At 60.5% G+C, this 55,135-nt stretch carries 57 protein-coding genes and 6 pseudogenes (2 of these 63 only partly in view); 40 read left to right on the forward strand and 23 right to left on the reverse strand.

Going from position 1 to position 55,135, the window contains the following annotated elements; all coding sequences use genetic code 11:
* On the reverse strand, positions 1-250 hold the 5' end (the start) of the coding sequence (locus NKI79_RS22780) for a DUF924 family protein (protein ID WP_352480167.1). It extends 347 nt beyond the left edge of the window; 250 of the gene's 597 nt are visible here — the first part of the coding sequence; it begins with the start codon at positions 248-250; its stop codon lies off the left edge, out of view.
* Positions 247-1,008, reverse strand: a complete 762-nt coding sequence (locus NKI79_RS22785; RefSeq protein WP_352804665.1) for an SDR family oxidoreductase — start codon at positions 1,006-1,008, stop codon at positions 247-249. The genes NKI79_RS22780 and NKI79_RS22785 overlap by 4 nt, the downstream gene beginning before the upstream one ends.
* Positions 1,009-1,265: 257 nt before the next feature.
* On the opposite strand from NKI79_RS22785, the gene NKI79_RS22790 reads away from it, so the two are divergent.
* On the forward strand, positions 1,266-2,246 hold the full coding sequence (locus NKI79_RS22790) for a LysR family transcriptional regulator (RefSeq protein WP_352804668.1): 981 nt from the start codon (positions 1,266-1,268) through the stop codon (positions 2,244-2,246).
* Between the two features lie 430 nt (positions 2,247-2,676).
* On the opposite strand, the gene NKI79_RS22795 is transcribed toward NKI79_RS22790, so the two are convergent.
* From NKI79_RS22795 to NKI79_RS33310, 3 genes and pseudogenes are all read right to left on the reverse strand, one after another.
* Entirely contained in the window at positions 2,677-2,988 is a 312-nt protein-coding gene (locus tag NKI79_RS22795; protein WP_352480164.1) for a hypothetical protein, read from the reverse strand.
* 19 nt (positions 2,989-3,007) lie between these two features.
* Positions 3,008-3,184 carry a DUF899 family protein gene (locus NKI79_RS33305; protein WP_502909848.1) on the reverse strand — a complete coding sequence of 59 codons (177 nt, stop codon included), beginning with the start codon at positions 3,182-3,184 and terminating at the stop codon, positions 3,008-3,010.
* Positions 3,184-3,285 (reverse strand): annotated as a pseudogene (locus NKI79_RS33310) (DUF899 domain-containing protein); the annotation flags it as partial. The gene NKI79_RS33305 and the pseudogene NKI79_RS33310, both read right to left, overlap by 1 nt.
* Positions 3,286-3,775: 490 nt before the next feature.
* Between NKI79_RS33310 and dctP the strand changes: the two are divergent.
* The 6 genes from dctP (at position 3,776) to NKI79_RS22830 (ending at position 9,459) form a co-directional block, all read left to right on the forward strand.
* Complete coding sequence (gene dctP / locus NKI79_RS22805) at positions 3,776-4,951, forward strand: TRAP transporter substrate-binding protein DctP (RefSeq protein ID WP_352804671.1); 1,176 nt, start codon at positions 3,776-3,778, stop codon at positions 4,949-4,951.
* 70 nt (positions 4,952-5,021) lie between these two features.
* Positions 5,022-6,125: a TRAP transporter small permease subunit gene (locus NKI79_RS22810; protein WP_352480162.1), complete on the forward strand. Its 1,104-nt coding sequence runs from the start codon at positions 5,022-5,024 to the stop codon at positions 6,123-6,125.
* Positions 6,126-6,127: 2 nt separating this feature from the next.
* Positions 6,128-7,498, forward strand: coding sequence for a TRAP transporter large permease (locus NKI79_RS22815; RefSeq protein WP_352480161.1), 1,371 nt, complete (start codon positions 6,128-6,130; stop codon positions 7,496-7,498).
* Positions 7,499-7,700: 202 nt separating this feature from the next.
* Positions 7,701-7,886: a hypothetical protein gene (locus NKI79_RS22820; protein WP_352804674.1), complete on the forward strand. Its 186-nt coding sequence runs from the start codon at positions 7,701-7,703 to the stop codon at positions 7,884-7,886.
* Positions 7,887-8,760: 874 nt separating this feature from the next.
* Entirely contained in the window at positions 8,761-9,138 is a 378-nt protein-coding gene (locus NKI79_RS22825; protein WP_352480159.1) for a TfoX/Sxy family protein, read from the forward strand.
* An 81-nt stretch (positions 9,139-9,219) separates the two neighbouring features.
* Positions 9,220-9,459: a hypothetical protein gene (locus NKI79_RS22830; RefSeq protein WP_352480158.1), complete on the forward strand. Its 240-nt coding sequence runs from the start codon at positions 9,220-9,222 to the stop codon at positions 9,457-9,459.
* A 54-nt stretch (positions 9,460-9,513) separates the two neighbouring features.
* Here the strand turns inward: NKI79_RS22830 and NKI79_RS22835 are convergent, their stop codons facing one another.
* A complete protein-coding gene (locus NKI79_RS22835; RefSeq protein ID WP_352480178.1) occupies positions 9,514-10,044 on the reverse strand; it encodes a Ros/MucR family transcriptional regulator in 531 nt (176 codons plus the stop codon).
* A 501-nt stretch (positions 10,045-10,545) separates the two neighbouring features.
* Here NKI79_RS22835 and NKI79_RS22840 point away from each other — a divergent pair.
* Together NKI79_RS22840 and NKI79_RS22845 are read left to right on the forward strand one after the other, a co-directional pair.
* Entirely contained in the window at positions 10,546-10,746 is a 201-nt protein-coding gene (locus tag NKI79_RS22840; protein WP_352480157.1) for a hypothetical protein, read from the forward strand.
* 491 nt (positions 10,747-11,237) lie between these two features.
* Positions 11,238-11,399, forward strand: a pseudogene (locus NKI79_RS22845) (LysR family transcriptional regulator); the annotation flags it as partial.
* Here the strand turns inward: NKI79_RS22845 and NKI79_RS33315 are convergent.
* Positions 11,362-12,181, reverse strand: a pseudogene (locus NKI79_RS33315) (helix-turn-helix domain-containing protein). The pseudogenes NKI79_RS22845 and NKI79_RS33315 overlap by 38 nt on opposite strands.
* A 104-nt stretch (positions 12,182-12,285) precedes the next feature.
* Between NKI79_RS33315 and NKI79_RS22860 the strand changes: the two are divergent.
* The 4 genes and pseudogenes from NKI79_RS22860 to NKI79_RS22875 all read left to right on the forward strand — a co-directional run bounded on the left by NKI79_RS22860 (position 12,286) and on the right by NKI79_RS22875 (position 14,533).
* Entirely contained in the window at positions 12,286-13,848 is a 1,563-nt protein-coding gene (locus tag NKI79_RS22860; RefSeq protein ID WP_352804679.1) for an ABC transporter substrate-binding protein, read from the forward strand.
* 74 nt (positions 13,849-13,922) lie between these two features.
* Positions 13,923-14,090 (forward strand): annotated as a pseudogene (locus NKI79_RS22865) (CocE/NonD family hydrolase); the annotation flags it as partial.
* Between the two features lie 5 nt (positions 14,091-14,095).
* On the forward strand, positions 14,096-14,401 hold the full coding sequence (locus NKI79_RS22870) for a hypothetical protein (RefSeq protein WP_352804685.1): 306 nt from the start codon (positions 14,096-14,098) through the stop codon (positions 14,399-14,401).
* A gap of 3 nt (positions 14,402-14,404) precedes the next feature.
* Positions 14,405-14,533, forward strand: coding sequence for an AraC family transcriptional regulator (locus NKI79_RS22875; RefSeq protein WP_352480177.1), 129 nt, complete (start codon positions 14,405-14,407; stop codon positions 14,531-14,533).
* 381 nt (positions 14,534-14,914) lie between these two features.
* Here the strand turns inward: NKI79_RS22875 and NKI79_RS22880 are convergent, their stop codons facing one another.
* Positions 14,915-15,418: a PTS sugar transporter subunit IIA gene (locus tag NKI79_RS22880; RefSeq protein WP_352480176.1), complete on the reverse strand. Its 504-nt coding sequence runs from the start codon at positions 15,416-15,418 to the stop codon at positions 14,915-14,917.
* Between the two features lie 414 nt (positions 15,419-15,832).
* On the opposite strand from NKI79_RS22880, the gene NKI79_RS22885 reads away from it, so the two are divergent.
* The 3 genes from NKI79_RS22885 to NKI79_RS22895 all read left to right on the forward strand — a co-directional run bounded on the left by NKI79_RS22885 (position 15,833) and on the right by NKI79_RS22895 (position 17,710).
* Complete coding sequence (locus tag NKI79_RS22885) at positions 15,833-16,246, forward strand: DUF5602 domain-containing protein (protein ID WP_352804687.1); 414 nt, start codon at positions 15,833-15,835, stop codon at positions 16,244-16,246.
* Positions 16,243-16,767, forward strand: coding sequence for a plastocyanin/azurin family copper-binding protein (locus NKI79_RS22890; protein ID WP_352804690.1), 525 nt, complete (start codon positions 16,243-16,245; stop codon positions 16,765-16,767). The genes NKI79_RS22885 and NKI79_RS22890 overlap by 4 nt, the downstream gene beginning before the upstream one ends.
* A 112-nt stretch (positions 16,768-16,879) precedes the next feature.
* Positions 16,880-17,710 carry an ATP-binding protein gene (locus NKI79_RS22895; RefSeq protein ID WP_352804692.1) on the forward strand — a complete coding sequence of 277 codons (831 nt, stop codon included), beginning with the start codon at positions 16,880-16,882 and terminating at the stop codon, positions 17,708-17,710.
* Between the two features lie 8 nt (positions 17,711-17,718).
* On the opposite strand, the gene NKI79_RS22900 is transcribed toward NKI79_RS22895, so the two are convergent.
* Both NKI79_RS22900 and NKI79_RS22905 read right to left on the reverse strand, forming a co-directional pair.
* Entirely contained in the window at positions 17,719-18,372 is a 654-nt protein-coding gene (locus NKI79_RS22900) for a LysR substrate-binding domain-containing protein (protein WP_352804801.1), read from the reverse strand.
* Positions 18,373-18,405: 33 nt separating this feature from the next.
* Positions 18,406-18,591, reverse strand: a pseudogene (locus NKI79_RS22905) (LysR family transcriptional regulator); the annotation flags it as partial.
* 173 nt (positions 18,592-18,764) lie between these two features.
* Here NKI79_RS22905 and NKI79_RS22910 point away from each other — a divergent pair.
* The 9 genes from NKI79_RS22910 to NKI79_RS22950 all read left to right on the forward strand — a co-directional run bounded on the left by NKI79_RS22910 (position 18,765) and on the right by NKI79_RS22950 (position 26,459).
* Positions 18,765-19,526: a gluconate 2-dehydrogenase subunit 3 family protein gene (locus NKI79_RS22910; protein ID WP_352804694.1), complete on the forward strand. Its 762-nt coding sequence runs from the start codon at positions 18,765-18,767 to the stop codon at positions 19,524-19,526.
* Between the two features lie 27 nt (positions 19,527-19,553).
* Positions 19,554-21,323, forward strand: a complete 1,770-nt coding sequence (locus NKI79_RS22915) for a GMC family oxidoreductase (protein ID WP_352804697.1) — start codon at positions 19,554-19,556, stop codon at positions 21,321-21,323.
* 109 nt (positions 21,324-21,432) lie between these two features.
* Entirely contained in the window at positions 21,433-21,840 is a 408-nt protein-coding gene (locus NKI79_RS22920; protein WP_352804699.1) for a c-type cytochrome, read from the forward strand.
* Positions 21,841-21,876: 36 nt separating this feature from the next.
* The gene (locus NKI79_RS22925; RefSeq protein ID WP_352804702.1) at positions 21,877-22,101 is read left to right on the forward strand and encodes a hypothetical protein; all 225 of its coding nucleotides are present in this window, start codon (positions 21,877-21,879) and stop codon (positions 22,099-22,101) included.
* A complete protein-coding gene (locus NKI79_RS22930) occupies positions 22,098-22,469 on the forward strand; it encodes a DUF488 domain-containing protein (protein ID WP_352804704.1) in 372 nt (123 codons plus the stop codon). The genes NKI79_RS22925 and NKI79_RS22930 overlap by 4 nt, the downstream gene beginning before the upstream one ends.
* Positions 22,470-22,605: 136 nt before the next feature.
* A complete protein-coding gene (fsa, locus tag NKI79_RS22935) occupies positions 22,606-23,262 on the forward strand; it encodes a fructose-6-phosphate aldolase (RefSeq protein ID WP_352804706.1) in 657 nt (218 codons plus the stop codon).
* A 259-nt stretch (positions 23,263-23,521) separates the two neighbouring features.
* Positions 23,522-25,057 carry an FAD-dependent oxidoreductase gene (locus NKI79_RS22940; protein ID WP_352804708.1) on the forward strand — a complete coding sequence of 512 codons (1,536 nt, stop codon included), beginning with the start codon at positions 23,522-23,524 and terminating at the stop codon, positions 25,055-25,057.
* An 86-nt stretch (positions 25,058-25,143) separates the two neighbouring features.
* Positions 25,144-25,437: a hypothetical protein gene (locus tag NKI79_RS22945; protein ID WP_352804709.1), complete on the forward strand. Its 294-nt coding sequence runs from the start codon at positions 25,144-25,146 to the stop codon at positions 25,435-25,437.
* A gap of 203 nt (positions 25,438-25,640) precedes the next feature.
* Positions 25,641-26,459 (forward strand): universal stress protein, encoded by an 819-nt coding sequence (locus NKI79_RS22950; protein WP_352804711.1) that lies wholly within the window; start codon positions 25,641-25,643, stop codon positions 26,457-26,459.
* Positions 26,460-26,584: 125 nt separating this feature from the next.
* Here NKI79_RS22950 and NKI79_RS22955 read toward each other — a convergent pair whose 3' ends face one another.
* From NKI79_RS22955 to NKI79_RS22965, 3 genes and pseudogenes are all read right to left on the reverse strand, one after another.
* The gene (locus NKI79_RS22955; RefSeq protein ID WP_352804713.1) at positions 26,585-27,166 is read right to left on the reverse strand and encodes a Tim44/TimA family putative adaptor protein; all 582 of its coding nucleotides are present in this window, start codon (positions 27,164-27,166) and stop codon (positions 26,585-26,587) included.
* Positions 27,167-27,262: 96 nt separating this feature from the next.
* A pseudogene (ctaD, locus tag NKI79_RS22960) lies at positions 27,263-28,825 on the reverse strand (cytochrome c oxidase subunit I); the annotation flags it as partial.
* A gap of 135 nt (positions 28,826-28,960) precedes the next feature.
* A complete protein-coding gene (locus NKI79_RS22965) occupies positions 28,961-29,635 on the reverse strand; it encodes a 5-formyltetrahydrofolate cyclo-ligase (RefSeq protein WP_352804718.1) in 675 nt (224 codons plus the stop codon).
* A 113-nt stretch (positions 29,636-29,748) separates the two neighbouring features.
* On the opposite strand from NKI79_RS22965, the gene NKI79_RS22970 reads away from it, so the two are divergent.
* Positions 29,749-30,594 carry a LysR family transcriptional regulator gene (locus NKI79_RS22970; protein WP_352804720.1) on the forward strand — a complete coding sequence of 282 codons (846 nt, stop codon included), beginning with the start codon at positions 29,749-29,751 and terminating at the stop codon, positions 30,592-30,594.
* An 87-nt stretch (positions 30,595-30,681) separates the two neighbouring features.
* Here the strand turns inward: NKI79_RS22970 and NKI79_RS22975 are convergent, their stop codons facing one another.
* The 4 genes from NKI79_RS22975 to NKI79_RS22990 all read right to left on the reverse strand — a co-directional run bounded on the left by NKI79_RS22975 (position 30,682) and on the right by NKI79_RS22990 (position 33,729).
* Positions 30,682-30,810, reverse strand: coding sequence for a hypothetical protein (locus tag NKI79_RS22975; protein WP_352480139.1), 129 nt, complete (start codon positions 30,808-30,810; stop codon positions 30,682-30,684).
* A gap of 179 nt (positions 30,811-30,989) precedes the next feature.
* Positions 30,990-31,391, reverse strand: coding sequence for a GreA/GreB family elongation factor (locus NKI79_RS22980; RefSeq protein WP_352804722.1), 402 nt, complete (start codon positions 31,389-31,391; stop codon positions 30,990-30,992).
* Between the two features lie 160 nt (positions 31,392-31,551).
* On the reverse strand, positions 31,552-32,016 hold the full coding sequence (rnk, locus tag NKI79_RS22985) for a nucleoside diphosphate kinase regulator (RefSeq protein ID WP_352480137.1): 465 nt from the start codon (positions 32,014-32,016) through the stop codon (positions 31,552-31,554).
* Positions 32,017-33,303: 1,287 nt separating this feature from the next.
* Positions 33,304-33,729 carry a YidB family protein gene (locus tag NKI79_RS22990; protein ID WP_352804725.1) on the reverse strand — a complete coding sequence of 142 codons (426 nt, stop codon included), beginning with the start codon at positions 33,727-33,729 and terminating at the stop codon, positions 33,304-33,306.
* 917 nt (positions 33,730-34,646) lie between these two features.
* On the opposite strand from NKI79_RS22990, the gene NKI79_RS22995 reads away from it, so the two are divergent.
* On the forward strand, positions 34,647-34,946 hold the full coding sequence (locus NKI79_RS22995) for a DUF1236 domain-containing protein (RefSeq protein ID WP_352480134.1): 300 nt from the start codon (positions 34,647-34,649) through the stop codon (positions 34,944-34,946).
* A gap of 180 nt (positions 34,947-35,126) precedes the next feature.
* Here NKI79_RS22995 and NKI79_RS23000 read toward each other — a convergent pair whose 3' ends face one another.
* The gene (locus NKI79_RS23000) at positions 35,127-35,807 is read right to left on the reverse strand and encodes a GntR family transcriptional regulator (protein WP_352804727.1); all 681 of its coding nucleotides are present in this window, start codon (positions 35,805-35,807) and stop codon (positions 35,127-35,129) included.
* A 232-nt stretch (positions 35,808-36,039) separates the two neighbouring features.
* On the opposite strand from NKI79_RS23000, the gene NKI79_RS23005 reads away from it, so the two are divergent.
* The 7 genes from NKI79_RS23005 to NKI79_RS23035 all read left to right on the forward strand — a co-directional run bounded on the left by NKI79_RS23005 (position 36,040) and on the right by NKI79_RS23035 (position 44,493).
* The gene (locus NKI79_RS23005; protein ID WP_352804729.1) at positions 36,040-37,167 is read left to right on the forward strand and encodes a sugar ABC transporter substrate-binding protein; all 1,128 of its coding nucleotides are present in this window, start codon (positions 36,040-36,042) and stop codon (positions 37,165-37,167) included.
* Between the two features lie 72 nt (positions 37,168-37,239).
* The gene (locus NKI79_RS23010; RefSeq protein WP_502909849.1) at positions 37,240-38,778 is read left to right on the forward strand and encodes a sugar ABC transporter ATP-binding protein; all 1,539 of its coding nucleotides are present in this window, start codon (positions 37,240-37,242) and stop codon (positions 38,776-38,778) included.
* Positions 38,775-40,841, forward strand: a complete 2,067-nt coding sequence (locus tag NKI79_RS23015; protein ID WP_502909850.1) for an ABC transporter permease — start codon at positions 38,775-38,777, stop codon at positions 40,839-40,841. Before NKI79_RS23010 ends, NKI79_RS23015 begins: the two co-directional genes overlap by 4 nt.
* Before the next feature lie 13 nt (positions 40,842-40,854).
* A complete protein-coding gene (locus NKI79_RS23020) occupies positions 40,855-41,661 on the forward strand; it encodes an SDR family oxidoreductase (RefSeq protein WP_352804731.1) in 807 nt (268 codons plus the stop codon).
* 10 nt (positions 41,662-41,671) lie between these two features.
* On the forward strand, positions 41,672-42,619 hold the full coding sequence (locus NKI79_RS23025) for a 3-hydroxyacyl-CoA dehydrogenase (protein WP_352804734.1): 948 nt from the start codon (positions 41,672-41,674) through the stop codon (positions 42,617-42,619).
* Positions 42,616-43,578 (forward strand): 3,5-dioxohexanoate:acetyl-CoA acetone transferase, encoded by a 963-nt coding sequence (gene kce / locus NKI79_RS23030; RefSeq protein WP_352804736.1) that lies wholly within the window; start codon positions 42,616-42,618, stop codon positions 43,576-43,578. The genes NKI79_RS23025 and kce overlap by 4 nt, the downstream gene beginning before the upstream one ends.
* A 36-nt stretch (positions 43,579-43,614) precedes the next feature.
* On the forward strand, positions 43,615-44,493 hold the full coding sequence (locus NKI79_RS23035) for an SMP-30/gluconolactonase/LRE family protein (protein ID WP_352804738.1): 879 nt from the start codon (positions 43,615-43,617) through the stop codon (positions 44,491-44,493).
* A gap of 542 nt (positions 44,494-45,035) precedes the next feature.
* Here NKI79_RS23035 and NKI79_RS23040 read toward each other — a convergent pair.
* From NKI79_RS23040 to NKI79_RS23060, 5 genes are all read right to left on the reverse strand, one after another.
* Positions 45,036-45,512, reverse strand: a complete 477-nt coding sequence (locus NKI79_RS23040) for an RES family NAD+ phosphorylase (protein ID WP_352804741.1) — start codon at positions 45,510-45,512, stop codon at positions 45,036-45,038.
* Positions 45,505-46,185 (reverse strand): hypothetical protein, encoded by a 681-nt coding sequence (locus NKI79_RS23045; protein WP_352804743.1) that lies wholly within the window; start codon positions 46,183-46,185, stop codon positions 45,505-45,507. The genes NKI79_RS23040 and NKI79_RS23045 overlap by 8 nt, the downstream gene beginning before the upstream one ends.
* A gap of 230 nt (positions 46,186-46,415) precedes the next feature.
* Entirely contained in the window at positions 46,416-47,288 is an 873-nt protein-coding gene (locus NKI79_RS23050) for a carbohydrate ABC transporter permease (RefSeq protein ID WP_352804745.1), read from the reverse strand.
* The gene (locus tag NKI79_RS23055; RefSeq protein ID WP_352804746.1) at positions 47,285-48,175 is read right to left on the reverse strand and encodes a carbohydrate ABC transporter permease; all 891 of its coding nucleotides are present in this window, start codon (positions 48,173-48,175) and stop codon (positions 47,285-47,287) included. Before NKI79_RS23055 ends, NKI79_RS23050 begins: the two co-directional genes overlap by 4 nt.
* A gap of 43 nt (positions 48,176-48,218) precedes the next feature.
* On the reverse strand, positions 48,219-49,511 hold the full coding sequence (locus NKI79_RS23060) for an ABC transporter substrate-binding protein (RefSeq protein WP_352804749.1): 1,293 nt from the start codon (positions 49,509-49,511) through the stop codon (positions 48,219-48,221).
* A 325-nt stretch (positions 49,512-49,836) separates the two neighbouring features.
* Here NKI79_RS23060 and NKI79_RS23065 point away from each other — a divergent pair, with 325 nt between their 5' ends.
* The 6 genes in view from NKI79_RS23065 to NKI79_RS23090 are tightly spaced (at most 27 nt apart) and all read left to right on the forward strand, a layout consistent with a single transcriptional unit that may run on beyond the window.
* Positions 49,837-51,102: an extracellular solute-binding protein gene (locus NKI79_RS23065; RefSeq protein WP_352480123.1), complete on the forward strand. Its 1,266-nt coding sequence runs from the start codon at positions 49,837-49,839 to the stop codon at positions 51,100-51,102.
* 27 nt (positions 51,103-51,129) lie between these two features.
* Positions 51,130-52,062: a carbohydrate ABC transporter permease gene (locus NKI79_RS23070; protein WP_352804752.1), complete on the forward strand. Its 933-nt coding sequence runs from the start codon at positions 51,130-51,132 to the stop codon at positions 52,060-52,062.
* The gene (locus NKI79_RS23075; protein WP_352804754.1) at positions 52,059-52,892 is read left to right on the forward strand and encodes a carbohydrate ABC transporter permease; all 834 of its coding nucleotides are present in this window, start codon (positions 52,059-52,061) and stop codon (positions 52,890-52,892) included. Before NKI79_RS23070 ends, NKI79_RS23075 begins: the two co-directional genes overlap by 4 nt.
* On the forward strand, positions 52,889-53,629 hold the full coding sequence (locus NKI79_RS23080) for a PIG-L deacetylase family protein (protein WP_352804755.1): 741 nt from the start codon (positions 52,889-52,891) through the stop codon (positions 53,627-53,629). Before NKI79_RS23075 ends, NKI79_RS23080 begins: the two co-directional genes overlap by 4 nt.
* Positions 53,626-54,501, forward strand: a complete 876-nt coding sequence (locus NKI79_RS23085) for an ROK family protein (RefSeq protein WP_352804757.1) — start codon at positions 53,626-53,628, stop codon at positions 54,499-54,501. Before NKI79_RS23080 ends, NKI79_RS23085 begins: the two co-directional genes overlap by 4 nt.
* Positions 54,498-55,135: the 5' portion of a GntR family transcriptional regulator gene (locus tag NKI79_RS23090; RefSeq protein WP_254820103.1), read on the forward strand. 133 nt of this gene lie beyond the right edge of the window; 638 of the gene's 771 nt are visible here — the first part of the coding sequence; it begins with the start codon at positions 54,498-54,500; its stop codon lies beyond the right edge, outside the window. Before NKI79_RS23085 ends, NKI79_RS23090 begins: the two co-directional genes overlap by 4 nt.

Below are 55,135 nucleotides of genomic sequence, written 5' to 3' on the forward strand. Positions count from 1 at the left end.
CCAGCAGCACCAGCAGCGCCAATGCGCCATATGGCGTCGCCGCCCAGTCGTCGCAATCGCCGCACGCCGCAGCCTCGTGCAGCGGCAGGAAGCGCTCGCGAAAGACACGATCGAAAGCCGCGTCCTTGGCGAACCACATTGTGGGGCCCACAAGCCACCAGAAGTCGATGACTTCGGTGGCATCGTGGGGCACATCTTCGAACCCTGACGGATTCTTTCGGTTCTGGATCTTGATCGCCTGCATGATCATGCCGCCTTCACGGTGCTGGCCAGTGCCGGCCAGTCCTGAGCCTTAGCCCAGTCTGCGAACGGAGTCGGCTTGATCGGCAGCACGCTGATCGTCTCACGCATATCGACAGCCAGAAGCGTCGAGCGCTGCCGGTGGATCCAGGCATAGTGGGCGACGACCTGATCGGCCGATTTTTTGCCTAGCATCGCCGTCAGGCGGGTGGCAAAGTCCCCCAGTGGAACCGGATAGTACTCGATTTCGCGGCCGATAATGTCTGAAAGGATATCGGCCATCTGTGGCCCGGTCAGGGCCTCGGGTCCTCCGATGTCGAAGCTCGCGCCCGCGAGCTCTGGCCGCCGCATCGCCTCGACGACATAAGCCGCCATGTCTCCCCAGGAGATCCACGATGTCTGGAAGTCCGCCGGAAGCGGATAGGGGAATACATGGTGGTGCATTATCGCAGGCGCGCCCCAGGGGGTGGCGACATTGCTCATATAGAGCGTCGGCTTGAGGATGATCGATGGCAGGCCGGAAGCCTTGATCATGTCAATCAGTTCCATCTTGGCGTCCATCAGCGCCGTGCCTGAGAGCCGGGAGACATAGCTGCTGGTGTTGAACACCATCAGCTTGACCTCCGTCTCCCGCGCCGCGGTGAGCATGTTGCGGCCGTAGCGCACAATTTCCTCGGGACTGGCATCGAGCGGCAGCGTCAGCGCCACTGCATCGACTCCAAGGCAGGCGAGGCCGAGGCGGCGGGCGTCAGCGAGGTCGCCGCGCACGATGTTGACGCCGTCGCCAAATGGTCGGGCGCGCCTTTGCGTAAAAGGACGCGTACGGTGGCGCCTGCCGCGCGGCAGGCTTGCACGATTGCTGAGCCCTGGGCGCCGCCAGCGCAGGTGACCAGAATTGAACTAGGGAAGTCAGGCATGAGTTTGCTCCTCGGTGATGATGTCTCGCGGCCAGGCAGGACTGCTCCGCTGCGGCCAGCCAATTCGCAGCTTTACTCTGTTGAATCCAGTGATATGATTTCAGGAATATGCTGAACCAAACTGACCTATCTCGCGTCGACCTCAATCTGTTGGTCCTGTTCGAGGTCGTCATAGAGGAGCGTCACGTCGGTCGCTCGGCGGAGCGGCTGAGCCTGTCACCATCGGCTGTCAGCCATGGTCTTGGGCGGCTGCGCTCCTTGCTGCGCGATCCGCTGTTCCTGAAAACACCGCGTGGCGTGGTACCCACCGACCGGGCAACGGAGCTGGCTGCCCCGGTGGCCGAGATTCTGGCGCGGGTACGGTCGGTAATTGCTAGCGCCGAGCCATTCGACTCCTCCCGCTCGACGCGCCGCTTCGTCGTCGGCGCGCCGGACGGGGCCTCGTCCGTGTTCCTGCCGCCGCTGCTCGCCCAAGTGCGCCTGGAAGCGCCTGGCGTCGACATCAGCATCCGGCAATTGCTGCCCAGGCCGGGCGAGCCTTCACCGGCGCTGGCCTGGCGCGATACCATTGCCGAGCTTGAAGCGCGCACGATGGATGTCGCCGTCGTTCCGTTCGACGACTTCCCCGTGCGTTTTGTGGTGGACACGATCTATGAGGAAGATTTCGTCATCGCCTTGCGCGCCGGCCACCCTTTCGCCAGCGACCCAAGTCTCGAAAATTACTGCGCCATGCAGCACCTCGTTGTGTCCAGCGCGGGCGATCCAACGGGTTTTGTCGACAGGGTTCTGGCTGAGAGAGCGCTGTCGCGCCGAGTTGCGCTGACTGTTCCGAACTTCATGTTCGGACTGGCGGTGCTTGCCGAAACGGAGCTGATCTCAGCCTATCCGCGCCGCTTCATCGCCATGCACGCCAGCCGTTTCGGCGTAGTGGGTATTGATGCGCCGATCCTGCTTGGACATTTCAAGATGAACAGCATCGTGCCGAAGGTCGCTATGATGGATGCGGGCCTAGCCTGGCTTGTTGGTCTACTACAACGAACCTGCCAATCTGCCCTGAGTAATGCCGATACCGGTCACCCTTCTTGGTGATGCGGCCAACAGATCCTTGCCGCCACTCGAGTTCGCGATCATGTGAGCCCAAGCCAGGCGGCAAACTCGCGACCCAAGCTGAACTGACCCGGATCGGTGTCGACCATCTGCCTGCAGGAGATCAAGAAGCTGCGTTACCATCGGGCACGTCCGATTCCGCTTCCTTCGCAGCGGTCACAGATCCGACGCCGGAGGCACGTTTGGAAACATGGGAGAGGGTTCCAACGCGAATACTGTCGGAGTGCGTTATCGCTTTTAGCTCACGCCTGAATGCTTCGAGTCGGGGCTGACATTCTGTGAGGGTGCGCTGGTTGCCGGCCGCACGCCACGAGAGCGGCCGAGTAGGCGCGCTGAGTGGCGGTGGTCGCGGAGGCCGGGAGGGCCGCCGCGGCGAGCGCTCCGATGAGAATGCGGTACTTCATGGGGCGACCTAGCCTAAGAACAGATTAGAGCCGCGCAAGTTGCGGATGTCACCGCTTTTGGCACGAACTCGAGAAACGCGCGTAGAGCGGGCCGCCAGCGGCGGGTAGCGGCGTTTGGTGTTGTCGAACGCTCCGTCCTCCATCGCGAAGACACTCCACCCTGCGCTCACCGAGACGGCCGACTGGAGGTTCGGCGCACCGACATGATCGCGGTAGTCCTGCAGCCATTGCGGGCCTCGCGGAGCAGCTGCCCCATGTGGAACTCGTCGCGGCGATTCCGACGTTTCTTCCCGGCGGAACGCGAAGCCGTAGTCGACCAAGAAGTCGTCGCCGTTCCCGTTACGCAGGGCATCGTCGACCCGCGCTGTGCTTTAGTCGCCCCAGCTTGTCCAGCGGCGCCCGCGACATCGCGATGAGCGTCACGTCGCGGTTGTTCACGTGCGTGACCATGCTGCCCAGCCCATCGCCGACCGAGGTGCAGCCCGGGCACGCCACCTTCCAGTCCTCCCCGTACATCAGAGGAGGAGCTGCGAGCGGCCATCGAACACGGACTTGGGCCAGTCGACGGTGGCGAAGGTGTAGTGCTTTTCGACCGGGACCCAGGGCAACTCCCGCCGCTGCTCGGTGACGCCTCATCACTCTCAGGCCGATGACAGCCGGTCGCGAGGTGGTCGTTGCGGCGTTCGCCGTTGTAGCTTTTCAATCTTCGCCAGGGCGTGGCAAAGGCCTTGGTTGATACGTGTTCTCCGCCTTAGGCGGGCGCCTGCGTAAAATCCGTACGATTTTCGGGCAGCATGGCCAGGCATGCTGGGGTCGCATGATTCAAAACGGGGCGTGTGGAGGGGCTAACGGCAAGGATTTTCTCGGAGCTGAACAAGAATTTGAGGGACAACATCTATGCGCATGGTCATTACCTCACCGATCCCAAAGCAGCGCATCCGGAGAAACCAGAGGAGACGGTCGAGCTCCTAATGGCATGCGTTCGACCTGACGCCCGCGAGCCCACGACCCCTCCACTGCGGCGAATCCTTCATTCAGCCCAGGCCAGCTTCGGCTTTGGACCACCGCGCTCATTCGACATTGGCTTGGAAGGCTACATGTGCGTTAATGTCGCACCGACGGACTTTCCGAGGTTCGGAGTCCGCCGAACTACGGGAGGAAAAAATGAAGAAGGACAAGCTGCCCACATCGCGGCGGAGCTTTTTGAAGACCAGTGGTCTCGTTGCCGGGGCGGCAACTGTCACCGTTGCGGCGCCTTGGGTGCGCAAGGCCGAGGCGGCCGAGACGATAACCTGGAAGGTACAGACCTCATGGCCGGCTGGCGTCGGCCTGGAAACCTTTCAGAAGTGGTGTGCATCGATCAAGGAAAAAACGAACGGTCAACTCGAGCTTCAACCTTTCAAGGCCAAGGATATCGTGGGTGATTTTGAGCTTTTCGACGGAGTCAAGAACGGCGTTCTGGAGGCCATGAACTCGTTCTCTCTGTACTGGGCGGGTAAGCTCCCCGCGACCGCTTTCATGAGCTCGTATACGATGGGCCTACGCTATCCGCATGAATGGGACATTTTCTTTTATTCAAAGGGCGGACTGCAGGTCTGTCGTGACATCTACGCCGCGCAGGGCCTCTACTACGTCAACCGCATCCATCATGGAGCCAATATCATCCATTCGAAAACGCCGATCCGCTCCTTTGACGATTTCAAGGATCTGAAGCTGCGCGTCCCGGGAGGTATGATCGCCGAGACCTTTGCCAAGGCAGGCGCCAAGACGACGCTGCTGCCCGGCGGCGAGGTTTTCTCGGCCTTGGAGAAGGGCACTATCGACGCCGCCGACTATACCGGTCCGGCAGTTAATTGGGCGCTCGGCTTCCAGCAGGTGACGAAGTACATTTCCATGGGTCCCCCCGGCCTGATGTCGATGTATCAACCCGTCGACTTGATGGATTTCGCGGTTAACATGAATGTTTGGAACAAACTTCCAGACAATCTCAAGCAGTTCATCGAGGGCGAGGTCCAAGTCTATTCCAACACCCATTTCGGCGCGATCCAGAAAGCCGACATGGACACTTGGCAGAAATTCATCGACGCTGGCACGGAGATTAATCGCCTTAGCGCAGACGACTTGCAAAGATTCCAGGAGGTCGCCGTTCCGATCTGGTTCGAATGGGCCAACAAGGACAAAGATGCCGCCCGCATCTTCAAGCTGCAGCTGGAAGTCATGGAAAACCCAACGGTAGGCTACGTCACGCCCGACATGTATCAAGGCTTGTCGATCAATCTGTAGCCATCGGCGCCCGCCCAGGTAGGGACGGGCGCTTTCTTTCGCTGGGGTTTCAACACCGGCAGTTGCTTCCATGCCATCACTGACCTTCGTCATGCCGCATTGGCTCTACTGGTCGACGCTGGGCGTGTTCCCGCTGGTCGCCGCCTGGCTGGTGACTCGCGAGCAAAAGCGCCGCGACACGGGCCGACCGGGCCTGTTCCTGGCTTACCTTTTCCTGGTCACCGCCGGCTTTCTTGGGATGCACCGTTTCTATCTCAAGAGCGCCTGGGGTCTTGTCTTCATTCCGTTCTTCCTAGCGGTCCTGTGGACTAGCGCGGACATTCGCATTGCCCGTGAAAGCCTGTCTCTCTCCCGCTCCGAGGCCGAGCACGCAGAACGGCTACTTACGCGCGCCCAGTCAGACCTCGCCGCCGGCAAGGCTGGTGCGGCCCAGCGCGTTGCCAAAGCTCAAGCCGATGCCGCGCCGGCCCGTGATCGTTACGCCGCCTCGACCGTTGGTCTCCGTCGCGCGAACGCATATGCACGCATAGCCGGTATCGTGCTTGGGGTCCTTCTCCTCGGCGACGCCTTCCTTCTGCCAGGTCTTGTGAGGCGGCGCCGGCAACGTGAGACCACGCCGACGCCGATATTGGCTCATCCTCTGGAGACAGGCGTGCCCCAAAGTGCGGTAAGGCCGCCATTGCCGTTTTTTCGTCCGGTCGACTGGCTGGTGCGGGTGACGGGCGAACTCGTCGCCTATTGGGCTGTGCTTGCCGTCTTCGCCTACTATTACGAGGTGGTCGCCCGCTACATTTTCAATTCACCGACCAATTGGGTCCACGAGAGCATGTTCCTCATGTTCGGCATGCAATACATGCTTGCCGGCGCCTACGCCTATCGCGACGAGACTCATGTCAGGGTCGACATCATCTACAGCCAGCTTTCGGCGCGCGGTCGCGCGATATGCGACATCATCACTTCCTTCTTCTTTTTTCTCTTTGCCGGTGCGCTGCTTGTTACCGGCTGGCGTTTCGCCAGCGATGCGATAGCCGTTGGCGAGCGGTCCTTCACCGAGTGGGGCATCCAGTACTGGCCGGTAAAACTCACCATGCCGATCGGCGCAGCGCTCCTTATCCTGCAAGGCCTGTCCCGCCTGCTGCGCGATATCGCCACCGCGGCGGGAAGGGGCGAATAGCGATGGGGCTCGAGCTTCCGATCCTGTGGCTGAGCGTCCTTATGTTCGGCGGACTCGGCGTGCTTCTGCTGCTCGGACTGCCAATGGCCTTCTGCACCGGCAGCCTCGCCGTGCTCTTCCTGTTTCTGTTCGGCAATTCGGCCATGCTGAACATGCTGCCCTCGCGAATCTTCCCCTTCATGACGGACTACCAGCTTTCCGCCGTACCGCTGTTCATTTTCATGGCGGCGATCTTGGAAAAGGCCGGCATCATTGAGGAACTGTTCGATGTCGTCTATAAATGGCTCGGTGGGCTGAAAGGCGGCCTCGCCTCAGCCACTGTCATCTCCTGCACCTTGCTTGCCGCCATGGTCGGTGTCGTTGGCGCGACCGAGGTGACGATGGGAATGATTGCGTTGCCGGCGATGCTGAGGCGCAACTACGACGCCAAGCTCGCCTGTGGTTCTCTGCTCGCCGGCGGCACGCTGGGCATCCTCATCCCCCCCTCGGTCATGGCGATCGTTTATGCGGTTGTGGCCCAGCAGTCGCTCGGTGAGTTGCTCGTCGGTTCGGTTCTCCCGGGCCTTCTCCTGTCGGGTATGTATGTCGCCTACGTAACCTTGCGCTGCTATATTAACCCTGCGCTGGGTCCGGCTCTGCCGGTCGACGAGCGGGTGAGCTTCATTGAAAAGCTGAAGCTGTTGCGCGGCACCATCCTGCCTATCCTGCTCATCATCGTCGTTCTCGGTGTCATCTTCCTCGGCATTGCCACACCTGTGGAGGCGGCCGGAATAGGTACCTTCGGAGCCTTCATCGTCTGCGCAGCGCACCGCCAACTCAACTGGGACACCATTCGCGATGCAGGGATCGCCACGTTGAAGGCGACCGCCATGGTGATGTGGATCTTTTTTGGCGCGACGATGTTCGTCGGCTTTTTCATTCTCAAGGGCGGCCAGACCTTCGTCGCTGATTCAATTCTCGGTACCGGACTGGCGGCCTACGGCGTGCTCGCGCTAATGATGGTGATCCTGTTCGTGCTAGGCATGTTCCTCGACTGGGTCGGTATCCTGCTTCTTACCGTGCCGATATTCCTGCCGATTTTGAAGAGCTTGCAGTTCGATGGGTTGTTCGGCCTGCCCGGGGTCGCCCCAGGCGATGTGCCGCTCTGGTACGGCGTCATATTCATGGTAAATATGCAGATGGCATTCCTCAGCCCGCCTTTCGGCTATTCGCTGTTCTACCTGAAGAGCGTCGCCCCACCTCAGATCACCATGGCCACGATCTTCCGGTCCGCCGTTCCGTTCTTGTGCCTGCAAGCGATCGGCGTCGCTTTGTGCATCGTCTTTCCCGCCATCACGCTTTGGTTGCCCAAAATGGTCTATGTGGCCAATTAGACGGAGAGCAACTGGATGCAACCTTCTCCCCTGCCACCCTGCGGTTCGGGTGCGGCCACACGCACACATGCTCGGCGGCAGGGTTGCGAGCCTCGAGGTCCGGTCATGATCACGAACATAGCCCACCATTTGAAGCACCTTTTAACCCGTGCTATACGCGGACTTGGCGGGGTCGAGGCATTCCTGAAGAGCTGTTTTCCAAGTGCTCGACTACCCCGAGCAATCGATGATGATGGGAATCGCCGCGGCGCTGAAGAGTTTCAGGCCTGTCGGCGGTCATAGCGTCTGCCGACTGGCGGTCGCCGGCGCTACTCCGCAGCTACACGGCCATGATCTGCGCGACCTAGGCTGCAAGGCCCGCGATGAGATCCTGTTCGGCATCGTCTAAGTCTCCGCTCATCAGAACTTCGCGTCTGCGAGAGCTGCTGCGAGAATATGCTTGCTTTCAGCGCTTGCGCTGGCACTGTCGCGTGGCGAGGAGATCACGCAAGAAATCATCAAGCTACCGGTGACGTTGGTGCCGCATCAGAGCGCATGGTCATTTCAGGGGATGTTCTCCGCAGACCGCTGTTGAGATTCAAGTGATGCTGGCGCCTCTCTGCGCTTCCCGCGCTCGCGTAGCGCCGCGTGCCGGTGATGGGATGGCGCATCAACGGCTCGCTGTGCCCAGGGCCGTACGAACTCCCCCACGCCGTTCGATCAGCCCTCGAGCTTGCCGTTTCGCCCACGAACCGCTTGGGATTAGAGTTGAGAACCTGGCGCACTTCCGTCAGACAGGCGATGAGATCCTGCTGCACCCCGAAAGCAGTCGCGTCATCCGATGCTGGCCTCCACTCCAGCCACATCTTGAATCACAAGCCGACTGATCCGGATTCCCCTTCGATTCTTTTACCGCGAAGCGGTTTCCTGCGCGAAGGGGCAGGAGCCCGCTCCTGCTCCCGAGCTCGTGCCGAACAGCGGGAGAGAGGGGGCAAGGAGACAAATCGGAGGGGTCACCCGCCCGAGGCGAAGCCGAAGGGACGACGCATGATCCGTTAGCGGATCTGCGGCGATCCTGCACGAAGCGCGGGTCAGGCCGGCGCGAAGGAAGGACGCGGAGACCGATTTTCTCCTTGCAGGGGAGAGGGGATAGCGCCCCCTTTCTCCGTCAGGCAAAACAACAGTCGCCCCGCTGGGAGAAGGGGACGCCGCGCCACTCCACTTGAATCTCCACCCGCTTCCGTGCTTGCCTGTCTCCCGCAAATCGCAGAGCGACGGTGAGCATGGCAAAGTCAGTCACCAGCATCGCACCCGACCCCATGGTCGACCGTCTGCGCGCCGCCCTCGGCCCGCGCCAAGTCACCGAACAAAAGATGTTCGGCGGCACCTGCTTTATGCTCAACGGCAACATGCTGATCGGCACGTCGAAGCGCGGGCTCCTGGTGCGCGTCGGCAAGGAAGGGCACGCGGCGGCTGCCGCCCGCCCGTACGCGCGGCCGATGGAAATGGGCGGACGTTCGATGGAAGGTTATGTCCATGTTGCGCCGGAGGGCACGGCCACCGAGGCGGATCTCCGTGGCTGGCTCGACCTTGCGCTGGCATTCGTCGAAACTTTGCCGCCGAAGATCAAATCCGCCGGGATCGCAACGAAGCGGGCTTAGACTAGGCCGCTGGCCCGCCACCCTTCCGCACGTGACGTGTCAGTGTTGTTGTGCTGGAACGCATGGCCCGGGGAGGGAGCGATGGCACTCAATGGACATTGCATGTGCGGCGCGGTGACGTGGGTCTACTCCGGCGAGACCACCCGCAGTTCCGCAGCTATCTTGCCCGCAAGCGGCGCAGAGCTGGCCGTCGTCTACTACTCCGGCCATGGTGTCCAGATCGACCGCGAAAACTTCCTGATCCCCGTCGATGCCTCCCTGAAGCAGGCGGCGGACATTGAAGTCCAGACCCTCAAGCTCAATGATGTGCTGGAACAGTAGGCTTCGCCATTTTCAGGTACGACACCGCACGGACCTCCTTTTTCGTGCAGCACGCTACGCTTTGACGAGTGCCTTGCGCGCCTTCTTTACCGGCGACTTGACGGCCGTTGCGGTTGTTGTCGCCGTCGCGGGGCGAGCAACTCGTTTTGGTTTTTCTGCCGCGGCTGGTGCGGGCGCTTCCTTGCGCCCGAGCCCGATTGATTTCGCAAGAGCCGAGCGGGTGGCTGCGTAGTTCGGCGCCACCATCGGATAATCTGCGGGCAGGTTCCATTTCTGGCGGTATTGGTCCGGGCTCAAATTGTAATGCGTCCCAATATGACGCTTCAGGGATTTGAATTTCTTCCCGTCTTCCAGGCAGATGATGAAATCAGGTGACACTGATTTCTTGATCGGCACCGCCGGCTCCAGTTTGATTGCAGCCGGGGGGACAGGCGTGCCGATCCCTTGCAAAGCAACATAGGTGTCCCCAATCAGCTTCGACAACTCGCCGACCGGCAGCGGATTGTTCGACACGTAGGCGGAAACGATCTCGGCGGTAACCGATACCAGATCAGCTTGGTCGTTTAAATTTGGAGAAACGGTCATCGAGCTTTCCTCTTGTCCAATGGCGTGCGGTGAAACAGATGGGTGGTTAACAATCAGCAATAGTTCGTTGTCCCGCCAACAAACCTTATTCGCCACAAATATCAAGCCAGCAAGCTTCGCTTTCATCGACTCACCCTGGGACGCGCTCGATCTCGATAGCGAGCGGCTGACAAGCTGGCACGCCCAGCATGGCTGGGCCGCTTGCCCGCGACCGACGGATCATCAGCGCGACCGGCATGCTGAATGGTCAGTGAGGAGACGTCCACCTTGACTTCGGCACTTCGGCCGGCACCTCGACGTGCAAATCCCTGGGCAGATCACGAGAGCCCTTCTAAGCCACACCGCGGCGGACGCATCAAGACGAGCATGCGCAATATTCTTGCGCGAAATATTCCGGACTGAGGGCAAAGCAACGATGACCAACCGTACGTTTCTTACATCCAATTGAAGCCAACCAAGAATAGATTATTATTCCGCTGGGGCGTATCGTTGGGGGGGTGGATGAGCAGTGTTCAAAGGGTAAGTCCAGTTCTAGAACAAGCAATCGCTGCACTTCTAAACAGGGCCGAGTATGACGGCACCGTTTCGATCAAAGCGGCAGTGAAGGAAATTAGGCGGGCTGCGCCTTATTTGGCCGCATCCGATGAAGAGCTAACCGAGGCGATTTTCGAAGTATCTGCTGCCATGGGCCTGTCTCAATAAGTGGCATTGGGTATACTGGCGATCTGGCTTTGTTAAAGCAGGTCTTTGATCGTGTCTGCGCCGAGGCAGGTATCTCCGTTGGTAGCATGGAGGCGGAGCGCCTGAGCGTGAGCGCAATGGCACTCTTCTCGGACGGCGAGTTCGACGAGGCCGTTCTTTATGAACGCCTTCGGATTGTTACCCGCTCCCTGCCGAGATGAGACTGAACATGACCGCCGACCTCCAGGAAATTCTAGCGAGCATTTCGCTCGATACGAAATCCTCCTGTTGATACAGGAGAGGCAGTTTGCCCGCGTTGCACTGCTGCGCGAGATCGGGCCGACTTTTTTGTGGCTGATATGTGCCCAATGAATTTTGCGTGGGCGCGAACGGACTTTTCGCCCTCTAAATGGCTGCTGCCTAGGAAGCAGGATGCTAGGCCGCCCCTATTAAAGCGCCGCCTGAAATCGCGCCAGACGCAGCGAACTCGATTGACCTTTGCGCGAAACGCCATGCGTGACATCGACCTGAACCTGCTCGCCGCCCTCGACGTCCTGCTCCAGCAATGCAGCGTGACAAGGGCTGCGCTCAGGCTCCGGCTCAGCACCTCCGCGTTGAGCCGCACCCTGTCGCGGCTCAGGGAGGCGCTCGGCGATCCGGTCTTGGGGCCTGCACAGACGCGGCGGCAACCGGCTGGGCCTCGGTCAGAAAAGACAGCACGGCCGTGGGTAGCGCTGCGCAATTGGGCGCATAAATGCCGCAACGCGATATAAGACTTCTCTTGTTGACGCGCTTCCCCAGATATTGCCAGACGGTGCGGGTGGCGTAGGGCAGATTGTTGTTTCGCCACGATATGCCCATAGTGACGCCCCGCAGGTAACGCCGCTGGTACGTTTCGAACGGCATGAGGATCGTCTGTCCAAAGGTTGGGGCATCGCCGCGCGTCAGTTCCGTCAAAAAGATGCGCTGGTGCCGACGCCGCGAGCCCCGTATAGCGTGAACGCTGCACGATGCCGTTTTCGGCATCTTCGATGCGCTCAAGCGAGGAAACCAGAACTTGTCCGCCATTCTCGCGCAAGTGAGCGCAGGCGCAGACGATCCGGTCAGGCCAGGACAGCGACGTGTGCCATGCCTGGTAGAATCCGAGATATGGTCCGAGTGCATGCAGGTCACCAGGAAAGGCGTCCGCCAGCGGCCCTTGGAGGGCCGTTTGTCGGCGCCGCTCGCTCAATTTGCTGCGGAAGACGCCAGGGGACAGGTCGAAATCGGCTGGTTCGAGGCCAAAGGCTGCCGCGATCGTCAGGAGATTATGGGCGGAAGGAAGGGTTCCTGCATTGAGGTAGCGGTTGAACTGCTGCCGGTTGATACCGATGGTGCGGCATAGATCGGATACCGATCTGTGGGTGCTGCAGGCAAGTTTCAGGTTGCTGCTGAAATTGGCCCATGGGTTGCTCATGGAGACAGTATAAAGTTGCTTAAAAACGCTTCAAGCGACGAAATTGCGTTGCCGCAGGCTCTGCCTAGGATCGGCCACAAGGCTTCAGTCCAAAGGAGAACCCAATGAGCGCTTCCAGCAGGTTATCGAGTCTCTCACGCCGTGATCTTCTTCAAGCGGGGGTGGCTCTAGGCCTTCTCGCAGCCGCAGGCTCGCTGGCGTCACCGGCCGCGGCGCAAACGCCAGTGCGCGGCGGACAGTTGCGGCTGGGGCTCGATGGCGGCGCCTCCGCCGATACGCTCGACCCAGCCCTGGCGTCCGCCAGCGTCAATTTTGTGATCGCGCATTGCTGGGGCGATACGCTGGTCGAATCCGACCCCAAGACGGGCGCGGCGGTTCCCTCGCTGGCCGAATCCTGGTCAGCGTCGGCCGACGCCAAGGAGTGGACCTTCAAGATACGCAAGGACGTTCGTTTCCACGATGGCAAGGCATTTACCGTTAGCGATGCTGTCGAGACGTTGCGCCGCCACGCCGGCAAGAAATCGCAATCGGGCGCACTCGGCCTGCTATCCGGGATAGACCGCATCGAGGAACGGTCGGGCGACATGGTGGTGATGCTGAAGGAAGCCAATGCTGACTTGCCGCTGATATTTACGGATTATCATCTTCAGATCCAGCCGGGCGGCGGCGTGGAAAAGCCGACAGCTGCGATCGGCACCGGTCCCTACAAGCTGGCTGCGTTCGAGCCGGGCATTCGCGCTGCTTTCGAAAAAAACGAGGACGACTGGCGCCAGGACCGGGGCTACGTCGACAGCGTGCTTATTACCGTGATGAACGACCTGACCGCGCGGACCAGCGCGTTGCGATCCGGTCAGGTCGATTTCATCAGCACCGTCGAACCGAAGATCGCGCCGTTGCTGAAGCGGGTTCCGGGCGTCGAGATCCTGCGCACCTCCGGCAAGGGTTTCTATTCCTTCCTGATGCATTGCGACACCGTGCCGTTCGACAACAATGATCTGCGTCTGGCGCTCAAATATGCGATAGACCGCGAGGCTATCCTCAATCGGGTTCTGGGCGGGCTCGGCACCATTGGCAATGATTACCCGATCAACGCCAACTATGCGCTCGCGCCTGCCGATATAGAGCAGCGCAATTACGATCCCGACAAGGCTGCATTCCACTTCAAGAAGTCTGGCCTTCAAGATCCAATTCTGCTGCGCACCTCGGAAGCAGCGTTCCCCGGCGCGGTCGATGCGGCCCAGCTTTTCCAATTGAGCGCGGAAAAGGCCGGGATCAAGATCAATGTGCAGCGCGAGCCGAGTGACGGCTACTGGTCGGAAGTCTGGAACGTCAAGCCGTTCTGCACCTCCTTTTGGGGTGGTCGTCCGACGCAGGACGCGCGCTATTCCACTTCCTACGTTTCCAACGCGGGGTGGAACGACACCCGCTTCAAGCGGCCCGACTTCGACAAGATGGTGGTGCAGGCGCGCGGTGAACTGGATGAGACCAAGCGGCGCGTGCTCTACCGTGACATGGCGCTGATGGTGCGAGATGAGGGCGGCCTGATACTGCCGGTATTCAACGACTTCATCAACGCCTGCACGAGCCATCTCAAGGGTTTTGTTCCCGATATTGGCAATGACTTTTCCAATGGCCGCATCGCCAGCCGGGTCTGGCTGGAGGCTTGAACCGGGACATGATCGTACCTTTCCGGCGGCGGGATGGTGTGCTTGCCACCGAGTAGAGCTTTGTGGTTGATCGCATGACGAACAAGAATTTCCGTGTCATTGAAAATGAGTGGATCGTCCTGAAAGACGACACCCGGCTCGCCGCGCGCATCTGGATGCCCGAAACGGTTCCTGGCGGGGTGCCGGCGGTGCTCGAATTCCTGCCTTATCGCAAACGCAACGGCACCGCCGCGCGTGACGAGTTGGCGTGACGCGCTATCGGGTGCACGAGGACACAGGTCTTAGCCGCCATCCGGGCAACGGCTTGTGCACGCGCGACATCCGGCAGGAGGTATGGTCGATAGCGCCCGATAACCCGCTGTCGCTGACGGCAGAGGTCCGCTGGACGTGCTGTGCCGAGCGGGAAGGCTGGCGAACGCAGAGCCATTGCACCACGCATCTCTCCTGCACGGCGACCGAATGGGTGGTTTCGCAACGAATCGAAGCACTGGATGACGGCCGCAAGGTGTTTGAGCGCGAGCGCAATTCCCGCATCCCGCGTGACCACATGTAATAGATCGCCTATCGCTGCGGCTGCGGCAATGCCGTGCATTTCAGCCGGGTGTTTCGCCAGCACACCGGCATCACCCCGACCCATGTAAGGCATCCGAACCGATGCGCAAGCGGCTCTACCAATGTGAACTAATGCGTGACGTGAGTTCGTAACCGGATGGAGCTGCGCCAAGTCCGAATTTCTGCTCGATACTCCCGAAATCCGAGATGCTGCTATATCCCTAAGCCAGGAATTAATCTCGTTCATCCTCCTTAGGGTCGCGTGACCATACGAGAGAATACGAAGGAAATGGGCTGGCAAACCATCCGCTAGTTCCTGTACAAAACGGTGACCCTCAGCGACTAAAATAATCGTTATCCGTCAATACGTTACGAAGCGGTTCGCCAAAGTTGATTCAAGGGGCTGGTACAGCCACTCGCCAATCGCATTATCTTCTACGGATGGCAGCTTTGCGCCGCGAGCCGTTGACGCGGTATGCGCCGCGTCAATGGAGTTAAGGCATTGCTGGACTGCCTAGACATCATAATGCCAGGCCGGCATGGGCAATATGCAAATTGGTGGAAATTCCTGATGCGGCTCAGTTTCGAGAATCGCCAGGGCTTCATCGGATGACCGTGCCTGCCGGAGCTGCTCGCGAACCTGAGATGCCCGAAACAGCCGGCATATTTGGGAAAGGGCAGGGAGGAAGGCGGAAGTGGCAGAGCGCGGCCAGAGTACGGTGTAAATGAGATCGACGGGGTCGTCGTCGGGGCCGTCGAAATCGATAGGCTGGGCCAAGCGTGTCAAAGACGCGACAGGCGAAGAGATCATACCCAGTAGAGCGTGGGGGATTGCGACGCCACGACCTATGCCCGTCGAGCCGAAATCCTCGCGGTCGAAGAGACCACGGAGAACCACCTGCTCGTCAAGCCCGGCTCTTCGCGCAATCCTGATCGCGATTTTTGATAAGGCTGATTGCTTTCCCTTTGTCGCAAGGTCAAGCGAAATGTCTTCCTCTGACAAGACGGGGGAGATCATCAGGGTCAACTCCAAGTCGATCCAAACGCGATCGCAAATCAGCGTTCAGCCGCACTGGTTAAGCAAGGCAGATGAGGTGTGGAGATGCTGGCTGTCCCGGACGCGAAGCCAAGGCTTTCTCGCGTCCGGGCTAATGACCCGTTTTGAGGAGTCTCGGCTGCCGGAAATCGAGGTGGAAACTATCCATAGCAATTCAGAGGTAGTGAAAGATTTTTCGAAATCAAGCAAACAGGTGTGCAGCCGAATAGCAGAAATAATGCACTGAAATGCCAGTTAATTTCGTTTGACGATCAGAACAGTCTCCTGCTTGCTGGCCTGACGCGAACAGGCCGCGCCAGCAAGTGAAATCGGATTCTTTGACCTCGTTCAGATCTTCGGCCATCGCGTTTTTTAGTTCAACAAGGAGATACCGTGATGAAAAAACTCGTCCTCGCAGTTGCCCTGACAGTAGGCAGTTCGCTTTGCGCCATGGCGGCGGATGAGGTCACCAAAGCTCCGCCAGCCGCTCCGTACGAACAGGTCAGCAAGCTTGTGAAGCTGCCGGACTTCCTGCCGGGCATGGGCCAACTTTTCGTTGTTCCGACGACATTGCCTGCCGGACCATTCCTTGCCTATGACCACGATGGCAAGCTTGTCAGCACGATTTATATGCTGCCGACCAAGGACCTCAATCCAGACAAGCGTTTTGACGATCTCGCTTCACCCGGCGGCAATGTCGACCATGTCGATGTCTACTACAATGCCGGCCATCCGGGAGTCGAAGGGCCGCATGTCCACGTCGTTCTGTGGCATGTCTCCGCCGCTGACGAGGCCCAGGTCGCCAAATGACACTCACGCGTCGTGAGATACTAAGCGCGGGCGGGGGCCTTGCCGCCGCCCTCTCGCTCTCTTCTGTGGCAGTATGGGCCGGCGAGGCGATCGAAATTCGGATGCAAGGGCGCGACGACGGTTCGCAAGTCTGGTTCGACCCGATCGGCATTCTGATCAAGCCAGGGCAGACGATCCGATGGACCAACCTCAATCCTGGCAATTCGCACACGACGACGGCGTACAATCCGGCAAACTTCGGGCGACCGCTTCGCATGCCCAAGACGGCGAAATCGTGGGAGTCCGACTACCTCCTGCCCAAGGAAAGCTTTTTGGTTACCTTCACCGAGCAGGGGGTCTACGACTATTACTGTATCCCGCATGAGCATGCTGGAATGGTCGGCCGTATTATCGTCGGCGAACCAGAGGCACATGGCTGGGCTGAAATGGTTGGAGCAAATGGCGACCTACCGGAGGCGGCCCTCAAGGCATTCCCGACTGTCGAAGACATCATGACGAAAAGGGTCGTCCGTCGCGCTTAGATCATGCCCATGAAAGGCACGGCCCTCGGCAACAAGTGGAACCTAATACGACGATACCAATGGAAGCGCGAGTTTTCTTGGGTGTCGTCAGTGACCTATAGGGGCGACTTTCATGACAGGCTGCGTGTTTGCGTGTGAAACTCAACCATCATCTCTGGCAGGACGCGACGCGCGCACCCAAGTGCCGGACGCACCTCGCGATGCCCGAACTGCTGCCGAGCAACGCGAGCGTGCAACGCACCGGCTTGCTGAGCTGGGCGAGATGACGGGCGGTATTGCCCATGACTTCAGAAACCTCCTGGCAGTAATAGAATCCGGGCTCGGGCTCGCTGAACGAAGAGCCGACGAGCCCGAAAGGGTTCGTGCCTACATCGCGGCCGCGCGGGAAGGAATCGATCGAGGGATCGAGCTAACGTCACTGCTATTGGCCTTCGCAAAGCATCAGGAAGTGGATATCCACGCTGGCAATTTGAATAAGTTCCTCACGTCTTTCGAGCCTTTCCTAAGGTATGGCGCAGGGCCCGATGTCCGGGTCAAGCTGGAACTTGGTCCCGATGTCCCGGACTGCTTGATCGATCCCGCACTGTTCGACACCGCAGTGCTTAATCTCGTCATGAACGCACGAGATGCGATGCCAAGTGGCGGGGAGATCCGCATCATCACTGAACGACTGGTGCAGACGACCGCGAAACCTGACCCGCCCGGACCTGGAACCCACGCATGCGTTCGCGTCAAAGACCACGGTTGCGGCATGGCTCCTGAAGTCTTGCGGAAGGTGTTCGATCCATTCTTCACGACGAAGGGTGAGAAGGGTACCGGGATAGGGATGCCACAAGTGCAGGCACTGACCCAGATGGTTGGTGGTCGGATCCGGATAAGCAGTGAACGAGGGATTGGGACAACGGTCGACCTTCTGTTCCCGTCAGTCCAGTCGGATATTTAGACGCTCCACTAGAACTCACAGAATTTGATGTCGCCGCTTGCGACGGAATGCAATCCCATCAGCGCTGGACCAACTACACTCTCGTCCGCACTTGCGGATTGCACCGCATAGACCGGATAGGAGAACTGCGGCATTTCAGGCACAAGGTGCAGTCGGCCCGCCATTATGTGCGGCTGAACCGCGCTCATCCTGAAATATCCGGAGCCGCCAGCCGCGAGAACATAGTTCAGCGCGAGTGGACCGAGATCGAAAGAAAGATCCGGCGCAGCACTGGGGAAATTCATCCCGTGGTGAAGTCCAAAATCCGGTCCCCAATCCATATAAACATAATCGGACCCGTCCATGAGGCGCGCTTCGGAATTGGTAGTCACAAGGACGAGCTTTTCCTCCAGAAGCAGATCGATCTTCAAACCCGGTCTGTGCGGGGGCGCGTACATGATAGCTAAGTCGACCATTCCCGATGCGACCTGATTGATCAAATCCTGCGGCACATCGACGTGTACTCGAAGCGCAATATCCTCAAGCGAGCCGCGCATCCATCGGACCCAATCAAGCAGCAGAGGTTGCGCAAGGCTGACTTCGCTGCCGACCGTCAGAACAGCCCGGCGTCCCTGCGGCACGGCAACCTGATGAAGGGTGCGTTGCCATAGTTGGACGAACATCGGGGCGTGGCGCAGAAATTGCTCGCCGGCCGCGGTCAGCGAAGCTCCGCCTTTGTGGCGAACAAAAAGTGTGCGGCCCAGTTGCTGCTCGAGGTTGCGGATTCATGCGCTTACGGTCGTCTGGGCGACATTCAAGCGCTCCGAGGCCCGAATAAAACTCCCTGTCGAAACGATCTCGATAAAAGTGCGGGCGAGCTCAATATCCATAGGTAATAGCATAAAAATTGCGTTTAAATGTCAATCAAATTCGTTTGCTAGATACTTAGCTCCAGCACTAGGCTCGAAGAATTCCACCAAGCCTAGCGCTGGATGCTGCGCAGCGCCGGTTGGAGCGGGCGCAAGCTCTCTCCATCCTCCCACATCGTTTTGCCTGCAGCGTCACAGGAGAAATCATGTCGACGAGAGAAAAGAGCCAAGGCGATGTGGGGCGTCGCGACTTTCTGAAGCTGTTCGGCGCGGCTGGCGCGGCCGCGAGTACACTACCGCTTGGAGGATCCGCATCGGCGGACGAAATGGTGGCCGCGACGGCCGATACAAAACATCATCGCGGAACCGCCGCCACCGAACCTCAAGCTGGAGGCTCTGGCTATGAATTCTTCAATGTGGACGAATCCGCCTTCATCGAGGCAGCGATCGACACGCTCATTCCCAGCGATTCAACCGGCCCCGGCGCCAAGGAACTCGGCGTTGCGATCTACATCGATCGGCAAATGGCCGGCGGATACGGCAAGGGCGACCGGCTGTATCTGGAAGGGCCGTTCGGCGAGGGCACGCCAGAACAAGGCTATCAATTGCTGATGACGCCATCGGAATTGATCCGGGCCGGCATCGCCGACGTCAGTGCCTATGTGCAGAAAAACCACAAGAGCACTTTCGAGAACCTTTTGGCAAAAGATCGTGTCGCGGTGATGAGCGAACTCGAGGGCAAGATGGTCGAGCTTCCAACAGTGCCAACCGAAACGTTCTTCGGGCTTCTGCTCCAGCTCACGATCGAGGGTTATTTCGCCGACCCGATGTATGGCGGAAACAAGGATGGCGCGGCGTGGAAGATGATCGGCTTCCCAGGCGCCGACGCCATGTACATGGACAAGATCGAACCGTTTCGGAACAAGCCCTACGCGGCCGATCCGAAGGGCATACAGGATCTCATTTAATTCACGCAATAAAAAGGAGACTCTAACATGGCCACCAAACTCAACGCGGTCGATGTCCTGATTGTCGGTCTTGGGTGGACAGGCGGCATCATTGCCAAGGAGCTTGCATCGACAAAGCTGAAAATCGTCGCCCTTGAGCGGGGAGGCCCGCGTGACACCAATCCGGATTTCATCGACCCGCAGATCCATGACGAGTTGCGCTACGCCGCCCGCTACGACCTCATGCAGAACGTGCGGCGGGAAACCATCACATTCCGCAATAATGAATCGCAGACGGCGCTGCCGATGCGTCAACTCGGCTCGTTCCTGCCCGGCCAGGGCGTCGGCGGCGCCGGCGTGCACTGGAATGGCGTGACCTGGCGCTGGCTAGAATGGGATCATCAGGCACGCACCCGGACGGTCGACAAATACGGCGAAAAGCTCGTCCCTTCGGATATGCACCTGCAGGATTGGCCGATCACCTATGACGATCTCGAGCCCTACTACGACAAGTTCGAAAAAACCTGCGGCACCTCCGGCAAGGCCGGCAATATTAACGGTCGGAAGATCGATGGTGGCAATATCTTCGAGGGATCGCGAAAGGCCGAGTACCCCAATCCGCCGATGATTGCCGCGCAGAGCATGGTGATGTTCGAGAAGGCGGCTCGCAATCTCGGCTACCACCCTTTCCCCAACCCATCGTCAAACGCGTCGCGGGATTACATCAATCCGGATGGCGTGGCCTTCGGCCAGTGTCACTACTGTGGCTTCTGCGAACGTTTCGGCTGCGAGGCGAATGCCAAGGCGAGCCCGCATTTTACCGTCATCCCGCTGGCGTTGGAGAACCCGAATTTCGAACTGCGCACCAACTCGATCGTGCTAAAGGTCAATCTCGACTCGACCAGCAAGAAGGCGGTCAGCGTCACCTATCTCGACGCACGCGGGCGCGAATTCGAACAGCCTGCCGACCTCATCATCCTGTCGGCCTATGCGCTCGGCAACGTCAACCTGTTGCTGCATTCGGGGATTGGCGTGCCCTATGACCCGGCAACGGGAAAGGGCGTGGTCGGCCGCAACTATGCCTATCAGTGCGGTGGCGGAGCTACCGCCTTCTTCGACAAGAAAACCATCCTGAATCGTTTCATGGGCGCCGGCGCACTCGGCACCTGTATGGATGATTTCAACGGCGATAACTACGATTTCGAGAAGGCCGGCTACATCGGTGGCGGCGGCATCAGCTGCAGCAACTCGGGTGCCAGGCCGATCCAGTCGCATCCAACACCGCGCGGCACGCCGCGCTGGGGCTCCGACTGGAAGGAGGCAGTGGTCGACAATTATGACCACGCGGCCGGCGTTGGCAATCAAGGCGCCGTGATGGCCTACCGACAGAACTATCTAAGTCTCGATCCGACCTACACCGACGTCTTTGGGCGTCCGCTGATGAGGATGACGTTCGACTTCCAAGACAACGAGGTAAAGCAGATGAACGGTCAGGCCGACATCTGCGTGACAATCGCCAAGGAGATGGGTGCGACCAAGGTCGATCGGAGCATTCCCCCCGTGCCTTATTCGATCGTGCCTTATCAGAGCACGCACAACACAGGCGGGGCAGTTTTCGGAGCTGACCCAAGCACCAGCGTTCTGAACAAATATCTTCAGGTCTGGGATGTTCCAAACGTATTCGTCACCGGTGCCTGTGTGTTTCCTCAGAACGCCGGGAAGAACCCGACCGGACCGGTAGGTGCTCTTGCCTACTGGGCGGCGGAGGCGATCAAGAACCAATATCTGAAGAACCCCGGCCCACTGGTTCCCTCCTGAGGCAACGTCTGCCGGATCCGCGATTTGGATCCGGCAAGGTGTGTGATCCCGATATTGCCAGGGGCGGACTTGGCGAAAACCAAGCCGCCGCTCATTGAAAGCAGCAACCATGAAATCGACCATGCTTGGATTGGCGACCGCGATTCTCACTGCAGTCGGTTCGGCCCATGCGCAGGATTCATCCCCCGGCAACGCCGAAGCCGGTGCCGTCGTCTTCAGGAGGTGCATGGCCTGCCACAAGGTCGGCCCTGACGCACAAAACGGGGTAGGTCCGGTTTTGAACGGCGTCGTCGGCCGAGCGGCCGGTGGGTATCCCGATTACAGCTATTCCTCGGCGAACAAGAATTCGGGTCTGACCTGGGATGAACCGACGCTGACGACCTATCTGAGGGCGCCGCGCAAGCTGGTGCCGGGCACAAAGATGGCGTTTGCCGGTCTCAGCAAGGACCAGGAGATCGCCGACGTCATCGCCTATCTGAAACCATTCAACGCTCAGGGCCAGAAGGTCGGCCCCTGAATCAGACGGGAACCTGTCCCTGGGCAAAGTGCAACCGTGATGAAATTTCTCCTGCACAAGGGTCTGGGAGATTCCACGATCCAACAGATCGGTAGCTACCTGCGTAGCCGCGGCGCGGGCCATCACTGGATCGAGCGATATCGCGGCGACATCTTCGTATTCGTGTCGGATGCGGTCGACGAAGAAATCCTGAGAAGCAAATTCGCCAGCCTTCTCGATGCCGTCAACGACATAGACACGGACGGGACTCGACCTCGATGAGCGAAAAAATCTTCAACGAGAGAGTAAAGTTGAAACGGGCATATGAGAGCCCGGCCGCCGACGACGGCATTCGCGTGCTGATTGACCGGCTTTGGCCGCGCGGGGTCAAGAAGACCGAAGCAGCGATCGACTATTGGATGAAGGAACTCGCGCCAAGCACCGAGCTTCGGAAATGGTTCGGACACGATCCAGCACGCTGGGAGGAATTCCGCCAGCGATATGCGGCGGAAATCCATGAGCATCGCGATGTGCTCGACCGACTACGCGATCTGCTACGGCAAGGCGCCGTCACACTCGTCTACGCGGCTCATGACGAGGCTCACAACGATGCCGTCGTCCTTAGAGAGGTTTTGCTGAAACATCGATGAAACGGCGCGCCCCTCCTCCACTGCCGAAGACACTGGCTTGCGGTCTCGACAGCGACAACAAACCCGTTTCTCCGGAACCAAACCAAGGAAAATCCATCCGATCATCGATGGGCGCGTTCAGTTGAGGAGAAGAACAATGAAATTCTTTGTCGATACAGCCGACATTGCTGAAATTCGCGAGCTTGCCGCCGCTGGCATTCTCGACGGGGTGACCACAAACCCGTCCCTTATCGCAAAGACCGGCCGACCGATCAGGGATGTGATAAAAGAGATTTGCCAAACAATTGAGGGCCCAGTTTCGGCAGAGGTCACCGCGACCGGCTTCGACGGCATGATCGCCGAGGGAGAGCGTTTGGCCGGCATTGCCGGCAATGTGGCCGTCAAGGTGCCATCGACCTGGGATGGATTCAGGGCTTGCCGGGCGCTCAGTCAGGTTGGGCACAAGGTCAATGTCACCCTGTGCTTTTCAGCCAACCAGGCACTGCTCGCAGCCAAGGCAGGCGCGACCTTCATTTCGCCCTTCGTCGGCAGGCTCGACGATCTCGGTCTGGACGGCATGGAAGTGATCCGAGAAATCTGCACGATATACGACAACGACAAATCCTTCACCACGGAAATCCTGGCGTCCTCGATTCGCACGCCTCTCCATGTCAAACAGGCGGCGATCGCAGGCGCCGATATCGCAACCGTACCACCAGCGGTACTCAGAAACCTCGCCAAACACCCACTCACCGACAAGGGCCTCGAGTCCTTTCTCGCCGACTGGGGTAAGACGGGGCAAGCGATTCTGTAATTGCCCGCAGTGGAATGGCTGAGGAAGCCACCATAAAAATTGCACTCAATTACCGATTAAATTCGTTTGCATGATACTGGAGACGGCGGGAAACTGCAGTGTGAAAACCACTCGGCCCATTGCGTCACGTGGTCGGAATGTTTGGCGCAAGTGGTGCTGAGAATCCGAAGGCGCACTAGCCAGGCAGAACGTATCCCCAGTGGGGATTGTCGCTTCGCCGTACGAGCGATTTTGACATCGGATCGCCAAGGAGAAGACGATGGCTGAAGGCCATACCAAATTAAACGGGCCGGATCTGGTCCAGGGGATCGCGTTCTCGGATCTTCCCGATGGCGGAAAGCTCGTCGGCCATTGCGGCGACGAACAGGTGTTGCTGGTGCGCCGCGGGACTGAGGCCTTCGCCATCGGGGCGACTTGCACACATTACGGCGGGCCGCTTGTCGATGGTCTTGTGGTGGAGGATACCGTCCGCTGTCCTTGGCATCACGCGTGCTTCGATTTGCGTACGGGCGAGGCCTTGCGAGCGCCTGCCTTCAATCCACTCGCGTGCTGGTCGGTGCAACAGCGAGATGGCCGGATATTTGTCGGCGAGAAACTCAAACGGACGGCACCGAGGCCGCGCGACGGAAGCGCTGGCCAGGCCCCCGAGAAAATCGTCATTGTCGGTGGCGGCGCGGCTGGTTTTGCTGCGGCCGAAACACTGCGGCGCGAGCAGTACCAGGGCAGAATCGTCATGATCAGCGATGACCAAGCACCGCCCGTCGACCGGCCGAACCTCTCCAAGGACTACCTCGCCGGAAAGGCACCGGAAGATTGGATTCCGCTCCGCGGGGGGAAGTTCTATTCAAAAAACAACATCGACCTGCGTCTCGATACGAAGGCCGTTCATATCGACCTGCATTCCCGCGAGGTTGTCCTCGCGGATGAGGGCAGGATTCCTTACGACAGGCTACTCCTTGCAACTGGAGCCGAACCGGTGCGCCTGACCATACCCGGCGCCGACCAGCCACACGTACACACGCTGCGCTCGTTCGCAGATTCCAAGGCAATTATCGAGCGATCCACGACTGCGCGACGCGCCGTCGTCCTTGGCGCCAGTTTCATTGGCCTGGAAGTTGCCGCGGCCCTGCGCTCGCGCGATATCGACGTTCATGTCGTGGCGCCAGATAAGCGACCCATGGACCGGGTCCTGGGTCCGCAAATGGGCGACTTCATCCGCGCCCTCCATGAGGAGAACGGCATTGTTTTCCATCTCGAGGACACCGCGAGCAGCATCGACGGCAGCAAGGTGAAACTCGGCAGTGGCGATACGTTGGCGGCGGATTTCGTCGTCGTCGGCATCGGTGTGCGGCCGCGGACAGGGCTTGCCGAAACGGCGGGGCTTATCCTTGATCGCGGTGTCGTCGTGAACGCCTTTTTGGAGACGAGCGCACCAGGGATATTCGCGGCCGGCGACATTGCGCGGTGGCCAGATCCTCGCAGTGGCGAGAACATTCGGGTCGAGCATTGGGTGGTTGCCGAGAGGCAGGGGCGAACCGCGGCGCTCAACATGCTCGGCCATCGCGAGAAATTCGTCGCCGTGCCTTTCTTCTGGAGCCAGCATTATGATGTTCCCATCAACTATGTCGGCCATGCCGCGCAATGGGACGAGATCGTGGTCGATGGAGATATCATTGCCAAGGATTGCCTGCTCCGCTTCAAGCGCGAAGGGCGCACGCTGGCTGTCGCTTCGATTTTCCGCGACATCGAAAGTCTAGAGGCCGAGGCGGAAATGGAGCGCCAAATGGCAACCTAGCAAGCGCTCTCGGGCACCGCGATCCGGAGAGAGCTCAACCAGCATGGCGGAGCGGTGTGTCGTCGTGAACGAAAGGAGTTCGACTTATGTCCATAGTGCAACAGGAACTTAACACCAACGGTTTGCGCACGGCTGCGCCCGCTCAGCATTATTCAAAGATCGTCGAGTTCGCAAAGGAGGTTGCCAGGAAAGCGTCCGATGAGACGCCGACCTCGGTTGAGATATTCTCGGACAGCGGCCACTGGTACTGCCGGGTCCGTCGTGGCGATGAAAAGACTCGGCCGATGGGTCCCTATACCAAACAACAGGCTGAGCGGATCCAGGAAGTTCGGAGAATGCTGATCGCCAAAAGAGGTACCGCTCGGATCATGTTCGAGTAGGGCGAGGACCTTCACGATCTCGCCGGCCGGCGCACTTCTCACGACAACGATCGTTCGTAATCAGTTTTTTGAAAACTTTGCGAGGCAGACCTCCGGCTTTTGAGGGTTGCCGCATTGCGAAGCCGCGTTTCGCGGCAGGGCGTCTGTTGACGTTTCCCCTTTGCCGAGCCGGCATCATCTCCAATCCATGGAAGGAAAGCCCAATGGGCTACAAGTCAATCGTTCTCAATCTCGACATCGACGGCATGGTCGCTCCTGTTATCAAGCTCGGTGTCGATCTGGCCCACCGCTTCGATGCGCGCCTGATTGGTCTCTCGGCTGCCGACGTTCCGCCGCCTGTTGTACTGGAAGGAGGAGTGGCCTTCGAAGGAGAGAGCATGATGCGCCAGCGGAAGAACATCGAGCGACGAATTGAGGATCTCCGCGCCGAGTTCGAAGGCCTTGCTGGCGCAAAGGTTGATACGGAATGGCGTGGGGCTGTGGGCAATCCGACCCGCTTGCTGATCGACTCGGCGCGCATGGCCGATCTCATCGTCACAGCGTCGCCCGAGGGCGCCTCGTCTGGCAACGTTCATCGGTCCACAGATCTCGGCAACCTGATCCTTCAGGCGGGGCGACCTGTACTGGTCACCTCGACCAACCAGGAAAATTTCCGAATCAACAAGGTTCTTGTCGGGTGGAAGGACACGCGTGAAGCCAGGCGCGCGGTTGCTGATGCCATGCCCTTTTTGCAAATGGCTCAGGAGGTTCGTGTAATCACGATCAACAATGACGCGACCGAAACCTGGAACAGCCTGAACAATGTTGTCGCCTTCCTTTCTTTTCACGGCGTAAAGGCGAAGGCGGAAGTGTTTCCGGAAAAATCCGATGGTGGAACGATCGCCGATGTGGCCGACGCGGTGCATGCGGATTTGATCATATCCGGCGCCTACGGCCATAGCAGGTTCACGGAGTGGATCTTTGGCGGCGCTACCCGCTCGCTGCTTGAAAATGATCGACTGAACCGGGTCCTGTCAAATTGATCGTGAGACGCAACTTAGTGGATGCGCATTGTCAAAAGCTGACAAATCCGTGCAGGCTGCCGGGTTGACCGCCCGTCAATTGTGACTCGGCTGCCAGGCAGGCTTATCGGAAGAGCACATACTCGTTACTCGCCTTCCGTGGCGATCAACATCCAATTGCGCGTCGTTGACGGGGTTTCACAGGCGAACGTCCACGTATCGATCACCTCAATGACCTGCTGGGGATCGCCAGCGACGATCACATCGTTGGCCGAGCGTGTAACGCTGACCACGTCGGAAACGAAGCGAACGACAATCTCAGCGGTACCATTCTCGTCGATAGCGTCGATGACCTTTGCTTCGCTCGTGCCGATGAACGTCAACTGAAGCATCTCCTCTCGAAGCCGACGTTCGGCGATCGCTCGCTCGAAGGTATCGAGCACTTCCGGCCCGACAAGGCGCTTCAACGTTTGGATCTCGCCGTCCGCATAAGCCCGCAGGATAAGTTCATAGGCCGTCTTGGCACCGGCCAGAAACGCGGCAAGGTCGAAATTCGGGTCGATCTCTCGCATCACATCTAAGGGCGTGCCTGCGGAGGAAGTGTTTTCGATCCTGCCGGTTCGTTGCTCTGCGGGCGCATCTTCCCGCTTGGCCTTGTCGTCGCCCGAGCGCGGCAGAAGTTGGCCCCAACTGCTTAGCAATGCCCAATAAAACGCGATGATCGCCACGATCAGGATCTGGTTGTTTGGATCTGTGGTCTCGGTCATGACGTTCGCCCGACAGAATGTCGAAGCAGGCGCCGGTTCGGAACCGGAGCTGAATTTTTAGACAATGCGCGGCAGGCGTTCCCATTGATGGAAGGGCGGCGGCGACTGCAGCTGCCATTCGAGCGTGGTCGCCCCTTCGCCCCATGGATTGGCGACAGCTTGACGTTTGCGGGTGAAGGCCTCCGCAACCGTGACAAAGAAGAGGACAAGTCCGGCCGTTGAAATGTAGGACCCGATGGACGACACGAAATTCCAGCCGGCGAAAGCGTCGGGATAGTCGGCATAGCGCCGCGGCATGCCGGCCATGCCGAGAAAATGCTGCGGGAAAAAGACCAGGTTGACGCCAATGAACATCACCCAGAAATGCAGCTTGCCCATCGTTTCGTTGTACATATAGCCGGTCATCTTCGGGAACCAGTAATAGAAGCCGGCGAAGATGGCGAAGACCGCGCCCAAAGACAGCACATAATGAAAGTGGGCGACCACAAAATAGGTGTCGTGATACACGCGGTCGATACCAGGATTTGCAACCATGATGCCGGTTACGCCGCCGATGGTGAACAGCAGGACGAAACCGAGAGCCCACTGCATCGGTGTCTTGAAGTCTATCGATCCTCCCCACATAGTCGCTAGCCAGGAAAACACCTTCACGCCGGTTGGAACGGCGATGACCATCGAGGCGAAGGCGAAGTAACGCTGGGTGTCCACCGACAGGCCGGTCGTATACATATGATGCGCCCACACGACGAAGCCGATCGCGGCGATCGCCACCATCGCATAGGCCATGCCGAGATAGCCGAAGATCGGCTTCCTGGCGAAGGTCGAGATGACATGGCTGATGATGCCGAAGCCGGGTAGAATCATGATGTAGACTTCGGGATGGCCAAAGAACCAGAACAGATGCTGGTAGAGGATCGGATCACCGCCGCCGGCGGGCGCGAAGAAGGTCGTCCCGAAATTGCGATCGGTCAAAAGCATGGTGATGGCGCCGGCGAGTACCGGCAGCGACATCAGAAGCATGAAGGCAGTAACCAGCATCGACCAGGCGAACAGAGGCATCTTGTGCATCGTCATGCCAGGCGCGCGCATATTGAAGATGGTGGTGATGAAGTTGATAGCGCCAAGGATCGAAGAGGCACCCGACAGGTGGATTGACAGAATCACGAGGTCGACCGCGGGGCCTGGCTGGCCATCAGTCGACAAGGGCGGGTAGAGCGTCCAGCCGCCGCCATGGCCAAGCGTGCCGGGCGCTCCCGGAACGAACATCGAGGTGATGAAGAGGATAAATGACATCACCAGCAGCCAGAACGAGATGTTGTTCAAGCGGGGAAAAGCCATGTCGGGGGCGCCAATCATGATCGGCACCATCCAGTTGCCGAAGCCACCAATCAGTGCCGGCATTAGGACGAAAAAGATCATGACCAGTCCGTGGGCACTGACGACGAGGTTGTAGACCCCCGGATCGCCAAATATCTGCAGGCCCGGCTCCTGCAACTCCATGCGGATCAATACGGAAAGCGCTGTACCGAAAGCCCCGGCCATGATCGAGAACAGCAGGTAAAGCGTCCCGATATCCTTGTGGTTGGTGGAGAACAGCCACCTGATGACAAACCGGGGCTTGCGATCGTCCAAGGCTGTGGCTGGATCAGACACGATGTGCTTCCTGCTCTTCACTGTTGGCAGGCAAGCCGACTCAACGATGGACGGCATCTGCAATCGGCCGCCACAAGGGGATCAGGCCTTGCCTGCACTTACTCATTCATCGGTGACGATCACATCCATCGGAATGTCGTGCGGCTGCGGATAGATCGTCTGGACCCTGCTGCCGGTGTAACCGACGCCTACGACGAAAGGCCGCTTCGGCGCGGCGGCCAGGGTCCGGTCAAAAAAGCCGCCGCCATAGCCCAGGCGATAGTTTGCCTGGTCGAAACCGACAACGGGCGCGATGACCACATCCGGTTGGACGGCAGGTCCATGAGAGGGGATAAGAATATTCCAGACGCCGCGTTCCAGCGGGTCTCCCGGTCCCCAGATGCGAAACTCCAGCGGCCAGCCCTTTTTGATAACGACCGGCAACGCGATCCGCCCGCCGCGCTCGATCACCCGTATCGCCCAGTTGCGAAGGTCCGGCTCGCCTCGAAAGGGCCAGTAGCCGCTGACGATCCGGCCGCTCACCCGGCCGACAGCCAGGTCGAGAGCGGAAGCGATGCGTAAAGACCTCGCAACGCGTTCCTCGGCGTCGACGGCAAGACGCTCGTCGATCAGGCGCTTGCGCTCCGCCTTGCGCCATCGACAGACATCGGGCCATGCGTCCTGGACGACCGACTCGCTGCCGTACCCGAGGACAAGCTCATGCATAAGGCATGGCGGAGAGGCGTATTCTCTCCTCTCCGGGTAAACATCCTCCTGATCAGACATCGCACGCTCCATATCCTTGCAGCGGAAACCCCGCCGATCTGGACGTTGCGCTGCGTAAAACAGGAAGGCAAACGGAATTAAATGCTGTATTAGTGCAAGATTATTGCACTGAACTGGAACCTGTGATGGACATCGACCGCGCACGCACGTTTTTAGAAATCGTCCATTCCGGCAGCTTTCTGAGAGCTGCCGACCGACTCCACGTCACTCAGACAACTGTCAGCGCGCGGATACGCACGCTGGAGGAAGAGCTCGGACGTCAGCTCTTTATCCGCAACCGTAATGGCGCGCAGCTGACGTCGGCGGGCCGGGAGTTCGAGCGGTTTGCCCAGTCATTCGTGCAAATCTGGGAACGGGCACGGCACCAGCTCGCCATCCCATCGGGACGGACAAGCGTCGTTGCCTTGGGCGGAGAGCTCAGTCTATGGAACCCGCTGCTGCTCGACTGGCTGGTCTGGATGAAGAAGGCCAGGCCGGAGATCGCCATCCAAGCCCAAGTCGGCGTGCCGGACCAGCTCCTCGAACAGCTCAGGACTGGCGTTCTGGACATTGCGGTGCTCTATGCGCCGAAGCTGCTGCCGGGTTTCAGGGTAGTTCTTCTCGTCGAGGAGCAGCTCGTCCTGGTTCGGACCACGGACAAAGACGGGGAACCTGTCGGCTCCAAGGACTATGTCTATGTCGATTGGGGGCCGCTGTTTGCGGCCCAGCATGGTGCCAGTTCCTCTGCCTTCGGCGAGCCGGGATTAATGGTCGGCCTTGGCCCGCTTGGGCTGAGCTACATCCTGCGCGCCGGCGGAATGGGTTATTTCCGCAGGGGCGCCGCAGCGCCCCACATCGAGGCGGGGCAGCTCGAGGTCGTGGAAGGCGCGCCGGAATTCACCTATCCGGCCTATGCAGTCTATCCAGAAGCAAGCGAGGCGCGAGCCGACGTGCAGGAGGCGCTACGCGGATTGAAGCAGGTTGTGCAATGATCGTCCCTCCAGGCACGAAGCCACGGTTCGCGTTACTGGAAGGATCGCAAAGACTGCAATGACAAGCTGGTCGGCTTCGTCGGTCATTTACATTTCGATCAAAGCGTAGGCCAGGCCAAAGATTCCGGTCATTAGAACGCCGAAGAATGCCCAGCCTCTCAACGCGGCTCGCACATCTTCCGGCTTGGCGCCTTTCTGGTTGTCGTAATCATCCATAATCAGATCCTAGTTTGTTGGCCTAGACTAGCTTGGTACAGGCAAGGGCTAACGGAATGCTTGTTTATCCGCCTTCACAGCCTTCGGGATAGTCGAGCTTTCAGGCGGCTGACGGGCCCGGGTCGTCGAACCCGGGGTCGAAAGCCGCCATGACTTGCTTTGCCGCGTTGTCTTGCGCCTCATCGGAACGATGGACGATGCGCAGAACCGGTCCGTCCGTTCGCCACGAACCCGGTGCAGCACCCCCCGCCAGCTTCAGTCTCTCGCTGACCTTCGGCCAGACCAAGCAGCGCAAGGCCGCGCGGATTGGTGATCGGCAAAAGCATGCCGACCAGACCGCGCATCTCGTCATGGGCGACGATGCGGGTTTCGGCAGGGCCGTCGTTCACCCGATAAGCCACGCGGGTACTGAGTGTCACGACGGTGGCCGGGATGTCTTCCCGAAACATTACAACCGCGCTCGAAATCTTCCGTTGAAGTATAGTCGAGAAGGCATCGCCGCGGGCAGGGCGGCGCTCCTGCATCACTTCAAGTATCGTGTAGTCCTTGGTGGTCAGTTGGCAGCTATCGATAGTGGACATGGCGCGTCTCCGGCCGGCCCTCTGCAGGGATCCGGCGTCAAGCAATTGATCGGGTGTGGAAAGCTACCCCTGTGCCGGGCCAGGATAGGCCGGCGCAGGGGTCACACTCCCGCGATGAGGCTGCCCGCGTGATTGAGGAGACGGATGGAAACGCCCATGTCTAGACGCCCGCCGCAATTGTCGAAGACGCTGGCACGCGCCGATCAGCTATATCGCCTTCCGGAGCGGGCTGGCTCACCGCAAGCACCGACAGTTCGTGCCGGCGCCCATCGCGCGCAGTCCACATGATCGACTGCCCGGCCGAGAGACCGATCAGGGCCGTGCCGATCGGCGTGAGGATTGAAACCTTGCCTGCGGAGATATCCGCATCGCCAGGAAAAACCAGCGTGACTGTTTTCGCGTCGCCCGTATCGGGCTTGAACGTCACCGACGAACCCATCTGGACGGTGTCAGCGGAGACCGAACCATCGGCGAGGATACGCGCCCGCTCGAGTTCGGCGAGCAGTTCATCGGAAGCCTTCGGATTTCGTACAGCCACAGTGCTCGCAAGCGCCGATAGACGCGCATGATCCGACTGCGAGATGCGGATGTTCGGCTTACGCCCGGTTTTCGTGTTGTTCTGCATTTGGATACTCATATTCTAGTTGGGCCAGCCGTCATCAAAGGTGGCGGGAACTGGCCAATTCGGGAAAATCTTCGTCGATGCACCAAAGCCCAGAGGCGGTGCACCCTACGGATCACATGTTGACTTAGGAGTGTTGCCCCTCGGCTCGGGGCGCATAGCAGCCGAGCCGGGGGTTATGATCCCGCGATGGGACAAACCCGGAAAAGAAAATCGCAACGGATTTTGACGGTGACGTCCATAAAGCTATAGTTGGTGAAGCAATTTCGGAAGTCAAGGCACCGCCTCGGCTATCAAGTTCGGAGCTAGTCAGGGCGAACGTTCAGCAAGGTGCACGCTGATAATTTGCAGCCGCGACGTGCCGCTGTTTTCCGAAGCCGCCTCGCTCGCGGTCGACGGCCACGTCACCGGCGCATCGTGGCGCAACTGGGCGAGTTATGGCGACGCGGTAAGCCTACCTCCCGGCATGCCCGAGTGGCGACGCCACCTTCTCACGGACCCACAGACTTCGGGCGGGTTGCTGGTTGCTTGCGAGACCGACAGCGCAGCGGCGCTCGTCGAGAGGATCGGACGGTAATCCTTCGGCTCGCATCATCGGCCATGCTAGGCCCGGCGCGCCGACAATAGTAGTAGAAGTAGTAGAGGCCTGAACGAATCGGCGAACCTCGTAACGCCCGGCGCTATCCAAAGCATTGGCAGAACGCCTTGTCTTTCTCGGACTGGCGGAAGAAAGACCAAGTGGCACGGGCATAAACCGGGCTGGACGAGCGCTAGTGATAAACGCATCAGGCTGCCTGGGGGCACGCTGAAGGTGAAGAAACCTAGCGAGCTGCGCGTCCGCGAGCGGGAGCTTCGCGTGCCGGTGGTCAGGTCGGATCAATGTACGTCATTGGTGGAAAGATTACCAAAACCCCTCCAAAAAGGCGGATGGATGAGCCGCGTCGTTGATAATCGACAAAGGCGGTCATCGCACGTGGGCGACCGACTTCTCCATCGGCGGTGGTAGACTACTATCGTTTGCTCGCACCAGGGTACCCCAAGCCCCCGCCCAGCTTGGTGCGACGCGTGACCGCCCGCCGCGCCTCGCGCTCGGCGGGTTTGTCATTTCGTCGCGGTGCCCTTTTCCGCCCGGTAAGGGGTGGTATCCAGCGACTGGCTGGTCGGATGACCACTTTCTCCTTATTGCTAAGGGGCCGCCATTTAAGGACCAAATTCGCAACAATTTCCGCACCGCGTGGTTGCGATCGAAAAGCGACCCGGGATGACCTAGCTGTCGGTGGCGAGGTGGCGCTAAGTACGACCAGTCCTTGGGACCTCGTCCAGGAGATTTGGACCTTTGCTCGCTGGCAACTGACCCTCGGGCGTAAGCTTGTCCACTGCGTCGGGGAGTTCTCTAGTGAGCCGGTCGATAAGCTCGTCGTGGGACAATCCTGTTTGCTCGGCAAGATCGTCCAATGTTTGCGGGTCGATTGCCTTCTCAACCTGTTCGCGCTGAACGGGCCGGTTTGATCCCTTGCTTACCCACGAATCAACTTCGTCGCCCGCACCTGCATTCCTGAGGCGGTCCAGGATGTCGCCGAGGCCGCCGGGGGAGCCACCGCTAGCGTTGGGATCGGTCGATTTCCTGCCAGCGATCAACTCGCCGATCTTGTCCCTGTTCTTGTAGGCAAGCAGGCCGAGCAACGCTATGGCGACCTTTCCTATGTCAAGGCTCATTTCGCATCTCCTTCCACAAGAAGCAAAAGCCATGCGCTTTTGAAAGGTTCCACGGTTCGGTCTCCCACCGGGAATTCCGAGCTATATTTAGCATCTGCGGAATTTTCGGCCTTTTCGCGTGTTGGTACTTTGTACTCCGGCCAGACAGCAAATTGTGCCAGCTGCCGGTCGCACTTGGCCCGTCGGCTTCGCTCGGCGGGCTTTTCGTTGTCTTGGGTGGAAAACCCGCCTGCGACGATGGTTCGATCAGTAGCACTATTCGCCCAGATCGGGCCTCGCATAGGAGAGCGCCGCTTGGCCATCGAGAAGCAAAGACACGACAGAGCGTATGTCAGACACGGGCGCTGATCGACGACGAGCGCACGGCACGAGACTTCAGCCGCTCGCCTCCGGGAGCAGCGGCTGAGGGCTGAAACCACTTGGAACCACGCGATGGAGCAGCTTCGCAGTGAAATGGCGTTGTTGGCGGATCGGGGATATGGGTCGCGTTGGCCGCAGTTCTGGTTCGCTACGGAATCGTCGCTGCAATGCTTCCGGGGTAGTTCCCTACAGGTGGCGGTTTTTCGCGTTTCTTCGCGGCGAAACGTTTCGCTGCTAGGCTCAGAGATGATTCGGGGCCTCTTGGGACCTAAGGGTCCGCTTGCCAAATCCAGCAATGGCCGGCGGACCCCGTCAGCGCATGAAGGGACTTTTTATGCGCCAAATCTCCTCTCGAAGATGGCGCTACCAACAGGCAATGGCGAGGGCTGGTTCCCGCCGCGTCCTGCGCACCGGACCATTGCGCGGCCAGGCCAGACTTAAGTCCTACGGTCTAGTGGTTTAAGCCCCTTCGAGGAACGTTCGTTGGTTGGCTCGCGTTGAGGTGAGCTTGGCGCGATGAAGCTGCGTCCCCGCAAAATCTCAACAAGGAGACGGCTATGAGAATGCATCTTTCCACCGCAGCGGCGGGATTTCTGTTGTTGGCCGGCATTGGTGCCGCTGCCGCCCAGGACGTGATCATCGAACCGCAGCAGGAAACCGTCATCAAGGAATACGTCAAGAAGCAGCCGCTCGCTTCGGTGAAAATTCCTGGGGTGGAGCTCAACATCGGCTCGCCTCTGCCCGATACAGTCGAGCTTCATGAAGTGCCGAACGTCAAATACCGTTATGTGATCGTCGACAACCGGACCGTTCTGGTGGATCCGAGCACGCGCAAGATCATCAAGGTCTACGACTGAGCTGATCTTGGGAGCGCTGGCCCGGATAGCGGTGGCAATCGTCAATAGTCCGGGTCAGCCGCTCCACAGGGGGCGACCGTTCTTGGTGATGATGACCGGACGGGCGGGCGCTACGTGCAAATGGACATATTCGTGCCTAGCGGCGGCTCGCCGCCGCTACCGGCGCGACTTCGAGGAATGTTACTTCAGCAGTTTGATCAGCACTGCGAAAGCCGCGTCGATGTCGGCGCGAACCGCCGCCCGAACCGCTTCCGCATTGCGGTCTCGCAGAGCTGCAAACATCTGCTGATGGTGCTGGTTGGCGGTCGAATAGTTTCCAGAATCGTGCAGCATGTTGAAATAGGGGCTGATCTGCAGCCACAGGTTCTCGATGATGCTGAGCATGTTTTCCGAGCCCGCGGCCCGGTAGATGGAAAAGTGAAAAGCGTAATTGGCCCTGAGATAGGATTTTACGTCGCCGGCGGCATTGGCCTGCTCGAGTGCCTCCAGATGCTGGCCCAGCAGCATCACGCCGCGATCGTCAATGCGTTCTGCGGCCCATGCGGCGGCGATCGCCTCGATTTCAAACCTGACGTTTCTGAGATCGATGAGTCGCGCACGACTTAATGCCGGGATACCGATCGAACGGCCCGAAACCACCATCAGGGCGTTGGCGGCGCTCAGACGCCGCAGTGCCTCCCTAACAGGCATCGGGCTGACGCCGAAAGCGTCAGCGAGGCTCTGCACCGTCACCATCTCACCGGGAACGATGCTGCCATCCAGGATCAACTCGGTAACGTGCCGGTAAACCCTGTCCTGCAGGGTTTCCCTGGACAGCGGCGTGATTTCGACGCCCGGCTTCCTGAATGCCGCCCCAGCCATTTCTGCCAACCTTCCCCCATTCGGGCGACGCTCCTTGTCATACCCGGCGCCTGTGCCCGGAATGCAAGGTTCGAATTGCCGCGTCAAGCGCCTGCGTGTCCAGCTTTGCCTCTCAGGCATTTCATCATTGATCTTTGATCAAATCATGATAAGGTCAGCCGCATCGAATGACAAGGCGTACGTCTCGTGCCCTTGGGAGGCATTCGGTCGTGTGAACTGGGAGGAGTTTCGAATGGGTATCGGATCGAATGCCCGGCGGCTTGCGCTGCTTGCCGGCATGGCTGTTTGCGCTTTTGGGATGTCCGGCGCCGAAGCGGCCGGAAAGCACAAGATATTTCTCAGCATGAGCTTCATCGGCAATGATTGGCAGGCCGAGGCCGCCAACATGGTCAAGGCAATGGCCTCGCACAAGAGCATGGTCGACAAGGTAGACCTTCAGGTCCAGGTTGCGGGGCCGAACGCACAGCGCCAGATCCAGCAGATCAATGCCATGGTCCAGGCCGGCGCCGAAGCCATCGTGATCTTCCCGATTTCGCCGACAGCCCTCAACCAGGTGGTGAAGAACGCCTGCGAAAAGGGCGTGAAGGTGTTTGCCTATGATGCCGAGATCACGGAGCCTTGCGCCTACAATGTCCATATCGACCAGGAGGAGGCTGGCCGCGTAACGGCGGAGTGGCTGGTCAAGAAGCTCAATGGCAGGGGCAACATCATCGCGGTGACCGGCGTTCCTGGCACCTCGGTCGATGATCTGCGCACCAAGGCCGCGAAGGAGGTGTTTGCCAAGCACCCCGACATCAAGATCGTCGGCGAGGCTGTCGGCATGTGGAGCCAGGCGGTGGCGCGTACCGAACTTTCCAAGATATTGGCGACGCGCAGCTGGGACGACATCAACGGGTTATGGATGCAGGTCGGCTGCTTCACCGCCAATTCCATGCAGCTCGAGGCCGGCAAGAAGAGCAGCGAACTCCTGCCTTGCGCAGGCGAGGGTTCGAATGGCGGGCGTATCCAGATGCTGCCGGAGGGCACGGAGGTCGAGGGCGCGACCTCTCCCTATGCGCCGCTCGGCGCGTCGCGCATTTCCTACGCCTCGCCGCCTTATTCCGGGGCGCTCGCTCTCAAGCTTGCCGTCGAAGCACTTGAAGGCAAGGACGTTGCCAAGAAGACGATCCTGCCGCTGCCGGTCGTCACCAACGAGACGATAAAGCTTTGCGACGAGGGCACCTGGGCGGAGATGAAGGCGGGTTGCAACGCGTTCAAACCGTCGCTGGTCTCGAACCCAGGCTGGTTCGCCTCGATCTTCTCCGATCAGACACCTGAAATCGGTCTCGCAGCCGCCCTTGTAGGCGAGCCCGAGGAGTAGGCACTCCGAAAGTGGGCGTGGAGTGCTTGCGAGGCGCTCCACGCACCTTTCATGCCTGCCGGGACTGGGATCATGATGTCAGCGCATTCGACAGCTGTCGGCATAGAAGGTGTCCGCAAGGCGTTTGGCGCAACAGTCGCCCTCGATGGCGTTTCCTTCGAGATCGCTTCCGGCAGCGTGCATGCCTTGCTTGGCGAGAACGGTGCGGGCAAGTCCACGCTCGTCAAGCTGCTGTCGGGGCTGGTGCGGCCCGACGACGGGCAAATCACCCTGTCAGGCGAACGGGCGCCACTCGGTTCGCCGCGGGCCGCGCACGCCAAAGGCGTGCAGACAGCTTTCCAGGAAATGACCCTGGTACGCGATCTAAGCGTTCTCGATAACATGTTGCTGCCTTACGCGCCCGTTGGCCCGATCGGCCTGATAAGGCGGTTGAGCGCGCGTAGGGCAGTCCGCAAGCACATCTCCGATCTGGGGTTTACGGTCGATCTCGATGCCGAGGTAGCGACTCTCGATCTCGCCATCCGCCAGAAGATCGAAATCGCGCGCGCGCTCTATCGCAAGCCGCGCATCCTACTGCTCGACGAGCCGACCTCGACGCTGTCGGGTGGCGATGTCGAGTGGCTTGCCGCGATCATCGCGCGGTTGAAAGCGGCCGGTACCACGGTCGTGTTCATCACCCATCGCATGCGCGAGGTGCGGGCTTTCTGCGACACGCTGACCATTCTCAGGAACGGCCACCACATCGTCACCGCGCCGGTTGCCGACGTTTCGGATGGTGAGGTGATTGAAAAAATCATCGGCCGCAGCATCGCCCAGACCTTCCCGCCGAAACCAGAAAGCGAGGCCGCCTTTGGTCCGCCGGTGCTCGGCGTGCGCGATCTCAAAGCCGGGAGGAAGCTCGACGGCATCGATTTCGACCTGCGCAAGGGCGAGATCCTCGGCATTGCCGGATTGCAGGGCATGGGTCAGCTCGACCTGTTCCTCGCCTGCTTCGGCATGACCGAGATCGAGCGCGGCCACATCCTGGTCGACGGGCGCCAAGTGTGGCTCGGCTCGCCCGCGGATGCGCTCAAGCCCAATATGGCAATCGGGCTGGTGCCGGAGGACCGCAAAACCGAAGGCCTGTTCCTGAAACTCTCGGGCCGGCAGAATGCATTGCTGCCGGTCGTCGCGCGCTTCACCCGTTATGGCCTGATTAGACCAGACGAGGAGGCAAAGGCCGTACAGTCCGCCTTCTCGACCGTGGAGGTCGACCGCAGTGCTTTGTGGACGAGGGCAGGGGCCTTCTCGGGCGGCAACCAGCAAAAGATAGCCATTGCCAAATGGCTCGTCGCCGAAAGCCGGATCCTGCTGCTTTTCGATCCGACCCGGGGCATTGACGTGGGGACCAAGCACGAGCTCTACGTGATGATGCGCGACTATGTGGCGGCCGGCGGCTCGATCCTTCTGCATTCAACCGAGATTCCCGAGCTGGTCCATCAATGCGACCGGGTGCTCGTGCTTTATGACGGCCATCTGGTGGCTGAGCTTGCCGGCGACGAGATCACCGAAGGCGCGATCATGCGGCCGGCGCTTGGCCACCGGGACGTGGTCCGGGAGGCGGCGGAATGAGTGTGACGAGCTCGGCCGCCGCGGCACCGACCGCGACACGGCTCCTCGCGCGGCATCACGGCGCCATCATCGCCGCGATCGTCTTTGCCCTGCTCCTGCTGATCGTCGATCTGGTCAGTGCCGGGCGGCTCACCTATTTCGACATTTCGTTCCTGTCGAGCGGCGGCGCCACTTCCGCATTGGCGGCGATCGGCCAGACCCTCGTCATCCTGTCCGGCGGTTTCGACCTGTCCGCCGGCGCGGTGATCTCGCTGGTCAATGTCGTCCTGGCAAACGGCATGGATCCGATGGCGACCGGCACCAGTGTTGCGCTGTGGACTTTGGCCGGAATTGGGGTCGGAATGCTGGTCGGCGCCTTCAACGGCTTCTTCATTGCCGTCCTGCGCATGCAGCCGATCGTCGTCACGCTGTCGACCATGTTCATCCTGCAGGGGGTAACGCTGCTGGTCATGGACAAGCCCGGCGGCTTCGTCTCGCCCGATCTTGGCGCCTTCTATCTCGGTGATGCTATCGGCGGCTGGCTACCGATGCCGCTGGTGGTCATCGGCGTGGTCCTGCTCGGCTGGTTCTGGCTCAAAGGCACACGCTTCGGGACGGCGCTTTATGCCGTCGGCAGCGATCCGGACGCAGCCGCCTCGGTCGGCGTGCGGGTCGTTCTCGTACGCTTCCTGGTCTATGTCATTGCCGGCGGCTGCTATGGGCTTGCCGGCGTTTTCATCAGCGCCCAGACCGGCAGCGGCGATCCGCTGGTCGGCAACCCGTTGTTGCTGTCGATGTTCGCGGCGGTCGTCGTCGGCGGTACAAGGCTGGGCGGCGGTCAAGGTGGGCCCGTCGGCACTGTCTTCGGCGCCTACATCCTGATGATGGTCGTCAATATCCTGCTCGTGCTCAACGTCTCGGCCTACTATTCGACGATCGCCGAAGGCACGATCCTGATCCTTGCCGTGCTTGCCGGCTCGCTGTCGCATGATTCCGTGCTTGCCCGCCAACTGCGTGCGCTGCGGGCTCGGCTGGCCGCGTGGCGGGCCGGAATGCTGCCCTCGCAGATCGATCGCACCGACCGGCGACTGAGAATTGCGCGGGGCAGCGCCGGCGAGCAGCAGGCGCCGCAGCCGGCCTTCCATGTCCGTAACGCCGAGACGTTGCGTTACGCGCTGCCGGCCTATGTCTGTCTTGCCATTGTCGTGATCGTCACGCAGATCTGGCTCGGACGCGCCATCGTCAATTTTGGTTACTGGAATTCGCTGTTCGTGCTGTCGAGCTTCCTTGCCATCCTGGCGCTTGGGCAAGGCAGCGTGATTCTTACCGGCGGACTTGACCTGTCAGTGCCGTGGACGATCGGCCTGTCGGGCATCCTGCTTGCCGGTATGGTCAACGGATCCGACGCTGCACTCGCCTATGCGCTGCCGGCGGTGCTGCTCATCGCTTGCCTGATCGGTCTCGCCAACGGCATCGGTATCGTCTTTCTCGGCATCTCGCCGATCGTGATGACGCTGGCCACTAACGGCATTCTGCAAGGCGTCGCGTTGCTTTACTCGCAAGGTACGCCGGCCGGCTTCTCCTCGCCGATGTTGCGCTGGTTCATGACCGGCAAGGTATTCGCCATCACGCCGGTGGTGCTGTTCATGATCGCCTTCGTCGTCTTTGCCGTGCTGCTGCTTGGCCGCACCGCTTTCGGCCGCCGCGTCTACGGCATCGGCAACAGCCTGCGCGCAGCCCAGCTCTCCGGCATAGCGGTCGGTCGCACGCTCATCCTCGTCTATGTGCTGTCGGCAGTCTGCGCGGCGCTGGTCGGCATCATGCTGACCGGCTTTTCCGGCCAGGCCAGCCTCGGCATGGGCGACGATTATCTGCTGCCCTCCATCGCCGTCGTCGTGGTCGGCGGTGCGCTGATCACCGGCGGGCGCGGCCATTATCTCGGCATGCTGGGCGGGGTGCTGCTCCTGACCGCGTTGCAGATGCTGCTCGCCGGCACGACGCTTCCTTATGCGACGCGGGCGATCCTGTTCGGGCTGGTGGTGCTCGGTGCCGTCATGGCGCTGCGTGAAAGGCGGATTCAGTGAAAGGGATGGAACAATGAGCTCAAGCGCACCGGCATCGGCGGACGAATTCCTGACCGGGCTCAAAGGCCAGCGCGTGCTGGTCACGGCGGGCGCCGGCGGCATCGGCTTTGCCATTGCAGAGACGCTGTCGCGGCTCGGCGCGCGTATCGTGATCTGCGATATTTCGGACGAGGCATTGGCGTCCGCTCCGAAAAGGATTGCCCTTGCCGCTGCGGTCAAGGCCGACGTTTCGCGCGACGACGATGTCGACCGGCTGTTCGAGACTATCAAGGAGAAGCTCGGCGGGCTCGACGCCCTGATCAACAATGCCGGCATTGCCGGGCCGACCGGCGGCGTCGATGAGATCGATCCGGCAGACTGGCGGCGTTGCATAGATATCTGCCTGACCGGCCAGTTCCTGTGCGCGCGGCGTGCCGTGCCGCTGATCAAGGCGGCGGGCGGCGGCTCGATCGTCTCGATGTCTTCGGCCGCCGGCCGCCATGGCTACGCGTTCCGAACGCCGTACTCGGCCGCCAAGTTCGGCGTTGTCGGCCTGACCCAGAGTCTTGCAAAGGAACTCGGACCGCATGGGATCAGGGTCAACGCCATCTTGCCCGGCATCATCAAAGGGCCGCGCATCGACAAGGTCATTGCCGACCGGGCAAAGCAGCTCGGCGTTTCAAACGAGGAGATGACACAACGCTATCTGCAGAACATCTCGCTGCGACGCATGACCAGCCCATATGACGTCGCGGCAATGGTGGCCTTCCTGCTTTCCGATGCGGGCATCAACATTTCCGGCCAGTCGCTTGGCGTCGACGGCAACGTCGAGACACTCTGAGGGGGAGATCATGGCGAAGGTAGCAATTGTCGGAAGCGGCTTCATCGGGCGAGCGTGGGCCATCAGCTTCGCTCGTGCAGGCCATGATGTGCGCATGTGGGACCAGGCGCCGGCCGCGGCCAGCGGTGCGCGCGACTATATTGCCGGCGTGGTCGGCGACCTTGCCGCCAACGATTTGCTGCGGGGACAGGCGGTCGATGCCGTGCTTGGCCGCATCACCATCGTGGCGGAGCTTGGCGTGGCCTTGGCCGATGCCGTCCACGTCCAGGAGAACACGCCGGAAAACCTCGAGGTGAAGCGGGAAGTGTTCTCCCGGATCGACGCCCTTGCCGGTCCGCAGGCGGTGCTCGCCAGTTCCACCTCGGCGCTGTTGCCGTCGAAATTCAGCGATCATCTTCAGGGGCGCCATCGCTGCCTCGTCGTGCACCCGATCAATCCGCCCTATCTCATCCCAGCAGCGGAAGTCGTGCCGGCGCCATGGACATCCGCCGAAACGGTGGAAAGGACCCGCGCCTTTCTTGTCGAGGCGGGCCATGCGCCGCTGGTGATGAAGCGCGAACTCGACGGCTTCATCATGAACCGCTTGCAGGGTGCGCTGTTGGAGGAGGCGTTCCGGCTCGTCGCCGACGGCTATGCCAGCGTCGAGGACGTCGACACGGGCCTGCGCGAGGGGCTGGCGCTGCGCTGGTCGTTCATGGGTCCGTTCGAAACGATCGACCTCAACGCGCCTGGTGGCGTGCGCGACTATGTAGAGCGCTACCAGACGATCTATTCCAACATCTTCCCGCAGATGCTGCGTCGGGTCGACTGGGCCGGCGAGGTCATGGAGACGGTCGAGGCCGAGCGCCGCAACCGGCTGCCGCGGGAAGAACTTGGCGAGCGGCAGGTCTGGCGCGACCGCCGACTGATGGCGCTGGCTGCGCACAAGAAAAAATCGGATCAGGAGTTTGGACGATGACGGAAACAAGCCGCAAGCCCGGCTCCCAGCAGACCAAGGGCAAGGTCATCATCACCTGTGCGGTGACGGGCGCAATCCATACGCCGACCATGTCGCCCTATCTGCCGATCACGCCGGACCAGATCGCCTCGGAGGCGATCGCGGCGGCCGAGGCCGGTGCGGCGATCCTGCATCTGCATGCCCGCGACCCTGAGACCGGCAAGCCGGACCAGACGCCGGAGGCGTTCGCGCGTTTCCTGCCGCGCGTCAAGCAAGGCACCAATGCCGCCATCAACATCACCACCGGCGGCAGTCCCTACATGAAGGTCGAGGAACGTGTGCGCGCCGCCGCGCAGTTCAAGCCGGAAGTCGCCTCGCTCAACATGGGCTCGATCAATTTCGGGCTCTATCACCTCGTAGACAAATACGAGACATTCAAGTTCGACTGGGAAAGGCCGCACCTGGAAGCGACGCGTGACCTGGTCTTCCGCAACTCGTTCAAGGATATCGAGTACATACTGGAGACCTGTTACGACAACGGCACGCGCTTCGAGTTCGAGTGCTACGACATTGCCCATCTCTATAACCTCTCCCATTTCGCCGATCGCGGGCTGGTGAAACCACCGTTCTTCGTGCAGTCCGTGTTCGGCCTGCTCGGCGGCATCGGTACGCACCCCGAAGACGTCGCCCATATGAAGCGCACCGCCGATCGTCTGTTCGGCGAGCAGTACCGCTGGTCGGTGCTGGGCGCGGGCGCCAGCCAGTTGCGCATTGCCGCGCAATCGGCAGCGCTTGGCGGCAATATCCGCGTCGGGCTCGAAGACAGTCTGTGGGCCGGCAAGGGCAAGCTTGCCAAATCGAACGCCGAGCAGGTGGTGCTCGCCCGCAAGATCATCGAAGGCCTCGGCATGGAAGTGGCGACGACCGACGAGGCTCGCGAAATCCTGTCATTGAAAGGCGGCGACAAGGTCGCGTTCTGACTCGTTGCCGAGAGCGCCGAAACAGAGGAGGACCGCATGAAGATCGAAGTCGTAGTGGACGTGAAGACCACGCTGGGCGAGGGACCACTGTGGGACGTCGAGCAGGAGCGCCTATACTGGATCGACAGTTTCGATGGGCGCGTGTTTCGAGCGACCGCCGACGGCCGCGAGATCCGTTGCTGGGACGTGCCGATGAAGATCGGTTCGATGGCATTGCGCAAGGACGGCGGTGGCGCGGTGGTGTCGCTGCAGCGCGGTTTCCATCTGCTCGATTTCGCCACCGGCGAGGTGACGCCGATCCATGATCCGGAGCCGGACAGGCCGATGAACAGACTCAATGACGGCAAGGTCGACCGGCGCGGCCGCTTCTTCGCCGGCTCGATGGATACCATGGAAGAGGGGCCGTCCGGGGGGCTCTACCGGCTCGATCCCGATTTCTCCGTCACCAGAATAGATTCCGGCATCATCTGCTCGAACGGCCCGTGCTGGAGCCCCGACGACCACACTTTCTATTTCGCCGACACCTGGACCGGCGAGATCTGGGCCTACGACTATGATATCGAAACCGGTGCCGCCACCAACCGGCGCACTTTCACGCGCGTCGATACCAGCCGGGGAGGGGCGGCCGATGGCTCAACTGTCGATGCGGAAGGATTCCTCTGGAACGCGCTGGTCTATGACGGCAGGCTGGTGCGTTACGCGCCCGATGGCAGTGCTGATCGCATCATCGACATGCCCGTCAAGAAGATCACCAGCGTCATGTTCGGCGGGCCGAAGCTCGACACCCTGTACGTCACGTCGATGGCCAAGCCGCCGCTGCCGCGCTTTCCGGGCGACGGAGTTTTACGCGGCAGCCTTTTTGCCGTCACCGGCCTGGGTGTAACGGGAGTTCCGGAGCCAAGATTTGCCGCGTAGATCGGTGCGTAGTTGCGATCACCCTTCCCGCCTGCTTGGTGCCACCCCAACGTCTCGTCGCAGGGCACCCGGCGCTGTAAGCTCGTGCCCTGCGGTTCTGATGGAACCCACAATGATGAGCCTGGGGTCGCTTCGCGCGAAGTGCGCGCGAACACGGTTCCCGGAGAAATCATCAACCGAGCCTTGGAAGCCTGCTCGGAACAAGAAATCCACCCATTAGCAACTCCAATGCATCGAGTGCGTCTTCGTCCCGCAAATTGGTCAGAGCTACGCTGTCCACGAAGACAACCTCTTCATTGTCTATGTCATAGACCTCCCAAAGCCCGTCCTTGATCCTCCGGATGGCGTGCCGACGCTCCATAAGCAAAACCTAATACTTGAGTCGCGGCGAGGTTGGTAGAAAAATTGGGGCACGAGCCGATCATAATAGTGGAAAACCGCAGGTCCGCCCTGACGATGCTCTTAGATAGTCGAGCCTACGATCGAATCCACGAAGAAGCGCTTCGGAAAACGAAGAGCACCGACAGGCACTGCGCCGGCCATCACTGGGCGTGAATAGCTTCGGCCCATAGGCGTGTTGCGGGATAGAGGGCCTTCTCGGTGTCTATGATCTGGTTGCGTTTGATGCCGAGTTTTCTAAGCGCCGTGACGCTCAAATCAGCCAGCACCAAATCGTGCCGTGGTGACACTTGCGAATAGACTTGACCCGCCAGTTTCACCTTGTCGTATGTCTTCAGGCCTGCTGCGAATGGCACATCATGAACGACAGTTTCCATCGCCGCACAGTGAAAGGTCGTGCCACCGTACAGAGTTGGGATACTTGCCCCATTTGCATTCTTGATCGGGCTGAAGCGGGCATTGCCTTTGAACCCGGGATTGAACTGCGCGCCGGCATACAGATTCAAATGGATGCGATGGATGACCTGGTCCACTGGCCAGATCGTTCGAGTAATGATGTTCTGCAAATCGTTCGATGGAACTGGAGTCGTCGGTTCCCGTCCTATCTTTGATTTAGCCATGGGGTGCGCCTACCAGCTCATCCTCGGCGGCTGCAAGAACACGCTCGGGGTCCGAGGCGAGCACATCTTGCGGACGTTTGCCTCCAAGGAAGCTATTGACCGATGCAAACCAATAGGCGAGCCCCCAGTCATCCTTTTTCCTGTGCAATACACTCAGAACCTTAGCGAGTGTTTTGACAGGCCGGTATCCAGCGGTAGAGTCCAGAGCATAGCCAGGAAAATAGTCTACGCCCCGATGCCGAACTGCGAAGATCCGCCCTTCTTTTTTCCACTTGTTTGGCTGCGCACTTGGGTTGCTTGTGCTGAACCCTGCCATTGACGCGATTTGGGGAGCGCTCAGCCAATCACCGCTTTCCAACACTGCCCCTCTCGCCTCGGCCGTCATCCGCGCTTCTATAAGCATATGCTGCGGGGGCGGTACGTGAGGGACCAGGGCCTCGATTATTGAGCTTATGGCTTCGCGTTGATGATTAATCAGGATCGTACGAACCAGAGGCGCAATGCTGACGAGCGTGGCCGCGAGGCTGCGCACAGCAGGTTCGCTCCCGTGCTCGAACGTAAGTGCTATGACCTGCTCCGCGCTTAGCCGATCAAGTTGGTCACCAACCTGCTTCGGCGTTCCGGTGAGAGCGCCAAATCCCGACAGTTCGATGGTCTCGTTGGTAGGTGCCATGATATCCCGCTCCTTGGGTGATGAGCACAGTTACATATATAGAAGCATAACCAATATCATCACAGAACCCCTTGAGGGGGGCTGCGCTGGATACACGTAGGCAGCGGGGGAATTCGCGTCGGATTCGCCGATAAACAGATAGCTTCAGAACGCGGCTATCAGCGTAGCTCCGTTATGCGCACCAGCGCGTCCCAATGACAGCCGGGCGGATGCCGGCAGTGCCGCCGACGCTATCCCTTGATCGCCGAACCGACGATCGAATCCACGAAGAAGCGCTGCAGGAAAACGAACAGCACCAATGGAGGCAGCACGGCAAGTGTGGCGCCGGCCATCACCAGTCCAGTATTGAGGGCGCCTCTGTTGTAGCTGAGCAGGCGGCTGAGGCTGATGACGATCGGATAGTCGTGTGCATTACCCTGTAGAACCGTCAGGGGCCAGAGATAGCTGTTCCAATGATAGACGAAGGCAAACAGCGCCAATGCTGCGATCGCGGGCGCCACGCTCGGCGCGACGATCTTGAACAGGATCACAAGTTCCGACGCCCCATCCACCCGTGCCGCGTCGATCAAATCGTCCGGCACGCCGGCGATGAACTGGCGCATCAGAAAGATGCCGAAGGCATTGGCGAGGTTGGGCACGATGATGCCGGCAAGGCTGGCATTCAGGCCGATCGATCCGACGAGCCGGTACAACGGGATCAGCGTGACGATCGGCGGCAGAAACATGGTGGCGATCAGCACGGAAAACAGCAGCGAGCGACCGGGAAAGTGGTGCTTGGCGAAGGCGTAGCCAGCCATCATGCTGGTGACCAGAATGCCTGCGGTGGTGATCGAGGCGATCACCAGCGAATTCCACATCGCGCGGCCGACATTGATGACGCCGGAGACTTTCTCATAGGCTTCGAGGCTCGGCGTGCGCGGTATCCACACCGGCGGCACCTGCATGGTTTCGGCCGGCGTCTTCAGGCTGGAGAGTACCATCCACAAGAGCGGGAAGGCGGAGGCCACGGCAACCAGCAGCATCAGCGTGGCGAGCAGCGCTCTGCGGCCCGCCAGGCGTTTGCGCGCCCACAGGCTCGATCCTGAGGGACCCCGCGCGCTCATTGGTCATCCTTCCGGTTGGCAAATGCAAACAGCGCGCACACAACGACGATCAGCGCCAGCATCAGCATCACTGCCATGGCCGAGCCCAATCCGCCTTGCGCGCGCTCAATGCCGACACGGCGGATGTGATAGGTCAGCACGTTGGTCGAGCCGACCGGCCCGCCTTGGGTGATCAGCGCCACCGGCTCGAATACCTGCACGGCGTTGATGATGGCGATGACGGCGCTGAAGAGAAGCGTGCGCCGCAGCAGTGGCAAGGTGATGAAGCGGAACTGTTCGCGCCGATTGGCGCCGTCCAGAGTCGCCGCCTCATAAAGACTGCCCGGGATCTGGGTCAGCCCGGCAACGGCCAGCACCGTGAAATAGCCGATCTGCTGCCAGACATTGAGCACAACGATCGAGATCAACGCCGATCTTGGCGAGGACAGCCAGGGTTGCGGGCCGATGCCGGCGAGGCCGAGCATCTGGTTGAGCGGCCCTTCACTCGGCGAATAAAGCTTCGACCAGACCAGCGTCACGGCGATCATGGGCACCATGTAGGTGGAAAACAACACGGTCCGCAGCGCCGTGCCGCCTGCGACATCGCGCTGGTAGACCATCAAGCCGAACGCTACCGAAAGGGGCAGGATGAGCATCACCGACAATGCCGTGTAGATCGCGGTGTTGAGCAGTGCTCGCTTGAAATCCCGTCCGACCGAGGTCGGTCCGAATATTTCGCGAAAATTGTCGAAGCCGATGAAGCTCGCACTGGAAAAAGGTGTTTGCGTCGACCAGTCCTGGAATGACAGCCAGATGGTGAGCAGCATCGGCAGCAGGATGAAAACGCCGATCAATGTCACGGCGGGCGCCAGCATGATGCCCGCCGAGGCACGATAGGTCTTGATCATCGCTCTGCTTCCAAAGCGTCGGGCTCACGAAACGGCGCCTTCGCTATTTGGCGGCACGCTCCAGGATCGAGACGGCATCGGCCTGCGCGTTCGCCTGCGCATCCTTGGCCGAGAGCTGCCCATACTGCAACGCCTCGAGCGTCTGCTGGAGCGATTCGCTGAACTCCTGCCCTCCCGGGACGACAGGGAAGGGCTTGGCGTCGGCAAGCACGCTGACATAGCCGGACAGGAACTCGGAACCGAGCTTGTCCTTGTGGGCTTCGATGTCGGAGGTCCGCGTCGGCAGGATGCCCATCGACATCAGAATATCCGACATTGCCGAGGCGCCGTTCTTGCCGGACTTCGGACTGTTCAGCCATGCCAGGAAATCCCATGCCACTTTTTGCTCGGCCTGACCGGCATTGGCGTTGACGACGGTCATCCACGAATAAGAGATCGAGTGCGGCTTGTCGCCGCTCGGACCGACCGGGATAGGTGCGGTGGCGATATTGGAGAACTTGTCGCCCATGCCGCTCTTCAATGCGCTTTCCCACCAGTTGGCCATGATGATCATGCCGGTCTTGCCGGAGACGAAATTGTCTAGGAAGGGGCCGGTGGTGTTGGCGTCGGCGGTGGCCATCGCCGGATCGCTGGCGCCGGACTTGATCAGATCCTCGTAGAGCTGGAAAGTCTCGCCGGCTTGAGGACTGTCGAGCATCGGTTTGCCGTCCTTGACCAGCTCGCCGCCATTGGAGACCAGCAGCGAGGCGAAGGGATGGACGACGCCCGCGGCCCAGGAATTGATCATGCCGAAACCTTGCTGGCCGGCATCTTTCCTGGTCAGCTTCTGGGCCGCATCCTTCAATTCGGACCAGGTCTTCGGTGCGGCCGTAATGCCGGCCTGCTTAAACAGCTCCTTGTTGTAGTTCAACGCATAGACGTCGATCTCGTTTGGAATGCCGTAGAGCGTGCCGCCGACAGAGGCCGCACTGACGACACCGGCCGGCCACGCACTCTTGACCTCGCCGGCAACCGTATCGGGGGCCGGCGCGACCAGCTTGTCTCGCGCCAGTTCGGGCAGCCACAAATCGTAGATGCCGCCGATCGTCGGCCCATCGGAACTGCCGCCCTGGGAACGCAGTGTCGTCAGGAGGTCGCCGAAGGGGACGGCGCGGATGGTGACGGTCACATCCGGATTGCTCTTGGCGTAGTCCTTGGCCGCCGCGTCCAGCAAAGCGACCGTTTCGGGCGACCAGTGGGTCAGATAGGAGATGTTGACCGATTGGGCCCAACCAAGGGTGGGCGAGGCCAACAACCCTGCAGCCAGCGCCAGTTTCGAAATCCAAGCCAAAGACATCCGGCCCTCCGCATAGCCACACAGCTATGTCCATGACGTTATGACAACATGAAGCAACGATGCAAGCGCTATCTTCGTGATGAGCTCCTGCCGGTGTTACGGCGTTTTCTTACTGAGGTCCTCAAATCGTGCCATATTATATTGTGAAAACAAAGAATTAGGATACGGTTCGAGCTGATTCTCCGCTGCCGGCCATGCCCGAACACACTGCAAGGCACTTGCGGTCGAAGTCATGTCGTTATAATGAGATGAGAAAGGCTTATGACCGCCTCTCGGCTTTTGAACCGCTGTGGGAATGACAATCCACAAGAATGGGAGACTGAGTATGTTTTCAATTCATCGACGCGCCGCACTCGGCCTGATCGGCGGCTTTGCCGCAGTCTGCACCGGGGTCCTCACCGCACTGCCGGCAAAGGCTGAGGACACCGTGACCCTGTGGAGCTGGCGCACCGAGGACCAGGCTGCGATGCGCCGCATCTTCGATGCCTTCGAGGCCAAGACCCCAGGCATCAAGGTCAACGTCCAGTTCACCCCCGACGCCGACTACCAGAACCGGCTGAGCACGGCGCTGCGTGGCGGCCGCGGGCCTGATATCGCCCAGCTCAAGGCATACGGGGAACTGCAACCTTTCATCGAGGGTGGTTATCTCGATGCGCTCGACGACAGCGTGCCGGAGCTGAAGAACATCGCTGATGCCGCCCTCGGCGGCGCTCGTGGCCGCGCCGACGGCAAGATCTACGGCGTGCCCTATTCGGTGCCGATGATGGGCGTCTTCTATAACCAGGACATTTTTGCCGCCGAGGGCATCGAGATCCCCAAGACCTACAAGGATTTCGTCGCCGCCTGCGAGAAGCTGAAAGCGGCCGGCATAACGCCGATTGCCGCCGGCGGCGCCAACGGCTCCGCCTGGGCACTGGAGATCGGCGTTGGTGTCGTCGGCCCGACCATCTATGGCCCGGGCTTCTACGACGAAATGATGAGCGGCAAGGCGACCTTCGAGGATCCGCGCTACGTGGCTGCCCTGAAACGCTATGCCGAGTTGAAGCCGTATTTCTCCGACGGCTTTGCCGGCGTCGATTACACCACCTCGACACAGCAATTCATCGGCGGCAAGGCGGCCATGTTCTTCGGCGGCTCGTTCGAGAACGGCAGCTTCAAGGCGCAGAACCCGAAGCTGAAATTCTCGATCTTCCCGTTCCCCGCCGATGACCCGGCAACCAAGCTCTACACCTCGGCCTTTTCAGACGGCTCCTATGGCCTGGTCTCTGAAAGTACCAACAAGGAGGCGGCGACCAAGGTGCTCAACTTCATGGCCTCGGCCGAGTTCGCGCAGCTCTTCGCCGACGAGTTGGGCTGGCCGCCGGCCCGCACCGACGTCACCGTCAAAGATCCGGTGCTCGCCAAGATGATGGAAATGTCGAAGAATTCCACACCCTATCTGACGCTTGTCGGCTTCCGCTGGCAGACGCCGACGGCCTCCTCGATCCTTCAGTCCGAGATCATCGACATGGTCGAAGGCAACATCACGCCGCAGAAGCTGGCGGCCGACATGCAGGCCGCCGTCAGCAGCTGGTTCAAGCCGAAGCAGTAGGCCGTCACACCCTGCGCGAAACAGCACATGATCGCCCGTCGCCGCAAAAGCAGCCTTCAGCGCACCCAGCAGCGCATGGCCGTGCTGTTCATCCTGCCGGCATTGGCCGTCTATTCGCTGTTTGTCCTTTATCCGCTGCTGATGTCGCTGTGGGGCAGCTTCTTCGTCTGGAGGGGCCTGCGCATGCTGGAGTACGCCGGCATGTCGAATTTTACCCGCCTGTTCGTTTTCCCGAGCGGCGGACGGCTCTACGGAGCGCTCTGGCACAACGTCGCCTGGTTCTTCGGCATCATGCTGTTTCAGAACGGCCTTGGCCTGCTGTTCGCCTGGCTGCTGTTCCTGCGCGACAAGGGTGCGGCCTTCTTCCAGTCGGTCTTCTTTTTCCCGGCGGTACTGAGCCCGGTTATCGTTGGCGCCCTGTGGCGCCTGCTGCTGGCGCCCGGCGGTGCCATCGAATGGATGCTCAACGGCCTTGGCCTGCATCAAGGCAGCCTGACCGTGCTTGGCAACAGCCACACCGCGTTGGCGATGCTAATCGCCGTCGACGCCTGGAACTGGATGGGCCTGCCGGTGCTGATCTACACGGCCGGCCTCAGGCAGATTTCCGGCCAGATATTCGAGGCTGCCAGGCTGGACGGCGCCGGCAGCGGCCGCATGCTGGTCTCGGTTGCCCTGCCTTTGCTGATGCCGGCCATCGGCACGCTGACGACGCTGTCGTTCATCAACACCTTCAACCAGTTCGACATCGTCTATGTCATGCAGGGCGTGCAGGGCAATCCAAGCTATTCGACCGACACGCTGGTAACCTATTTCTACCGGCTCGCCTTCGGCGCCGAAGGCGCGGTCGGCATCACGGATATAGGCCTGGCGCTTGCGCTGGGAACGCTGCTGTTTCTCATCCTCAGCATCGGCACGCTTCTGATGCTGCGCTTCTTCGACCGTCGCACGGTGGAATTGTGAACACGCTCCCTCAACAGCTCGCACGACTGCCGGGCTGGACGGCGCTGGTCCTGTGGACCGCAGCGGTGCTGTTGCCGCTCTATATTCTCGTCGTCTCCTGTTTCAAGACCACGGCGGAGATCTACGACAACAGGCTCGGCCTGCCGCAAAGCTTTGCCTTCGACAATTTCGTTGCGGCCTGGACGCGCGCCGATCTCGGCCAGAATTTCATCAACAGCCTGATCGTCACCGGCGGTGCGGTGATCCTGACCATCTTCGTGTCGGCAATGGCCGCCTTTCCGCTGAGCCGCTATCGGCTGGGCTGGAACGGCATCATGCTCGGCCTGTTCCTGTCCGGCATCATGCTGCCGATCCGGCTTGCCTCGGTGGAGCTGTTCACGCTGATGCGCAACCTTGGCCTGCTCGATTCGCTGACCGGCCTGATCCTCGTCTATTCGGCTATCCGCATTCCCTTCGCCGTCTTCATCTTCGCAAGTTTCATGCGGGTGCTGCCGTCCGAACTCGACGAAGCGGCGCGCATGGACGGGGCCGGCGAGGCGCGCATCCTGTTCCAGATCGTGCTGCCGATGGTGAAGCCCGCAATATCGATCGTCGCCATCTTCACAGCTATCGCCGTCTGGAACGACTTCTTCTTCCCACTGATCTTCATCTTCGATGATCGCTACAAGACCGTGCCGCTGGCCATCAGCGTCTTTGTCGGCCAGTTCCGCACGGATTGGGGCCTGGTGTTCGCCTCGCTTGCCATCTCCATGGCGCCCATCCTCATCATGTACTGTCTGCTCGCTCGCCAGATTCGCGAAGGCGTCGGCACCGGGGGAGGCGTGAAATGATCGAGGACAAGGTCTATGCCGCACGCTCGATCCTGGTCGTCGGAGCGCATGCCTTCGATGCCGAGGTGATTGCCGGTCCACTGGCGGCGACGGTGGTGCAAGGCGGTGCCGAAGTCACCTTCCTGCATCTCAGCATGGGCGAGCAGGGCCATCCAAGCCTCATCCCCGAGCACTATTGCGTCCAGAAGCAGGAGGAGGCCGCAAAGGCCGCAGCCAGGCTCGGCGTTGCCATGCGCAGTCTCGGGCTGCACGACGCCTTCTTGCCATGCGACGACGAGACGGCGCTCAAGGTGTGCGACGTTGTGCGCGAGTTGAAGCCGCAAATCGTTATCACCCACTGGCATGGCAGCTGGCACAAGGACCATCGCGCCGCGGCCCGGCTGACGCAGACCGGCATCTTCTTTGCGGCACTGCCGACGCTGAAGCGCGACCATGGCGCATACACGCCGCAACTGCTGCTGTTCGGCGAGAACTGGGAGGACGACGAGGGCTTTCGTGCCGAGCATCTCGTCGATGTCAGTGACGGCTTCGACGCCTGGAGCGAGGCGGTGCAGGAATACGAACTTGCACGTGGCCTGAGCAGTTTCCCGTATGTCGATTATTACAGCGCACTTTATCGGCTGCGCGGCTGTCTGCGCGGCACGCGCTACGCGCAGGGTTTTGTGGCAGCGTCGCAATCCTGGCATGCCGGCAGCGGGCTGTTCGCGCCGGCTGCCAATCGGAGCCGCTCTCGATGACACGCGTTCTGGCCATCGATCTTGGCGGCACCAATTTGCGCGCCGCAATCCATACCGGCGATGTTCGCTGGCTGGAGATGCTCAGCCGCGAGCCTGCGCCGGCAAGCCTTGATGCCTTCGTCGCCCGTATCGGCGCGTTGCGCGCCGAGGCCGGTCCGGTCGAGGCCCTTGGCCTGGCGGTGCCGGGGCTTGTAGAAGGCTCGGTCTGCCACTGGGTTCCGAACCTGTCCTATCTCGACGGTGTCGACATCGCGGCGTTGTTTCCTCGTCTGCCTGTTGCCATTGGCAATGACGCGCAGATCGCCATGCTGGCCGAGGCGGTCGAAGGTGCTGCAGCAGGCTTGTCCGATGCCATCCTGCTGGCGATCGGCACCGGCATCGGCTCCGCCGTTCTGGCCAATAATCGCATCGTCGCCGGCGCACGTGGCGGCGCCTGCTCATTCGGCTGGGCCTGCGCCGACATCGAGGATGAAGGCGAGGACCGCAGCGGCTGGCTGGAGCGCTTCGCTTCCGGGCGGGCGTTCGACGCCGCGGCACGCCAGGTCGGGCTGGCCAATGGCGGCAGGCTGGTCGAGGCCGCCCGGGCCGGCAAGACGGCCGCATTTGATGCTTTGGAGCTGCCGGCACGCCGGCTGGGCACTGCCCTTGCGGGTGCGGTCGCGCTGCTCGATCCCCAGGCAGTCCTGATTTCCGGCGGCCTTGCCGATGCGCTGGACGTGGTAGGGCCGCCACTACTTGCGGCATTGCGGCGTCAGCTGCCGCCGCATCTGCGCGGCGTCGTTCTGCGGTCCGGCGAATTCGGTTCCCGCGCCGGTCTCGTCGGCGCCTCGCTGGCCGGTCTCGCCGGAGCACAGTGGAGACAGATAAGATGAGCGAGCCGAGCTTTCAGCAACCGGACCGCAAAAGGCCCGAGCCGCTCTGGTATCAGGTGGAAGAGGCCATCCGCGCCATCGTCAAGAGTGGCGAGTGGGCGACTGGCGACCAGATTCCGGCCGAAGACAGACTGTGCGCCCTGTTCGGGGTGAGCCGCATCACGCTGCGCCACGCGCTGCGCAATCTGGAGGAGCACGGGCTGCTCAGGCGCGAACATGGCCGTGGCACCTTCGTGCGCTCCACCACGCTGGTCGCCGGCACCCGCGAACTGACCAGCTTCACGCAGGAAATGGGCAATATGGGCGTGGTCGCGGGCTCGCGCTTGCTCGACTGCAGCCTGACCACCGCCAATGCCGCCGCGGCCGGAGCGCTGGAGATCGAGGAAGGCGACCCGGTGGTGCGCGTCCGCCGGCTCAGGCTCGGCAACAACGAGCCGATCGGTATCCAGACGGCGCAGCTCTCGGCCGCGCGCGTGCCCGGCTTTCTCGATGCCGGCCTGCTGCAGGGCTCGCTCTACGAAGCGCTGGAGCGCCATTACGGCATCGTGCCGGTCGCGGCGCGCGAAAACTACCGTGTCGGTGCGGTTGGGGCGGCGGATGCCGAGTTGCTCGATCTGCCCGCGGGGAGTCCCGC

The organism is Mesorhizobium sp. M0340 (genome assembly GCF_040321535.1).
In the GTDB taxonomy this organism is placed as follows: Bacteria; Pseudomonadota; Alphaproteobacteria; order Rhizobiales; family Rhizobiaceae; genus Mesorhizobium.

Excerpts from the sequence above, each read along its gene's own strand:
- kce (WP_352804736.1), top strand. The coding sequence starts at position 42,616 with ATGACGGAAACAAGCCGCAAGCCCGGCTCCCAGCAGACCAAGGGCAAG.
- NKI79_RS23050 (WP_352804745.1), bottom strand. The coding sequence starts at position 47,288 with ATGAGCGCGCGGGGTCCCTCAGGATCGAGCCTGTGGGCGCGCAAACGC.
- NKI79_RS23065 (WP_352480123.1), top strand. The coding sequence starts at position 49,837 with ATGTTTTCAATTCATCGACGCGCCGCACTCGGCCTGATCGGCGGCTTT.
- NKI79_RS22980 (WP_352804722.1), bottom strand. The coding sequence starts at position 31,391 with ATGTCCACTATCGATAGCTGCCAACTGACCACCAAGGACTACACGATA.
- NKI79_RS23025 (WP_352804734.1), top strand. The coding sequence starts at position 41,672 with ATGGCGAAGGTAGCAATTGTCGGAAGCGGCTTCATCGGGCGAGCGTGG.
- NKI79_RS23045 (WP_352804743.1), bottom strand. The coding sequence starts at position 46,185 with ATGGCACCTACCAACGAGACCATCGAACTGTCGGGATTTGGCGCTCTC.
- NKI79_RS23070 (WP_352804752.1), top strand. The coding sequence starts at position 51,130 with ATGATCGCCCGTCGCCGCAAAAGCAGCCTTCAGCGCACCCAGCAGCGC.
- NKI79_RS23000 (WP_352804727.1), bottom strand. The coding sequence starts at position 35,807 with ATGGCTGGGGCGGCATTCAGGAAGCCGGGCGTCGAAATCACGCCGCTG.
- NKI79_RS22895 (WP_352804692.1), top strand. The coding sequence starts at position 16,880 with ATGACAGGCTGCGTGTTTGCGTGTGAAACTCAACCATCATCTCTGGCA.
- NKI79_RS23020 (WP_352804731.1), top strand. The coding sequence starts at position 40,855 with ATGAGCTCAAGCGCACCGGCATCGGCGGACGAATTCCTGACCGGGCTC.
- NKI79_RS22810 (WP_352480162.1), top strand. The coding sequence starts at position 5,022 with ATGCCATCACTGACCTTCGTCATGCCGCATTGGCTCTACTGGTCGACG.
- NKI79_RS22885 (WP_352804687.1), top strand. The coding sequence starts at position 15,833 with ATGAAAAAACTCGTCCTCGCAGTTGCCCTGACAGTAGGCAGTTCGCTT.
- NKI79_RS22995 (WP_352480134.1), top strand. The coding sequence starts at position 34,647 with ATGAGAATGCATCTTTCCACCGCAGCGGCGGGATTTCTGTTGTTGGCC.
- NKI79_RS22970 (WP_352804720.1), top strand. The coding sequence starts at position 29,749 with ATGGACATCGACCGCGCACGCACGTTTTTAGAAATCGTCCATTCCGGC.
- NKI79_RS22860 (WP_352804679.1), top strand. The coding sequence starts at position 12,286 with ATGAGCGCTTCCAGCAGGTTATCGAGTCTCTCACGCCGTGATCTTCTT.
- NKI79_RS23005 (WP_352804729.1), top strand. The coding sequence starts at position 36,040 with ATGGGTATCGGATCGAATGCCCGGCGGCTTGCGCTGCTTGCCGGCATG.
- NKI79_RS22830 (WP_352480158.1), top strand. The coding sequence starts at position 9,220 with ATGGCACTCAATGGACATTGCATGTGCGGCGCGGTGACGTGGGTCTAC.
- NKI79_RS23085 (WP_352804757.1), top strand. The coding sequence starts at position 53,626 with ATGACACGCGTTCTGGCCATCGATCTTGGCGGCACCAATTTGCGCGCC.
- NKI79_RS22930 (WP_352804704.1), top strand. The coding sequence starts at position 22,098 with ATGAGCGAAAAAATCTTCAACGAGAGAGTAAAGTTGAAACGGGCATAT.
- NKI79_RS22790 (WP_352804668.1), top strand. The coding sequence starts at position 1,266 with ATGCTGAACCAAACTGACCTATCTCGCGTCGACCTCAATCTGTTGGTC.
- NKI79_RS22990 (WP_352804725.1), bottom strand. The coding sequence starts at position 33,729 with ATGAGCCTTGACATAGGAAAGGTCGCCATAGCGTTGCTCGGCCTGCTT.
- NKI79_RS22815 (WP_352480161.1), top strand. The coding sequence starts at position 6,128 with ATGGGGCTCGAGCTTCCGATCCTGTGGCTGAGCGTCCTTATGTTCGGC.
- NKI79_RS23010 (WP_502909849.1), top strand. The coding sequence starts at position 37,240 with ATGATGTCAGCGCATTCGACAGCTGTCGGCATAGAAGGTGTCCGCAAG.
- NKI79_RS22825 (WP_352480159.1), top strand. The coding sequence starts at position 8,761 with ATGGCAAAGTCAGTCACCAGCATCGCACCCGACCCCATGGTCGACCGT.
- NKI79_RS22910 (WP_352804694.1), top strand. The coding sequence starts at position 18,765 with ATGTCGACGAGAGAAAAGAGCCAAGGCGATGTGGGGCGTCGCGACTTT.
- NKI79_RS23040 (WP_352804741.1), bottom strand. The coding sequence starts at position 45,512 with ATGGCTAAATCAAAGATAGGACGGGAACCGACGACTCCAGTTCCATCG.
- NKI79_RS22950 (WP_352804711.1), top strand. The coding sequence starts at position 25,641 with ATGGGCTACAAGTCAATCGTTCTCAATCTCGACATCGACGGCATGGTC.
- NKI79_RS22920 (WP_352804699.1), top strand. The coding sequence starts at position 21,433 with ATGAAATCGACCATGCTTGGATTGGCGACCGCGATTCTCACTGCAGTC.
- NKI79_RS22900 (WP_352804801.1), bottom strand. The coding sequence starts at position 18,372 with ATGTTCGTCCAACTATGGCAACGCACCCTTCATCAGGTTGCCGTGCCG.
- NKI79_RS22890 (WP_352804690.1), top strand. The coding sequence starts at position 16,243 with ATGACACTCACGCGTCGTGAGATACTAAGCGCGGGCGGGGGCCTTGCC.
- NKI79_RS23080 (WP_352804755.1), top strand. The coding sequence starts at position 52,889 with ATGATCGAGGACAAGGTCTATGCCGCACGCTCGATCCTGGTCGTCGGA.
- NKI79_RS22940 (WP_352804708.1), top strand. The coding sequence starts at position 23,522 with ATGGCTGAAGGCCATACCAAATTAAACGGGCCGGATCTGGTCCAGGGG.
- NKI79_RS22915 (WP_352804697.1), top strand. The coding sequence starts at position 19,554 with ATGGCCACCAAACTCAACGCGGTCGATGTCCTGATTGTCGGTCTTGGG.
- rnk (WP_352480137.1), bottom strand. The coding sequence starts at position 32,016 with ATGCAGAACAACACGAAAACCGGGCGTAAGCCGAACATCCGCATCTCG.
- NKI79_RS22975 (WP_352480139.1), bottom strand. The coding sequence starts at position 30,810 with ATGGATGATTACGACAACCAGAAAGGCGCCAAGCCGGAAGATGTGCGA.
- NKI79_RS23055 (WP_352804746.1), bottom strand. The coding sequence starts at position 48,175 with ATGATCAAGACCTATCGTGCCTCGGCGGGCATCATGCTGGCGCCCGCC.
- dctP (WP_352804671.1), top strand. The coding sequence starts at position 3,776 with ATGTCGCACCGACGGACTTTCCGAGGTTCGGAGTCCGCCGAACTACGG.
- NKI79_RS23015 (WP_502909850.1), top strand. The coding sequence starts at position 38,775 with ATGAGTGTGACGAGCTCGGCCGCCGCGGCACCGACCGCGACACGGCTC.
- NKI79_RS33305 (WP_502909848.1), bottom strand. The coding sequence starts at position 3,184 with ATGTACGGGGAGGACTGGAAGGTGGCGTGCCCGGGCTGCACCTCGGTC.
- NKI79_RS22835 (WP_352480178.1), bottom strand. The coding sequence starts at position 10,044 with ATGACCGTTTCTCCAAATTTAAACGACCAAGCTGATCTGGTATCGGTT.
- NKI79_RS22840 (WP_352480157.1), top strand. The coding sequence starts at position 10,546 with ATGAGCAGTGTTCAAAGGGTAAGTCCAGTTCTAGAACAAGCAATCGCT.
- NKI79_RS22945 (WP_352804709.1), top strand. The coding sequence starts at position 25,144 with ATGTCCATAGTGCAACAGGAACTTAACACCAACGGTTTGCGCACGGCT.
- NKI79_RS22965 (WP_352804718.1), bottom strand. The coding sequence starts at position 29,635 with ATGGAGCGTGCGATGTCTGATCAGGAGGATGTTTACCCGGAGAGGAGA.
- NKI79_RS23060 (WP_352804749.1), bottom strand. The coding sequence starts at position 49,511 with ATGTCTTTGGCTTGGATTTCGAAACTGGCGCTGGCTGCAGGGTTGTTG.
- NKI79_RS22880 (WP_352480176.1), bottom strand. The coding sequence starts at position 15,418 with ATGATCTCCCCCGTCTTGTCAGAGGAAGACATTTCGCTTGACCTTGCG.
- fsa (WP_352804706.1), top strand. The coding sequence starts at position 22,606 with ATGAAATTCTTTGTCGATACAGCCGACATTGCTGAAATTCGCGAGCTT.
- NKI79_RS23035 (WP_352804738.1), top strand. The coding sequence starts at position 43,615 with ATGAAGATCGAAGTCGTAGTGGACGTGAAGACCACGCTGGGCGAGGGA.